Origin of the sequence: Mesorhizobium sp. B2-3-11, from assembly GCF_006442215.1 — a bacterium.
Lineage (GTDB): Bacteria > Pseudomonadota > Alphaproteobacteria > Rhizobiales > Rhizobiaceae > Mesorhizobium > Mesorhizobium salmacidum.
Map to the genome: position 1 here is coordinate 310419 of NZ_VFVS01000002.1, position 55299 is coordinate 365717.

The 55299-nt window shown below is 63.5% G+C and carries 57 protein-coding genes, 2 pseudogenes and 1 riboswitch (2 of these 60 running past the window's edge); of the genes and pseudogenes, 30 read left to right on the forward strand and 29 right to left on the reverse strand.

Going from position 1 to position 55299, the window contains the following annotated elements; genetic code table 11:
- The 3 genes from FJ960_RS04970 to FJ960_RS04980 form a co-directional block, all read right to left on the reverse strand.
- A protein-coding gene (locus tag FJ960_RS04970; protein WP_140712240.1) for a PAS domain S-box protein crosses the window boundary here: on the reverse strand, nucleotides 1–1325 show its 5' portion. Its footprint begins 655 nt before the window's first position; 1325 of the gene's 1980 nt are visible here — the first part of the coding sequence; the start codon lies at nucleotides 1323–1325; its stop codon lies off the left edge, out of view.
- A gap of 163 nt (nucleotides 1326–1488) precedes the next feature.
- A complete protein-coding gene (locus FJ960_RS04975) occupies nucleotides 1489–2127 on the reverse strand; it encodes an NrsF family protein (RefSeq protein WP_140503252.1) in 639 nt (212 codons plus the stop codon).
- A 1-nt stretch (nucleotide 2128) separates the two neighbouring features.
- On the reverse strand, nucleotides 2129–2695 hold the full coding sequence (locus FJ960_RS04980) for a sigma-70 family RNA polymerase sigma factor (RefSeq protein WP_140712242.1): 567 nt from the start codon (nucleotides 2693–2695) through the stop codon (nucleotides 2129–2131).
- 229 nt (nucleotides 2696–2924) lie between these two features.
- Between FJ960_RS04980 and FJ960_RS29395 the strand changes: the two genes are divergently transcribed.
- The 6 genes from FJ960_RS29395 (at nucleotide 2925) to FJ960_RS05005 (ending at nucleotide 9506) form a co-directional block, all read left to right on the forward strand.
- Complete coding sequence (locus FJ960_RS29395) at nucleotides 2925–3062, forward strand: hypothetical protein (RefSeq protein ID WP_181174150.1); 138 nt, start codon at nucleotides 2925–2927, stop codon at nucleotides 3060–3062.
- 72 nt (nucleotides 3063–3134) lie between these two features.
- Nucleotides 3135–4184: a hypothetical protein gene (locus FJ960_RS04985; protein WP_140503256.1), complete on the forward strand. Its 1050-nt coding sequence runs from the start codon at nucleotides 3135–3137 to the stop codon at nucleotides 4182–4184.
- A 9-nt stretch (nucleotides 4185–4193) separates the two neighbouring features.
- The gene (locus FJ960_RS04990; RefSeq protein WP_140712244.1) at nucleotides 4194–5546 is read left to right on the forward strand and encodes a hypothetical protein; all 1353 of its coding nucleotides are present in this window, start codon (nucleotides 4194–4196) and stop codon (nucleotides 5544–5546) included.
- A 121-nt stretch (nucleotides 5547–5667) separates the two neighbouring features.
- Nucleotides 5668–6675, forward strand: coding sequence for an iron ABC transporter substrate-binding protein (locus FJ960_RS04995; RefSeq protein WP_140503260.1), 1008 nt, complete (start codon nucleotides 5668–5670; stop codon nucleotides 6673–6675).
- A 171-nt stretch (nucleotides 6676–6846) separates the two neighbouring features.
- Nucleotides 6847–8427, forward strand: coding sequence for an iron ABC transporter permease (locus tag FJ960_RS05000; RefSeq protein ID WP_181174155.1), 1581 nt, complete (start codon nucleotides 6847–6849; stop codon nucleotides 8425–8427).
- Complete coding sequence (locus tag FJ960_RS05005; protein ID WP_140503263.1) at nucleotides 8424–9506, forward strand: ABC transporter ATP-binding protein; 1083 nt, start codon at nucleotides 8424–8426, stop codon at nucleotides 9504–9506. The genes FJ960_RS05000 and FJ960_RS05005 overlap by 4 nt, the downstream gene beginning before the upstream one ends.
- A gap of 36 nt (nucleotides 9507–9542) precedes the next feature.
- Here the strand turns inward: FJ960_RS05005 and FJ960_RS05010 are convergent, their stop codons facing one another.
- The 6 genes from FJ960_RS05010 to FJ960_RS05035 form a co-directional block, all read right to left on the reverse strand.
- The gene (locus FJ960_RS05010) at nucleotides 9543–10352 is read right to left on the reverse strand and encodes a phosphodiesterase (protein WP_140712248.1); all 810 of its coding nucleotides are present in this window, start codon (nucleotides 10350–10352) and stop codon (nucleotides 9543–9545) included.
- A 30-nt stretch (nucleotides 10353–10382) separates the two neighbouring features.
- Nucleotides 10383–11483 (reverse strand): sn-glycerol-3-phosphate import ATP-binding protein UgpC, encoded by a 1101-nt coding sequence (locus FJ960_RS05015; RefSeq protein ID WP_140712250.1) that lies wholly within the window; start codon nucleotides 11481–11483, stop codon nucleotides 10383–10385.
- Nucleotides 11484–11496: 13 nt separating this feature from the next.
- On the reverse strand, nucleotides 11497–12411 hold the full coding sequence (locus FJ960_RS05020; protein WP_140712252.1) for an ABC transporter permease subunit: 915 nt from the start codon (nucleotides 12409–12411) through the stop codon (nucleotides 11497–11499).
- Nucleotides 12412–12417: 6 nt separating this feature from the next.
- The gene (locus FJ960_RS05025) at nucleotides 12418–13302 is read right to left on the reverse strand and encodes an ABC transporter permease subunit (RefSeq protein ID WP_140503269.1); all 885 of its coding nucleotides are present in this window, start codon (nucleotides 13300–13302) and stop codon (nucleotides 12418–12420) included.
- Nucleotides 13303–13405: 103 nt separating this feature from the next.
- Entirely contained in the window at nucleotides 13406–14758 is a 1353-nt protein-coding gene (locus FJ960_RS05030) for an extracellular solute-binding protein (RefSeq protein ID WP_140503271.1), read from the reverse strand.
- Between the two features lie 356 nt (nucleotides 14759–15114).
- On the reverse strand, nucleotides 15115–15795 hold the full coding sequence (locus tag FJ960_RS05035) for a TlpA disulfide reductase family protein (RefSeq protein WP_140712254.1): 681 nt from the start codon (nucleotides 15793–15795) through the stop codon (nucleotides 15115–15117).
- A 37-nt stretch (nucleotides 15796–15832) separates the two neighbouring features.
- Here FJ960_RS05035 and argH point away from each other — a divergent pair, with 37 nt between their 5' ends.
- The 3 genes from argH to lysA all read left to right on the forward strand — a co-directional run bounded on the left by argH (nucleotide 15833) and on the right by lysA (nucleotide 18894).
- Nucleotides 15833–17233 carry an argininosuccinate lyase gene (gene argH / locus FJ960_RS05040; RefSeq protein ID WP_140712256.1) on the forward strand — a complete coding sequence of 467 codons (1401 nt, stop codon included), beginning with the start codon at nucleotides 15833–15835 and terminating at the stop codon, nucleotides 17231–17233.
- Nucleotides 17234–17349: 116 nt separating this feature from the next.
- Nucleotides 17350–17556, forward strand: a complete 207-nt coding sequence (locus FJ960_RS05045) for a lipoprotein (protein WP_023770782.1) — start codon at nucleotides 17350–17352, stop codon at nucleotides 17554–17556.
- A 69-nt stretch (nucleotides 17557–17625) separates the two neighbouring features.
- A complete protein-coding gene (gene lysA / locus FJ960_RS05050; protein ID WP_140712258.1) occupies nucleotides 17626–18894 on the forward strand; it encodes a diaminopimelate decarboxylase in 1269 nt (422 codons plus the stop codon).
- A 19-nt stretch (nucleotides 18895–18913) separates the two neighbouring features.
- Here the strand turns inward: lysA and FJ960_RS05055 are convergent, their stop codons facing one another.
- Nucleotides 18914–19216 (reverse strand): metalloregulator ArsR/SmtB family transcription factor, encoded by a 303-nt coding sequence (locus FJ960_RS05055; RefSeq protein ID WP_140503280.1) that lies wholly within the window; start codon nucleotides 19214–19216, stop codon nucleotides 18914–18916.
- A 50-nt stretch (nucleotides 19217–19266) separates the two neighbouring features.
- Between FJ960_RS05055 and FJ960_RS05060 the strand changes: the two genes are divergently transcribed.
- The 3 genes and pseudogenes from FJ960_RS05060 (at nucleotide 19267) to FJ960_RS05070 (ending at nucleotide 23422) form a co-directional block, all read left to right on the forward strand.
- Nucleotides 19267–20208 (forward strand): threonine/serine dehydratase, encoded by a 942-nt coding sequence (locus FJ960_RS05060; protein ID WP_140712260.1) that lies wholly within the window; start codon nucleotides 19267–19269, stop codon nucleotides 20206–20208.
- A 210-nt stretch (nucleotides 20209–20418) separates the two neighbouring features.
- Nucleotides 20419–23016, forward strand: a complete 2598-nt coding sequence (locus tag FJ960_RS05065; RefSeq protein WP_140712262.1) for a TIGR02302 family protein — start codon at nucleotides 20419–20421, stop codon at nucleotides 23014–23016.
- Between the two features lie 57 nt (nucleotides 23017–23073).
- A pseudogene (locus FJ960_RS05070) lies at nucleotides 23074–23422 on the forward strand (glyoxalase superfamily protein).
- Here the strand turns inward: FJ960_RS05070 and FJ960_RS05075 are convergent.
- Entirely contained in the window at nucleotides 23401–24282 is an 882-nt protein-coding gene (locus FJ960_RS05075; RefSeq protein ID WP_140503287.1) for a LysR substrate-binding domain-containing protein, read from the reverse strand. The pseudogene FJ960_RS05070 and the gene FJ960_RS05075 overlap by 22 nt on opposite strands.
- A gap of 222 nt (nucleotides 24283–24504) precedes the next feature.
- Between FJ960_RS05075 and FJ960_RS05080 the strand changes: the two genes are divergently transcribed.
- Nucleotides 24505–25452: a DMT family transporter gene (locus FJ960_RS05080; RefSeq protein WP_140712264.1), complete on the forward strand. Its 948-nt coding sequence runs from the start codon at nucleotides 24505–24507 to the stop codon at nucleotides 25450–25452.
- Here FJ960_RS05080 and FJ960_RS05085 read toward each other — a convergent pair whose 3' ends face one another.
- The 3 genes from FJ960_RS05085 to FJ960_RS05095 all read right to left on the reverse strand — a co-directional run bounded on the left by FJ960_RS05085 (nucleotide 25453) and on the right by FJ960_RS05095 (nucleotide 27110).
- Nucleotides 25453–25824: a response regulator gene (locus tag FJ960_RS05085; RefSeq protein WP_181174151.1), complete on the reverse strand. Its 372-nt coding sequence runs from the start codon at nucleotides 25822–25824 to the stop codon at nucleotides 25453–25455. It lies immediately after the preceding gene.
- Nucleotides 25825–25899: 75 nt separating this feature from the next.
- Nucleotides 25900–26442, reverse strand: coding sequence for a hypoxanthine phosphoribosyltransferase (hpt, locus tag FJ960_RS05090; protein WP_027143486.1), 543 nt, complete (start codon nucleotides 26440–26442; stop codon nucleotides 25900–25902).
- Nucleotides 26443–26465: 23 nt separating this feature from the next.
- Entirely contained in the window at nucleotides 26466–27110 is a 645-nt protein-coding gene (locus FJ960_RS05095) for a hypothetical protein (protein ID WP_140712268.1), read from the reverse strand.
- 188 nt (nucleotides 27111–27298) lie between these two features.
- Here FJ960_RS05095 and ftsE point away from each other — a divergent pair, with 188 nt between their 5' ends.
- The 3 genes from ftsE (at nucleotide 27299) to FJ960_RS05110 (ending at nucleotide 29772) form a co-directional block, all read left to right on the forward strand.
- Nucleotides 27299–27958 (forward strand): cell division ATP-binding protein FtsE, encoded by a 660-nt coding sequence (ftsE, locus tag FJ960_RS05100; protein WP_010911739.1) that lies wholly within the window; start codon nucleotides 27299–27301, stop codon nucleotides 27956–27958.
- Nucleotides 27951–28937, forward strand: coding sequence for an ABC transporter permease (locus FJ960_RS05105; protein WP_140712270.1), 987 nt, complete (start codon nucleotides 27951–27953; stop codon nucleotides 28935–28937). The genes ftsE and FJ960_RS05105 overlap by 8 nt, the downstream gene beginning before the upstream one ends.
- Before the next feature lie 109 nt (nucleotides 28938–29046).
- Complete coding sequence (locus FJ960_RS05110; protein WP_140712272.1) at nucleotides 29047–29772, forward strand: YdcF family protein; 726 nt, start codon at nucleotides 29047–29049, stop codon at nucleotides 29770–29772.
- A 7-nt stretch (nucleotides 29773–29779) separates the two neighbouring features.
- Here FJ960_RS05110 and FJ960_RS05115 read toward each other — a convergent pair whose 3' ends face one another.
- The 3 genes from FJ960_RS05115 to FJ960_RS05125 form a co-directional block, all read right to left on the reverse strand.
- Nucleotides 29780–30412 (reverse strand): pyridoxamine 5'-phosphate oxidase family protein, encoded by a 633-nt coding sequence (locus tag FJ960_RS05115; protein ID WP_140712274.1) that lies wholly within the window; start codon nucleotides 30410–30412, stop codon nucleotides 29780–29782.
- 25 nt (nucleotides 30413–30437) lie between these two features.
- Nucleotides 30438–30908, reverse strand: coding sequence for a DUF1348 family protein (locus tag FJ960_RS05120; RefSeq protein WP_140503302.1), 471 nt, complete (start codon nucleotides 30906–30908; stop codon nucleotides 30438–30440).
- A 62-nt stretch (nucleotides 30909–30970) separates the two neighbouring features.
- On the reverse strand, nucleotides 30971–31522 hold the full coding sequence (locus FJ960_RS05125) for a peroxidase-related enzyme (RefSeq protein ID WP_140712276.1): 552 nt from the start codon (nucleotides 31520–31522) through the stop codon (nucleotides 30971–30973).
- A gap of 101 nt (nucleotides 31523–31623) precedes the next feature.
- Between FJ960_RS05125 and FJ960_RS05130 the strand changes: the two genes are divergently transcribed.
- Both FJ960_RS05130 and FJ960_RS05135 read left to right on the forward strand, forming a co-directional pair.
- Nucleotides 31624–32529: a LysR family transcriptional regulator gene (locus tag FJ960_RS05130; protein ID WP_140712278.1), complete on the forward strand. Its 906-nt coding sequence runs from the start codon at nucleotides 31624–31626 to the stop codon at nucleotides 32527–32529.
- 77 nt (nucleotides 32530–32606) lie between these two features.
- A complete protein-coding gene (locus FJ960_RS05135; RefSeq protein WP_140503306.1) occupies nucleotides 32607–33395 on the forward strand; it encodes a 1-acyl-sn-glycerol-3-phosphate acyltransferase in 789 nt (262 codons plus the stop codon).
- An 18-nt stretch (nucleotides 33396–33413) separates the two neighbouring features.
- Here the strand turns inward: FJ960_RS05135 and FJ960_RS05140 are convergent, their stop codons facing one another.
- The 3 genes from FJ960_RS05140 to FJ960_RS05150 all read right to left on the reverse strand — a co-directional run bounded on the left by FJ960_RS05140 (nucleotide 33414) and on the right by FJ960_RS05150 (nucleotide 35724).
- Nucleotides 33414–34040, reverse strand: a complete 627-nt coding sequence (locus FJ960_RS05140) for a LysE family translocator (protein WP_140712280.1) — start codon at nucleotides 34038–34040, stop codon at nucleotides 33414–33416.
- 92 nt (nucleotides 34041–34132) lie between these two features.
- A complete protein-coding gene (locus FJ960_RS05145; protein WP_140712282.1) occupies nucleotides 34133–35080 on the reverse strand; it encodes an aldo/keto reductase in 948 nt (315 codons plus the stop codon).
- 122 nt (nucleotides 35081–35202) lie between these two features.
- Nucleotides 35203–35724 (reverse strand): gamma-glutamylcyclotransferase, encoded by a 522-nt coding sequence (locus FJ960_RS05150; protein ID WP_140712284.1) that lies wholly within the window; start codon nucleotides 35722–35724, stop codon nucleotides 35203–35205.
- Between the two features lie 153 nt (nucleotides 35725–35877).
- Between FJ960_RS05150 and FJ960_RS05155 the strand changes: the two genes are divergently transcribed.
- Complete coding sequence (locus tag FJ960_RS05155) at nucleotides 35878–36876, forward strand: DUF2125 domain-containing protein (protein WP_140712286.1); 999 nt, start codon at nucleotides 35878–35880, stop codon at nucleotides 36874–36876.
- A 7-nt stretch (nucleotides 36877–36883) separates the two neighbouring features.
- On the forward strand, nucleotides 36884–37813 hold the full coding sequence (locus FJ960_RS05160; protein WP_140712288.1) for a sugar kinase: 930 nt from the start codon (nucleotides 36884–36886) through the stop codon (nucleotides 37811–37813).
- Here FJ960_RS05160 and FJ960_RS05165 read toward each other — a convergent pair.
- Together FJ960_RS05165 and hisC are read right to left on the reverse strand one after the other, a co-directional pair.
- Complete coding sequence (locus tag FJ960_RS05165; RefSeq protein WP_181166620.1) at nucleotides 37810–38745, reverse strand: prephenate/arogenate dehydrogenase family protein; 936 nt, start codon at nucleotides 38743–38745, stop codon at nucleotides 37810–37812. The genes FJ960_RS05160 and FJ960_RS05165 overlap by 4 nt on opposite strands.
- A 5-nt stretch (nucleotides 38746–38750) precedes the next feature.
- Entirely contained in the window at nucleotides 38751–39860 is a 1110-nt protein-coding gene (hisC, locus tag FJ960_RS05170) for a histidinol-phosphate transaminase (RefSeq protein ID WP_140712290.1), read from the reverse strand.
- Nucleotides 39861–39996: 136 nt separating this feature from the next.
- Nucleotides 39997–40074: riboswitch (SAM riboswitch) on the forward strand.
- A gap of 119 nt (nucleotides 40075–40193) precedes the next feature.
- On the opposite strand from hisC, the gene FJ960_RS05175 reads away from it, so the two are divergent.
- The 5 genes from FJ960_RS05175 (at nucleotide 40194) to FJ960_RS05195 (ending at nucleotide 45218) form a co-directional block, all read left to right on the forward strand.
- On the forward strand, nucleotides 40194–41363 hold the full coding sequence (locus FJ960_RS05175) for a homoserine O-acetyltransferase (RefSeq protein ID WP_140503318.1): 1170 nt from the start codon (nucleotides 40194–40196) through the stop codon (nucleotides 41361–41363).
- 121 nt (nucleotides 41364–41484) lie between these two features.
- The gene (gene metW / locus FJ960_RS05180) at nucleotides 41485–42099 is read left to right on the forward strand and encodes a methionine biosynthesis protein MetW (RefSeq protein WP_140503320.1); all 615 of its coding nucleotides are present in this window, start codon (nucleotides 41485–41487) and stop codon (nucleotides 42097–42099) included.
- Complete coding sequence (locus FJ960_RS05185) at nucleotides 42045–42893, forward strand: Stf0 family sulfotransferase (RefSeq protein WP_140712292.1); 849 nt, start codon at nucleotides 42045–42047, stop codon at nucleotides 42891–42893. The genes metW and FJ960_RS05185 overlap by 55 nt, the downstream gene beginning before the upstream one ends.
- A gap of 78 nt (nucleotides 42894–42971) precedes the next feature.
- A complete protein-coding gene (locus FJ960_RS05190; RefSeq protein WP_246672619.1) occupies nucleotides 42972–43994 on the forward strand; it encodes a glycosyltransferase in 1023 nt (340 codons plus the stop codon).
- Between the two features lie 288 nt (nucleotides 43995–44282).
- Nucleotides 44283–45218: a glycosyltransferase family A protein gene (locus tag FJ960_RS05195; RefSeq protein WP_140503323.1), complete on the forward strand. Its 936-nt coding sequence runs from the start codon at nucleotides 44283–44285 to the stop codon at nucleotides 45216–45218.
- Nucleotides 45219–45231: 13 nt separating this feature from the next.
- Here the strand turns inward: FJ960_RS05195 and FJ960_RS05200 are convergent, their stop codons facing one another.
- From FJ960_RS05200 to FJ960_RS05210, 3 genes are all read right to left on the reverse strand, one after another.
- Nucleotides 45232–46035 carry a DUF1194 domain-containing protein gene (locus FJ960_RS05200; protein ID WP_181174152.1) on the reverse strand — a complete coding sequence of 268 codons (804 nt, stop codon included), beginning with the start codon at nucleotides 46033–46035 and terminating at the stop codon, nucleotides 45232–45234.
- Nucleotides 46036–46135: 100 nt separating this feature from the next.
- A complete protein-coding gene (locus FJ960_RS05205; protein ID WP_140712296.1) occupies nucleotides 46136–47953 on the reverse strand; it encodes an ABC transporter ATP-binding protein/permease in 1818 nt (605 codons plus the stop codon).
- A gap of 142 nt (nucleotides 47954–48095) precedes the next feature.
- Complete coding sequence (locus FJ960_RS05210) at nucleotides 48096–48884, reverse strand: methyltransferase domain-containing protein (RefSeq protein WP_140712298.1); 789 nt, start codon at nucleotides 48882–48884, stop codon at nucleotides 48096–48098.
- 198 nt (nucleotides 48885–49082) lie between these two features.
- Between FJ960_RS05210 and gloB the strand changes: the two genes are divergently transcribed.
- Both gloB and FJ960_RS05220 read left to right on the forward strand, forming a co-directional pair.
- Complete coding sequence (gene gloB / locus FJ960_RS05215; protein WP_140503329.1) at nucleotides 49083–49850, forward strand: hydroxyacylglutathione hydrolase; 768 nt, start codon at nucleotides 49083–49085, stop codon at nucleotides 49848–49850.
- A gap of 22 nt (nucleotides 49851–49872) precedes the next feature.
- Nucleotides 49873–50292: a cupin domain-containing protein gene (locus tag FJ960_RS05220; protein ID WP_140503331.1), complete on the forward strand. Its 420-nt coding sequence runs from the start codon at nucleotides 49873–49875 to the stop codon at nucleotides 50290–50292.
- Here FJ960_RS05220 and FJ960_RS05225 read toward each other — a convergent pair.
- From FJ960_RS05225 to FJ960_RS05235, 3 genes and pseudogenes are all read right to left on the reverse strand, one after another.
- Nucleotides 50289–50963, reverse strand: coding sequence for a lysoplasmalogenase family protein (locus tag FJ960_RS05225; protein WP_140712300.1), 675 nt, complete (start codon nucleotides 50961–50963; stop codon nucleotides 50289–50291). The genes FJ960_RS05220 and FJ960_RS05225 overlap by 4 nt on opposite strands.
- A gap of 173 nt (nucleotides 50964–51136) precedes the next feature.
- Nucleotides 51137–52021 (reverse strand): annotated as a pseudogene (locus FJ960_RS05230) (DMT family transporter); the annotation flags it as partial.
- A 44-nt stretch (nucleotides 52022–52065) separates the two neighbouring features.
- On the reverse strand, nucleotides 52066–52854 hold the full coding sequence (locus FJ960_RS05235; RefSeq protein WP_140503335.1) for a DUF3108 domain-containing protein: 789 nt from the start codon (nucleotides 52852–52854) through the stop codon (nucleotides 52066–52068).
- Between the two features lie 258 nt (nucleotides 52855–53112).
- Between FJ960_RS05235 and rpmB the strand changes: the two genes are divergently transcribed.
- The 3 genes from rpmB to FJ960_RS05250 all read left to right on the forward strand — a co-directional run bounded on the left by rpmB (nucleotide 53113) and on the right by FJ960_RS05250 (nucleotide 54933).
- Nucleotides 53113–53409 carry a 50S ribosomal protein L28 gene (gene rpmB / locus FJ960_RS05240; protein WP_027143515.1) on the forward strand — a complete coding sequence of 99 codons (297 nt, stop codon included), beginning with the start codon at nucleotides 53113–53115 and terminating at the stop codon, nucleotides 53407–53409.
- Nucleotides 53410–53571: 162 nt separating this feature from the next.
- Entirely contained in the window at nucleotides 53572–54255 is a 684-nt protein-coding gene (locus FJ960_RS05245; protein ID WP_140712302.1) for a queuosine precursor transporter, read from the forward strand.
- Between the two features lie 3 nt (nucleotides 54256–54258).
- Nucleotides 54259–54933, forward strand: coding sequence for a hypothetical protein (locus FJ960_RS05250; protein ID WP_140712304.1), 675 nt, complete (start codon nucleotides 54259–54261; stop codon nucleotides 54931–54933).
- A 28-nt stretch (nucleotides 54934–54961) separates the two neighbouring features.
- Here FJ960_RS05250 and FJ960_RS05255 read toward each other — a convergent pair whose 3' ends face one another.
- Nucleotides 54962–55299, reverse strand: partial view of an SRPBCC family protein gene (locus FJ960_RS05255; protein ID WP_246672621.1) — the 3' portion only. It continues 28 nt past the right edge of the window; only the last 338 of its 366 coding nucleotides appear in the window; its start codon lies beyond the right edge, outside the window; the stop codon is at nucleotides 54962–54964.

Here is a 55299-nt window from a genome sequence, read left to right on the forward strand (position 1 = left end):
GGCGACACGACCTGGCGGATGCTGCAGCGTGTGTCGTCGCGCCGGATGAGGACCGCGCGGCTGTTCTGGTCGGAGCGCGCCTCTTCGCCTGTCACGGGCCGCGTCATGCCGATCCTGTGGCCGGTCTCCTCGTCGACTGCCCAATAGACATGGCTCAGCGTCTTGCCGAGTGCCTCGTCGCCGGAAACGCCGGTCAGCTTTTCGGCCACCGGGTTCATGAAGGTGACGCGGTTCGCGGCATCGGTGCAGATGACCGCATCGCCGATCGATTGCAGCGTCACCCTCAGCCGCTCCTTCTCGTCGGCCAGCATCGCCGCCGAGACGATGAGCCGTTCTTCGGCCTGCTTGCGCCGGGTGATGTCGGTCAAGCTGCCGATCGCTCTGATCAGCTGTCCGTCCGCATCGCGCTCGATGGCCTTGCCGCGGTCGAGAATCCAAACCCAGCGGCCATCCTTGTGGCGCATCCTGAACTCGGCCTCGAAAAATTCCGTCTGGCCATCGAGATGGGCGCGATCAGCCTCCGCGACCGCGGCGCGGTCGTCGGGATGGATCATCGTCAGCCAGCGATCGGGGTCGCCGTCAAGCTCGCCATCCCCATAGCCCAGCATCTTGACCCAGGTGGGGGAATAGGTGGTGCCCCCCTTGCGCATGTCGAAATCCCAGACACCTTGACCGGCGCCGGCCAGCGCGAAATTCCAGCGCGTTTCCGCCTCCGTGATGCGCGCCTCGGCCTGCTTGCGCGCGTCGATGTCCTCGATCTGCGAAACGAGATAGAGCGGCCGGCCGCTTTTCTCGTCTCGGATGACGGAGCCGGCAAGATTGGCCCAAATGGGCGCGCCATCCTTTTTGAGGTAACGCTTCTCGAATTGGAAGGCGTTGACCGTGCCAGCTCTCATGCTTTCCATGGTTTCCCACCCGAGATGCAAATCGTCGGGATGCGTGATCTGGAAGAAGGTCAGCGCCTCGATTTCCTCTCGGCTATAGCCAAGCATGGCGGCGAAGGCTGGGTTGGTCTGGAGAATACGCCCATCGAGGCTGACGATGGCGATGCCGATGGCCGAATCTTCCATGGCTCGGCGGAACCGCTGCTCGCTCTCCGCAATCTGCCGCCGGTCATCAGAGATGCGCGTGATGAACAGATAGGCCAGGAAAAGCGCGCAGACCGTAACCGCGACCGATATTTGAAGGCAAAGTCTGAATGCTTCCGCGCCAAGGTCCAGCCTTGACGGCACAAGCGAGGCGGCCACCACGGCAAAGCCGGCCACAAGCAGCGCCAGAGCTGCATGCTTGTACTGTCCCGGCCCGATGATACTTCGCAATGTCACGATTTATGCCACCCCCGTGTGCAATCGCTTTTTCCGTTAAGACCCTCAAGGATCGGTTTTAAGGAAAGGTTGCGACCGGGGCATCGGCGACATGGGAAACCGGCAAACAATTGCCGGCATGATTAAGGACCGGTATTGACGGGGTGTGGGCGCGGGTATCCTGTTACCATCGCACGAAAAACCGCCCGCCGAGCGCGCCGAGCAAAGCGAGGGCCGCGATGGCGATCGTGTACCAGGTGGCAACGAAAAGCGGCGAATCGTCGAAGCAGTGCGCCGCATAGAAGGTCGCCGCCAGCCCGCCGGCAAGCAGCCCCGCGACGGTGCCGGCAAGCACCGGCCGGGTAGGCGCACCATAGCGCAGCATCCACAGGAAGATGGCCAGCGGGCCGATGCCGATCAGCGGGATGAAGCTCATGCAGATCATCATGTTCGATCCGATCATGCGCGTGCCCCATAGCGCCTGCGGCACCATGAAGAGTTCCAGCACCACGGCCACCGCGACCAGCAGCGGCGCGGCGATCATCGCCGCCATTGCCCGGCCTGTCGCCGCACCCGGCGTCGACAGGGCACGGATCAGGGCGAAGGCGCTGATGGCGAGCACGACGGTGAAAACAAACTTGGACAGGAAGCGGATCGTATGCGCGGCAACCATGAAGTCGGGGCGCGGCCCGATTGTCATCATGAAAACAGCGGCCGCGGCGACGACGGCCGCACCGGCCGCCAGCCACCAGGCCGAACGCAATGGCATCGCCTTGCTGCGAGCATCGGCGTCGAGCGCCTTGATGAGATCGTCGGTCTTCATGTCATTCCCGTCCGAACCGCCCCTGGCCGAATCGCCCCTGGCCGAATCGCTTGGCTATGGCGGTAAGTCCCCGGTGCAGCGACACACGCACCGCCGTCTCGCTGATGCCGAACTTCGCCGCTGTCTCACCGATGGAACGGCCCTCCACGGACACGGCCGAAACCACGGACCGCTGAGCCGGCGGCAGCCCGTCGAGCGCCCGGTTGATGTCGCGCTCGCTGACCGTCTCGGTTTCCGGCTCGGCGAAAGTCTCGGCGATGTCGTCGACGTCGATTTCGATGCGCCGCCCGCGTCGCCGGAATGCATCGATCAGCTTGAAACGGGCAATCGCATAGACCCATGGCAGCACCGGCGCGTCCTGGCGCCAGGTGTGTCGTTTGACATGAATGGCCAGTAAGGTTTCCTGCACGACATCCTCGGGATCGACCCCGCCCTGCACGATCTTGCGCCTGACAAAGCCGCGGATCAGTGCGGCAATCCGGTGGAGAAAGTCGGCATAGGCCTTTTCATCTCCCGCGATCGCGGCCCGCATCAGCCGGGAAAATTCGGCCTCGTCCTTGCCGCTCACAAGAGTTCACTCCCCGATCTTCGCGCCTCGGCACTGATTTGTTACGTGGCCGGCGAAATAATGTCCAAGCCAAACTACGGGCAAATCACGAAAGTTTGCGGGAGGGCCCCGCGAAATTCCCTGACGGTTTCCCTGGTTCCCGGCCCGTGCGTTGGGAACGGCGCGGACCAAGCCTTGATTGACGTAAGGTAAACCCTTCTGTAGCGTCAAGGATCGGAGGGAGGCCGGGATGGATTTCATTGAACGCATTTTTGGATTTTCTCCCGACAATGGCTTGGGAACTTTCGAGGGCAGCCTCGTCATTGCGGCCATAGTCTTTGTCGCTGCCATCTACTTCTACAGAAGACGGGGATCACTGAAGAAATAGCCGGGAGAACCGGCGGGGATACGTCGCCAGGAAAACACTACCGTTGCGTCCTCTCAGCGTGGGAAACACGACATGGCAGGATCTCTGGTCAACCACGTCAGAACCGCGGCACTGCTGTTGTTCGCCGCCGAATTCTGGAAGCGTCTTGCCGTCGGGCTGAAGGTGCTGTTTGCGACGATTCGCATGCTGCTGTGCCGGTTGGCCAAGCGCCAGCGGCTGCCGAGCCCTGCGCAGAACGATTGCTGTATCCAGCTGCCGCCCGACATCTACAAGCGCGCCGATCCTCTTCTCTATGCCCAGTACTATCTGATGGCGCAGGGTCTCGCGGTCACTTGGGACAATCCCGACATCGACATTTTCGACGGCGCCGCGCCAGTCACCGGTGCGCTGCAGCCCTCTCGCACCTATCGCGTTCGCGTGCGTGTCTGGAACGGATCCTATGATGCGCCGGCCGTCGGCGTCGGGGTGGCGCTGTCCTACCTGTCCTTCGGCGCACAGACCGTTTCCCGTCCGATCGCCAACGTCGCCGTCAATCTCGGGGCCAAGGGCACGATCGATTGCCCTGCCTATGCCGAATTCAGTTGGACCACGCCCGCCACCGGCGGCCATTACTGCCTGCAAGCACAGCTTTCCTGGGGCGATGACGCCAACCCCGGCAACAACCTCGGCCAGAAGAACGTCAACATTGCCGAGATGCGCTCACCGGCAAAGTTCTCCTTCAGCGTCCGCAACGAGGCCTCGGTCGTCCGGCGTTTCCAGATCGAGGCGGACTGCTACGGCCTGCCGAAGCTGCAACCATGTACCCCGCCACGCGGCCAAGGTCGAGACGAACGCACGGACACCCCGCAGCCGAGGCTCGCGGAGAGCAAGGCGCGCTGGGCCAAGGCGCTGGAGGAACAGGCCTATGGCCGGTTTCCCGTTCCCGATGACTGGTCGGTCAGGATCGTTCCAAGAACGCTTTCACTGCAGCCGCGCCAGATAACCGAGATCACCGTCGAGATCGAACCGAGGGACGCCGCCTTCCGTGGCTCAAAGGCCTTCAACGTCCATGTCTTCACGATCGGCGAAAGCGGATCACGCACCTTGACCGGCGGCGTGACGCTCATCGCCACGAAAGGCTGAGGCGCTCCGATGGCCTACAAGCACTATACGAGCTGCTTTCTCTATCCGGCCGGTGGCAAGCCCTACAATGAGGCCGACCGGCTGGCTTTCCTCGCCGGCCAGGCGCTGCAGATCATCGTCATCACCGGGCTGGCGGCCGCCTTCGGCTTGCTGCTGGGGCCGGTCGGCGCAGCACTTGCCGCGGCAATCGCGTTTCTGGCGTCCGCCACCGCGACGATCGACAAGGCCGCCGGGGAATGGCTCAACCATCGCCTGGTCTGTCTCGACAAGGACAATCCGAAATGCGCCGTCGGCATCGTCTCCTACAATCCGTTCCGCAGCGATCTCGGCGCCTTCGACAACGACCAGTATTTCGACGTCATACTGATGCCGCATCCGACGACTGAAATTCTCAACGCCGAAACCAATGAGGCGGCTTTGGCCGCCGCTAATCGCTACAGTGGCGACGGCACCGTCGTCGCGGAATTCGCCGCCAACATGACGGCCCATCCGACGAACGACATTCTCAATGACGGCTTTCAGGGTCATGAACTGCTGTTGCCGCGCGATGACCTGAAGGCGGATCTGGGCTACGCACCCGCCGACGATCATGCCCGCTGGGCCCTGCACTGCGAGGCCGAGGGTGACTTCTGGATCAAGATGCGCCAGTGGGCGCCGGCCATCGTCATCCTGCTGACGGCGGCTCTGGTCGTCACGGCGGCCGCGGCGGCCGCCGGTGCCAGTGTTGGGGCGGCTGTCGGCTGCGCCATAGGGTCGTTCTTCCTGGGTGCGCTGGGCTGCGCCATCGGCTCGTTCCTGGGAGGATTGCTCGGAGCGGCCATTGGCGGCGCCATCGGCGGAGCGGCGTCCTACTTCGGCGGGGTCAAGCCGGTCCTGCAGGGACTGTTCAACTGGAATCCCGGCAATGTCGAGGACGCCAATGTCGGCGACAAGGCGCTCGGCCCCATCAGGATGGGCGATTATGTCGCCGTCCTCGGCGAACATGTCTATGACGGCTATCACAAGGGCTGGCATGAGTTTCATCCGCTGATGGCGGTGGTCAAATTCGATGCGGCGGCCGGTGTCGACGCAAGACACTATCTTCAGTGGAATCCGGATTTTCCCGACACGGGCACGGTCCCGCCCAAACCGCCAGGCGAGGCCATCGACCTCACCGCGCAGGATATGCGTGACGGGCTTGGCAGCGCCGCGTTCAGGACACGCTGCGAGAATCTGCGCAGAACGTGGTGCGCCATGCTGAACGAAGCGTTCGATCCGGAGACCAAACGAACACAGCAGGGCCTGGACCAGCGCTGGACCATTCATCCGATGGTCGATGGTTGCATTCCGCAGGAGCAGCCACCAGCACCGCATGTCGGATGATGCCATCAGCGTCCGATACGCGAAACCGTGATGGCGCCGATTGCCTTTTAATCTTGACTAACCCATTCATGAATTGATACTCGGACGCACCCGCAGTGCGGGCAACCCCGAGGAGTACCTTATGAAATCCCCCCTTCTTGCCCTGGCCAGCGTAGCGGCGCTTGCAATCAGCCTGGCCGCCGGTCCGGCGACGGCCGAAGATGCCGGCATCATCGTCTATAACGCCCAGCATGAAAGCCTGGCCAAGGATTGGGCCGAAGGGTTCACCAAGGAAACCGGCATCAAGGTTACCTTGCGCAATGGCGGCGACAGCGACTTCTCCAACCAGATCGTCGCCGAAGGCGCCTCCTCGCCCGCCGACGTGTTTCTGACGGAAAATTCGCCGGCCATGGTGCTGGTCGAGAATGCCGGCCTGTTCGCGCCGGTCGACGCCGACACGCTCGCACAGGTCCCGCAGGACTATCAGGCCGCCAGCGGCAAATGGGTGGGCGTGGCCGCGCGCAGCACCGTCTTTGCCTACAATACGACCAAGCTCAAGGCCGACCAGTTGCCCAAGTCGATGCTCGACCTCGCCGACCCGAGTTGGAAGGGCCGCTGGGCGGCCTCGCCTTCTGGCGCCGATTTCCAGGCTATTGTCAGCGCATTACTGCAGCTCAAGGGCGAGGCCGCCACGGCCGATTGGCTGAAGGCGATGAAGGCGAACTTCACCGCCTACAAGGGTAACAGCACGGTGATGAAGGCGGTCAATGCCGGCGAGATCGAAGGCGGCGTGATCTACCACTATTACTATTTCGGCGATCAGGCCAAGACCGGCGAAAACTCCAAGAACGTCGCGCTGCACTATTTCAAGAACCAGGATCCGGGCGCTTTCGTATCGGTCTCCGGCGGCGGCGTGCTAGCCTCGAGCAAGCACCCCAAGGAAGCTCAGGCCTTCCTGAAATGGGTGACCGGCAAGGGTGGCCAGGACGTGCTGAAGAACGGAACCTCCTTCGAATACGCGGTCGGCAAGGGTGCGCAGTCCAATCCGAAGCTGGTGCCACTGGTCGACCTGCAGGCGCCGAAGGTCGACGCCGCGACGCTGAACTCCAAGAAGGTCACCGACCTGATGACCGCAGCCGGCTTGCTTTAGTCGTCGTTCTTCCTAATAAGGACGTCAAACCGTGCTCCTGCGGGAATTCACCTTCCGCGGGAGCGTTTTGTTCCGAGATGCATTCGTCCATGACGACACGCTTCGTTCCTGACCGCGACCGTGGTCCCCTGATTGCCGCCGCCGCGCCGCGATGGCATGGCGCCTGAGCTGATGCAGCCCGCGGTCGATCTCGCGCGCCCTGGCCTGCCGCCGAAGATGCGCCGAAGAACGCAGCGGCGTGTGGCGCCCTGGCTTGTCATCGCCGCCATATCAGTCTCCCTGCTGGCATTGGTGCCGCTTGCCTTCATCATATGGATCGCGGTGCAGACCGGTTGGGAAACTGTCGCGGCATTGGTCTTCCGGCCACGTGTCGGCGAACTGCTGGTCAACACCGGCCTGCTGGTGCTGCTGGCCGTACCGATCGCCATCACATTGTCGGTGACGCTGGCCTGGCTGACCGAACGCAGCGACCTGCCTGGTGCCCGGCTCTGGTCCTGGCTCTGCGTGGCGCCGCTCGCCATCCCCGCTTTCGTACACTCCTATGCCTGGATCACCATCGTGCCGGGGCTGCACGGCCTCTGGGCTGGCGTGCTGGTATCCGTCATCGCCTATTTTCCTTTCCTCTATCTGCCGGTGTCGGCGGCGCTGCGCCGCCTCGATCCTGCCCTGGAGGATGCCGCGGCGGCACTTGGTCTCGGACCCTGGCGTGCGTTCTGGCGTGTCGTGTTGCCGCAGCTCAGGCTCGCCATCTGCGGCGGCTCGCTGCTGGTCGGCCTGCATCTGCTGGCCGAATATGGCCTCTACGTCTTCATCCGCTTCGACACCTTCACCACCGCGATCGTCGACCAGTTCCAGTCGACCTTCAACGGTCCGGCCGCCAACATGCTGGCCGGCGTGCTGGTGACCTGCTGCTTCGTGCTGCTCGGCCTCGAAGTGCTGGTGCGCGGCGAGGAGCGTTATGCCCGTGTCGGCTCAGGTGCCGCGCGATATCAGCAGCGGATGAGCCTCGGTCGCGCCACCCTGCCCAGCTTGCTGCTGCTCGTCGTCACCACCCTGCTGGCGCTTGGCGTGCCGTTCATCACCATCGGCCGCTGGCTCATCGCCGGCGGCGCCGATGTCTGGCGTCTCGATGAGATTGGCCTGGCACTGGGCCAGACACTGTTCCTATCGCTCGCCGGCGCGTTGCTTGCCACTGTCGCTGCCATGCCGATGGCCTGGATCTCGATCCGCGCGCCCGGTCCGTTGCAGCGCCTGCTGGAGGGATGCAATTACATTGTCGGCTCGCTGCCGGGTGTCGTCATTGCGCTGGCGCTGGTCACCATCACCGTGCGCATCGCCCTGCCGCTGTACCAGACCCTGTTCACCATCCTGCTCGCCTACTCACTGATGTTCCTGCCGCGTGCCCTGGTCAGCCTGCGCGCGTCGATCGCCCAGGCCCCGGTCGAACTCGAGCGCGCCGCCTCCAGCCTCGGCCGGCGGCCGCTCAACGCGCTGTGGTCGACGACAATCCGCCTGTCGGCGCCGGGTGCCGCGGCCGGCATGGCGCTGGTGGCGCTCGGCATCATGAACGAATTGACCGCGACGCAGATGCTGGCGCCGAACGGCACCCGCACGCTGGCCATGGCGTTCTGGTCCTATAGCGGCGAGATCGACTACGCCTCGGCGGCCCCTTACGCCTTCATCATGGTGGCGATGTCGCTGCCCCTGACTTGGCTGCTCTATGTCCAGTCGAAGCGGATGGCCGGACGATGAGCTTTCTCGAACTCGGCAATCTGCACAAGCGTTACGGCCCGGTCGCGGCACTTGCCGGCGTCGACCTGAACGTAGCCAGCGGCAGTCGCACCGCGATCGTAGGACCTTCCGGCTGCGGCAAGACAACCTTGCTGCGGCTGATCGCCGGTTTCGAGGCGCCCGATCAAGGCCGCATCGTGCTCGACGGGCAGGTGCTGGCCAATGGCGGCGCCGCCGTTCCGGCGCATCGCCGCGGCATTGGCCTGGTGGCGCAGGACGGCGCCCTGTTCCCGCATCTGACCATCTCGGACAATATCGGCTTCGGCATGGCACGGGACGACGACAAGCGCGCCGAGCGCATCATCGAACTTGCCTATATCGTTGGACTGGACAAGGCGATCCTCAAACGCCGTCCGCACGAGCTCTCCGGTGGCCAGCAGCAACGTGTGGCGCTAGCCCGCGCCATGGCGATGAAGCCGCGGCTGATGCTGCTCGACGAGCCGTTCTCGGCCCTCGACACCGGCCTGCGCGCCTCGATGCGCAAGGCGGTGGCCGAGCTTCTGGAAGGGGCCGGCATCACCACCATATTGGTGACGCACGACCAGGCCGAGGCGCTGTCCTTCGCCAGCCAGGTGGCGGTCATGCGCGACGGGAAATTTTCCCAGGTCGGCACGCCGCGCGAGCTTTATCTCAAGCCGAAGGACAGGATGATCGCCGAGTTCCTCGGCGATGCCATCATCCTGCCCGCGAGCATTTCGGGCGGCTTCGCCAGTTCGCCGCTGGGCCGCATCGCGGTCGACACGCCGGACAGCCGCGATGTCGCCCGCATCATGTTGCGGCCGGAGCAGATTGGGCTCAAACGCACCTCGCGCGAGGGCATGTCGGGCACACCAGACATGCCCTTCGGCGAGGTGACGGAATCGGAATTCGCCGGCTCGACATGCACGATCGCGGTGCGGCTCCTGAACAATTCCGATCCGCCGGACGCCGCCGCGATCGGCGGCACGCCGCTGATCCTGCGCAAATCCGGCATGGACGCGCCGGCGGTCGGCGAGATCGTGCGGCTGACCGTATCGGGCAAGGCGCACGTCTTCGCTTGAGGCCTTAAGGCGCTGAACCCACGCGAAGTGGCCGGTTCACGCCGTGACGCGTTCGCCGGTTTCCGCTGAATAGATCGGCCATTGCTCGAGAAAATCGCAACCGTGCACCACCACGCACTCGTTGGCGCTGTCGATGAGGATGACGGCGTAGGACGGCGGCGCCTGTTCGACGACCTCGCTCGATCGGTCGAGGGCAAGCTCGAACCGCGCATGCAGGCCGCGCTGCGCCGAGAACGGAATGCCGGCGACGGTTCCCGCGATGTCGCGGTGAACGTGGCCGAAGAAAATATGGCGAACGTTGCCATGATCCCGCAGCAGGCCGAGCAACCGCTCGGGCCGTTCGAGCGCCAGCGGATCGAGCTGCGGCAGGCCGAGCGCGACCGGCGGATGATGCAGGAAAACGTAGGCGGGCCTGCCGCCTGATTGTTCGAGCCGGGCTTCGAGCCAGGCAAGCCGGCTGTCGCACAGTTCGCCCTCGATGCGTCCTTCCGCCAGGCAGTCGAGAAACAACAGCACTTCGTCGCCGGTATCATGGACCGACTGCACGAAGCCGTTTTTGTCGACCGGAACTTCGGGAAACGCAGCGATGAGATTGGCCCGCCGGTCATGGTTGCCCGGCAGCAGCCTGAAGGGCATCGATAGCGCGCTCAGGGCAACGCGCAGATCGGCATAGCTCTGCGGCGCACCGGTCTCCGTCAGGTCGCCGGTGAAGACGCAAAGTGCTGCGTCGGCGTGATGCGCATTGATATGCGCGATGCACTGATCGAGCCGCTGATGCAGGTCCGCCCCATAGCGGCGCTCACCTCGCCGGCCGAGATGCACATCGGTGACCTGGATGATTTTCATGTGCGCCTCTTTGGCCGCGCGTTTCGGAAATCAAAGCGCCGGTTCGGGCACGGAAGCCTTGAAGACATCGAGACGGGTGCCTGTCTCCGACGAGAAGAAGTGCATGTCGTCCGGCGAGATCTTCAGGCCGACGGTGCTGCCGGGCTCGGGGTGAACGGCCTCCGGGGTCATCACCGAGAACGGTGCGCCGTCGAGGTCGACATAGATCACCCGCCCCGCGCCCAGTTCCTCGACCAGGTCGACAGTGGCATCGAGCGCGCCGGCCGTGCCTGGTGCCACCAGCCGGACCGCTTCCGGCCGGATGCCCATCGCCACTTTCGTGCCGACCGGCAGGCCGGCGCGAGCCATCGCCAATCGCCGGCTGCCGCCGAGCAGCGACAATCCGTCGAGTTCGGCGGTGCCTTCGAGGATGTTCATGGCCGGCGCGCCGACGAAGGTGGCGACGAAGCGGCTGGCCGGGCGGGTGTAGATTTCACCTGGCGTGCCGACCTGTTCGACGCGGCCGCCATTCATCACCACCAGCCGGTCGGCCAGCGTCATCGCCTCGACCTGATCGTGGGTGACGAAGACGGAGGTGGCATTCAGCCGGCGATGCAGCTTGCGGATCTCCGAGCGCATCTGGACGCGCAGCTTGGCGTCAAGATTGGACAGCGGCTCGTCGAACAGGAAGACTTTCGGCTCGCGGATCATGGCGCGGCCCATGGCGACGCGCTGCCTCTGGCCACCCGAAAGCGCCATCGGCTTGCGATCGAGCAGCTGCTCGAGCTCCAGCGTGCGCGCAACCGCCTGGATGCGCTGGTTGCGCTCGGCCGAGGGAACACCGGCGACCTTGAGCGAATAGCCGATGTTCTGGGCCACGCTCATATGTGGATAGAGCGCGTAGTTCTGGAACACCATGGCGCAGCCGCGTTCACGCGGCTCGAGCTTGTTGACCACCATGCCGTCGATGGCGATCGTACCGTCGGAAATCTCTTCCAGCCCGGCGATCATCCTAAGCAGCGTGGACTTGCCGCAGCCGGACGGCCCGAGAATGACGACGAATTCGCCAGAGGCGAAGTCGAGATCGACGCCATGCACGACCTGCGTCTTGGCATAGTTCTTCTTGACGCCGCGTATTGCGATGGAGGCCATTTTTGTCTCCTTGTTACTTCTCGGTGGCGATCAGGCCGCGCACGAACCAGCGTTGCATGAGCACCACGACGATCAGCGGCGGCAGCATGACGATAAGCGTTCCGGCCATGGCGATGTTCCATTCCGGAATGCCGCCGACATTGGGGATGAGCTGCTTGAGCTCGGTGACCGCCGTCGCGTGCGACTGGTCGGTGGTGATGAGCAGCGGCCATAGATACTGGTTCCAGGCCCACAGGAACATGATGGTGCCGAGTGCCGCCATGTTGTTGCGCGACAAGGGCAGCAGGATATCGATGAAGAACCGCAGCGCGCCGGCACCGTCCATACGCGCCGCCTCGGTCAGCTCGTCCGGCACGGTCAGGAAGAACTGCCGGTAGAGGAAGGTGCCGGTGGCGGTGGCGATCAACGGCAGGATCAGTCCGGTATAGGAATTGAGCAGCCCTAGGCTGAGCGAAACCTGCACACCCGAGACCTTCTCGATCAGCCAGCTCAGCCCGGTGATGTCGAGGATGGTCTGGTAGGGCGACAGCACATTGGCGACGACCGCGTAGGTCGGCACGATGCGCACTTCCAGCGGCAGCATCAGCGTGACGAAGATCAGCCAGAAGATGAAGGTGCGGCCGGGATAGCGGAAATAGACGATCGAGAAGGCGGTCAGCGCCGAGATGATCACTTTGCCGGCCGCGACGCCGGCAGCCATGATGAAACTGTTGAGCAGCTTGGGGCCAAGGTCGGCCGTCGTCCAGGCCATCTTGATGTTTGTCCAAAAGTCGCTTCCCGGCAGCAGCGACATCGGCACGTCGTTGACATCCCTAAGATTATGCGACGCGGCCACGGCCACAACCACGAACGGCGCGATGCAAAGTACAAAGCCGACAAACAGGATCAGATGCGTGAAGAAGTTGAGGAACGGAGTGCGCTCGACCATTCAGTCTCACCTGTAGTGCACGCGCCGCTCGATGAAGCGGAACTGGAAAATGGTCAGCACCACGATGAGCAGCATCAAAATGATGCTCTGCGCGGCGGCGCCCGAATAGTCGAGGCCTTTGAAGCCATCGGAATAGATCTTGTAGACCATCAGATTGGTGGCGTTCGCCGGGCCGCCCGACGTCATGATGTCGACGATGCCGAACGAATCCTGGAAGCTCTCCGTGATGTTGATGACCAGCAGGAAGAAGATTGTCGGCGTGATCAGCGGGAACTGTATGTCCCAGAAACGCCTCATGACGCCGGAGCCGTCCATCGCGGCGGCTTCGATGAGGGAGCGCGGGATAGCCTGGAACGCGGCAAGGAAGAAGATGAAGTTGTAGCCGACATATTTCCACGAGAAGGCGATGATGATCGAGGCCATAGCATCAGCGCCGTCGAGCCCGGGATCCCAGAAGCCGGGCCAGACTTGGTTGACCACTGCCATGAAGCCGGCTTCCGGCGCCAGGATGAAACGGAACGCCATCGCCAGAGCCGGTGCGGCGATACCGTAAGGCCAGATCAGCACCACGCGATAGAGACGCGAGCCGGCAAGCTGGCGGTCGGTGAGCGCGGCGAGCACAAGCGCGACGAACATTGCAAGTCCGGTGCTGATGCCGGCAAAGACAAGGCTGGCGGTGATCGAGTTCCAGTAATCGGCGTTGGCCAGGATCGAGCGGAAATTGTCGAGCCCGACCCAGATGTTGCCGCCGCCCCAGGGCTGCTGCAGCGTCAGCGACCAGTATACGGCCTGGCCGGCAGGCCAGTAGAAGAACGTGAAGATCAGGAGGAGCTGCGGCACCGCGAAAAGGATGCCGATTGTCCAACTGCTGAAGGTAACGCGTTTTTCCATCGGTCCGCCGTGGCCGCGGAACGGCCAGCCCAAAGCAAGATAAGATTATATACGAAACGGCCGCCCGTCGAATCTCGGCGGGCGGCCTCGGCAATCTTCGAAATCAGGGCAGGGTCTTGCCCGGATAGGTCTGCTGGAAGCGGTCGAGGATGGCGTCGCCATTCTTGACCAGCGTGTCGAGGCCCTGCTGCACGCTGACCTTATTGGCGAAGATCGCCTGCATCTGCGCGCCGAACTCGGCACGGATCTGGGTGAAGTTGCCCAGGCGTATACCACGGGTGATTTCGGTCGGCTCCGACGCGGTCAGGCTGGCGATGGCGACTTCACGGCCCTTGTAGGGCGCCTTGTCGTAGAAGCCGGTGGACTTCATGTAGTCGAAGCCCGACTTGGTCACTGGGATGTAGCCGGTGTTGGTCGACCAGAACAAAGCGGTCTTGGGGTCGTGGATGAAGTTAAGGAACGCGGCCGCGCCCTTGTACTCAGCGTCCGACTTGCCGGAGAGCACCCACAGCGAAGCGCCGCCGACCAGCGAATTCTTGCGCTCGGTACCGGCATAGGCCGGCAGTTCGGCGACATCCCACTTCATGCCTTCCTTCTGCGTCTTGCCGACCGTGCCGTGATCGCCGACCGAGGTCATGATCACCTGGCAGGTGCCTGAGGCGAAGGCCTGGACCATATCCTGGCCGAGATCCTTGGACTTGATCTTGATCAGGCCGGCGTCATACCACTTCTTGAGATCGGTGACGTACTGAACGAACTTTGTCTTGTTGACTTCCAGACGCGCGTCGAGACCGTCATAGCCGTTGTTCTTGGTGGCGATCGGCTGGTTGTGGATGGCCGAGAACTGCTCCATCAGCTGCCAGCTTTCATTGGCCGAGATGTTGATCGCCATCGGGCATTCATAGCCGGCGTCCTTCATCGCCTGCAGGTCGGCGCCGACGTCTTCCCAGGTCTTGGGCGCCTCGGTCTTGCCGATCTTGGCGAAGGCGTCCTTGTTCCAGTACATCAGCGCGGTCGAGGAATTGAACGGGAAGGACAGCATCTCGCCCTTCGAGGTCGCGTAGTAGCGGGCGATGCCTGGGAAATAGTCGGCGTAGTCGATCTTGTAGCCGTTTTCTTCCATCAGCTTGTCGGCGGGCTTGTAGGCGCCCGACAGCATCATCGTGGCGGTGCCGACGTCGTAGACCTGCACGACGGCGGGCTGTTTGCCGGCGCGGAAGGCGGCGATGGTGTTCTGCAGCGTGGCGTCGTAATTGCCCTGGCTGGTGCAGACGACTTCATAATCCTTCTGCGAGGCGTTGAAGTTCTTGCACAGCGTGTCGACGACGCGGGCGAGGTCGCCCGACAGGCCGAACCAGAAGTCGAATTTTACCGGCTCCGCAAAGGCAGGAACCGCCAGCGCGGTGCTGAGCGCGCCTGCGGCAAGGGCAGCGAGGCCCCGCTTGATGATCGTCATGGTTTCTTCCCTCTTGAATGACTGTTGACAAGGGTCTTGCGCAAGTCCTTGCCCGCTCTCTTAGAGAAGGTATGTGACAGTTCTGTTGTGGCCTTACGGGCCTGTGGGCAGCTAGTCTTTCCTCCCCCTCGGCGGTGGCGCCGGCATGAAAACGCATACCGGCGCCTTAGGTAGCTAGGGCGGCTCTCGAGAACGTAAAGGTCGTCATGATTATCCGGCTAAAGGGATGATGAAATGCGGGTGGAGCAGCTGACGAGACCTGACCGCCTGTCACGGCAAGCGCATTGCGATGCGCACCGACCGCCAGGATGTCAGGCTCATATTGCTCAAGCCGAGCGTTCACTCGGCCTGATTGCTCACGACCCGAGCGCCGTCTCGACCAACCGCTTGGCGTCGGGCCCCGACCATTCGGCCGGACCGTTCATATGGGCGATCAGGCAGCCTTCGCCATCGATCAGCATAGTGACGGGCAAGCCGAGCGCCAGACCGCGCGCCTTGAGGTCGTTGAACAGCGTCATCGTCGAATCCCGGTAGTAGCCGAGCGTGTGCACACCGGTATCGGCGAGAAACTTCTTCGGCTTCACATCGTCGCCGGCATCGACGTTGACGGCGACGACCTGAAAGGCGTCGCTGCCTTTCTCCTTTTGCAGCGCGTCGAGCGCCGGCATTTCGGCACGGCATGGCGCGCACCATGTGGCCCACAGGTTGAGCAGCACCGTCTTGCCGGCATGGTCGGCGATCGTCATCGGCTTGCCGTCCGGGCCGTTGAAGGCGAGGCTCCTCATCGACTGCGGCGGATCGGCCGGCAAAAGTGCCGCGACCTCGCCGGTGGCCGCGGCCGCGATCTTCTTGGCGCGGTCGCTCTTGGCGGCGCAGGCGACGTCGTCCTTGCTGTCGCCCGCCGCCATTTGGGGCGCGGCGTTGTTGCCAGACCGGCTCTCGCTGACATATACCGCGACCGCGCCGGCCAGCGCTCCCGCCACCAGGGCGGCGAGGATCAGGCGCGGGGCCGGGAAAAATCTGTTTCCGTCTGCCATTTTCTCAAAACTGCTCCGAAGCACGGGTTTTATAGCCATGAGCGACAAAAAGACCAGCAACCAGATGTGGGGCGGACGATTTGCCTCGGGTCCGGCCGCGATCATGGAAGCGATCAACGCGTCGATCTCGTTCGACCGCAAACTCTATGCGCAGGACATAAGAGGCTCGATCGCCCATAGCGAGATGCTGGCGCAAACGGGCATTATTTCGGCGGCCGATCAAGAAAAAATCGCTCACGGACTGAACACGATCCTGAAAGAGATCGAAGCCGGCAGCTTTGAGTTTTCGACGCGGCTGGAAGACATCCACATGAACGTCGAGGCCCGCCTCGCCGACCTTATCGGGTCGGCGGCCGGCCGGCTGCACACTGCCCGCTCGCGCAACGACCAGGTGGCTGTCGATCTGCGGCTCTGGGTCAAGGACGAATGCTTTCGTGTCGCCGAGGCGTTGAGAGGCTTGATCATGGCCCTCCTGGCGCGAGCCGAGGAACATGCGGCGACCGTCATGCCGGGCTTCACCCATATGCAGGCCGCGCAGCCGGTAACCTTCGGCCATCACTGCATGGCCTATGTCGAGATGTTCGCGCGCGACCTGTCGCGCGTTCGCGACGCCATCGAACGCATGGACGAGAGCCCGCTCGGTGCCGCGGCCCTTGCCGGCACCAGCTTCCCGATCGACCGCCATCAGACCGCCAGGGCGCTCGGTTTCCGCGAGCCGATGCGCAATTCGCTGGACAGCGTCTCCGACCGCGATTTCGCGCTGGAGTTCCTGGCCATGGCCGCGATCTGCGCCACGCACCTGTCGCGGCTCGCGGAGGAGATCATCATCTGGTCGACGCCGCAATTCGGCTTCATCAGGCTGTCGGACAGCTTTTCCACCGGCTCCTCGATCATGCCGCAGAAAAAGAACCCCGACGCCGCCGAACTCGTGCGCGGCAAGACCGGCCGCGTCAACGGCCATCTGGTCGGCCTGCTGACGGTGATGAAGGGCATGCCTTTGACCTATGGCAAGGACATGCAGGAAGATAAGGAATCGGTGTTCGATGCCGCCGAGACGCTCGACCTGATGCTCGCCGCGATGACCGGCATGGTCTCGGACATGACGGTCAATGCCGCCGCGATGAAGAAGGCTGCCGGCTCCGGTTACGCCACCGCCACCGACCTCGCCGACTGGCTGGTGCGCAGTTTGGGCTTGCCGTTCCGCGAGGCGCATCATGTCACCGGCCGCGCGGTGGCGCTGGCCGAAGACAAAAAGGTTAGCCTGGAGAAGCTTTCGCTGGAGGATCTGCAATCGATCAACCCAGGCATCACGGCGGACATATTCTCGGTGCTGGCGGTGCAGAACTCGGTCAAAAGCCGCACCAGCTTCGGCGGCACCGCGCCATCGGAAGTGCGGAAGCAGATACGCGCCTGGAAAAAGCGCATCGCCAAGGCGTGATGCCGGATATTGCGACCAGCAATATCCCAATATTGCGATGAGCAATATCCGGGGTGCAATGCGCTGAGAACTCGGCTAAAAGCGGCGGCTGGCAAACGTTTCGGACGGATGGATCGATGACCGGAAGCAGGATTTTGGTAACGCTGACGCTGCTTGCGGCGCTTGCCTTCGTGACCGCCTGCGGCCGCAAGGCCGGTCTCGACACGCCCTACGAGGCGGCCGTCCAGGCACGCAAGGATGCCGAGAAGGCCCACCAGCCCGTGCCGCCGGAACCGGAAAAACCGGTCGTGGACAAGAAGTTCATCCTCGACCCGCTGATCTAGCTCCGATGAAGGCGGGATTGGTCTTTCCAAACCCGATCGCATCGTGCCTCAACTTCCGGAACCACTCTCGTGAACCATTTCGACTACCGCGACGGCGTGCTGCATGCCGAGGACGTGGCAATCCCTGATATCGCCGCGCAGGTCGGCACGCCGTTCTACTGCTATTCGACGGCGACCTTGAGCAGGCACTACCGTGTCTTCGTCAAGGCCTTTGCCGGGCTCGACACGCTGGTCTGCTACGCCATGAAGGCCAATTCCAACCAGGCGGTGCTGCGGACCCTGGCCAAGCTCGGCGCCGGCGCCGACGTGGTCTCGGAAGGCGAATTGCGCCGGGCACTGGCGGCCGGCGTCCCGCCCAGCAAAATCCTGTTCTCCGGTGTCGGCAAGACGGCGCGTGAAATGGACTTTGCGCTCGAAGCCGGCATTCTCTGCTTCAACGTCGAATCCGAGCCGGAACTCGAACTCCTGTCGGCCCGCGCCTCGGCTCTCGGCAAGATGGCGCCGGTCTCGCTGCGCATCAATCCCGATGTCGACGCCAGGACCCACAAGAAGATCTCAACCGGCAAGGCCGAGAACAAGTTCGGCATTCCGTGGCAGCGGGCGCGCCAGGTCTACGCCCGCGCGGCAACGCTTCCCGGCATCAAGATCACCGGCATCGATACCCATATCGGCAGCCAGATCACAGAACTGCAGCCTTTCGACGACGCCTTCGCCCTGCTGGTCGACCTGGTCGGCGCGCTGCGAGGCGACGGCCACGCCATCGAGCATATCGACCTCGGCGGCGGCCTCGGGATTCCCTACCGCGTCGACAACAACCCGCCCCCCTTGCCCGACGCCTATGCCCAGATCGTCCGCAAGCATGTCACCAAGTTGGGTCTGAAGGTGATGTTCGAGCCAGGCCGATTGATCGTCGGCAATGCCGGCATCCTGGTCTCGGAAGTGATTTTCGTGAAGGAAGGCGACGCCAAGAACTTCCTCGTCGTCGACGCCGCCATGAACGACCTGATCCGGCCGACGCTCTACGACGCCTTCCACGAGATCAAGCCGGTCGTGCAGCCGCCCGCCGACACGCCGCGCATGACGGTCGACGTGGTCGGCCAGGTCTGCGAGACCGGTGACTATCTCGGGCTCGATCGCGACCTGCCCCGGCTGAAGGCGGGCGATCTGGTCGCCGTTTCCACCGCCGGCGCCTATGGCGCGGTCCAGGCCGGCACCTACAACACCCGCCTGCTGGTGCCGGAGGTGCTGGTCGACGGCGACCGTTTCCACGTCGTGCGTCCGCGACTGACCTATGAGGAGCTGATCGGGCTGGATTCGGTGCCAGACTGGCTTGCATAAAAGCCGCCTGGCCGCGACGCTATAGCCGGTTCTGGATGAGCGCCCTTGCGTTGGCGATCCTGTCCTCGTCGCGGCGGTAGAAGGTCCATTGTTTGATGCGCTTGGTTCTGAGCAGGCCGGCCTGGGTAAGCACACGCATATGCTCGGAAAGCGTTGCCTGCGTGATGCCGAGCTTCTCGGCAATCAGCAGCGCGCAGACGCCGTCCTCGACCAGATCGCCATCCGCCTGTGCCCGGAAATGCGCACGCGGATCCTTGAGCCAGTCGAGAATCTGCAGCCTGCGTCCGTTGGCGATCGCCTTGAAGACATCAACCTCTTGCATTTAGGCATTTTGCCAAGTTACTAATTATTGTCAATCCCGAGGAGATCTTGATGTCGCAGGACAACACCATCACACGCGAACGCATCGCCGCGATGGAACCGCGCATCCGCCCCTATATCAGGCACACGCCGGTGCTGCGCGTCGACATGGCCGACTTCGACCGGCCGCCATTGGCGGTCGACCTCAAGCTCGAATGCCTGCAGCATTCCGGCTCGTTCAAGGCGCGCGGCGCCTTCACCAACCTTTTGGAGCGGCCGGTTCCCGAGGCCGGCGTCGTCGCCGCATCGGGCGGCAATCATGGCGCCGCTGTCGCCTACGCCGCCATGCGGCTTGGCCACAAGGCGACCATCTTCGTTCCCGAAGTGAGCCCGCAGGCCAAGCTCGACCGCATTCGCGGCTATGGCGCCGACCTCGTCGTCGGCGGCGCCCGTTATGCCGAGGCGCTGGCCGCCAGCGAACGTTTCGCCGAGGAAACCGGCGCCCTGCAGATCCATGCCTTCAACCAGGAAGAAACGCTGATCGGCCAGGGCACTCTCGGGATCGAGATCGAAAACGATCTGGCTGAGATCGACACGCTGCTGGTCGCCGTCGGCGGTGGCGGCCTGATCGGCGGTGTCGCCGCCTGGTACGCCGGCCGCATCCGCATCGTCGCCGTCGAGCCCGAGGGCGCGCCGACGCTTCATCGCGCCTTCGAGGCCGGCCATCCGGTCGACGCGCCGGCCGAAGGCATCGCCGCCGATTCGCTGGCGCCGAAGCGCGTCGGCGAAATGATGTTCCCGATCGCCGAAGCCTTCGTCGAACGCTCCATCCTGGTCAGCGACGACGACATCATCGCCGCCCAGAAGGCGCTCTGGAACAGCGTGCGCATCATCTCGGAACCAGGTGGTGCGGCCGCCTTCGCCGCGATCCTGTCCGGCCGCTACGCGCCGGCGCCGGGCGAACGGATCGCCGTGCTGGTCTGTGGCGCCAACGCGAACCCCGCCAATTTCTGATTGCAACCATTTCGGCAGGCTTCACGTTTTCTCAAACTGCCTCGCCTTTGCCGTGTTTGCTGGTATTCTTCGAGTCGTGAGGCTGGGCTATCCCGCCCCGCCTCGCTGCATGATCCCCGAGAGTGGGTCCGGTTTTCGGAACAGATCATGCTCAAAGAGATAGAGCCCCATTCCGGTCCTTTCAGGCGGAACAGGCTCTGGGAAGGGCCGATGACGCAACGACCCATCTTCAGCAACGATCGCGGCCTGGCCGGACGCCTTGCCTTGAGCCGGATGGCGACGCGCGTCGCGATGACCGTCGAGCGCGGCTGGCCGCTGCTGCTCCCGCTCATTGTTGTTGCCAGCCTGTTCCTCAATGTCTCCTGGTTCGGTATTTTCCCCCGGCTGCCGGATGCGGCACGCATCGGCCTTATCGCCGTTTTCGGCCTGGCGGGGCTGGCTGCGCTCTATCCGCTGCGCTTTTTCCGCATGCCTGGTGCTGCCGAGGTCGATCGTCGCATCGAGGCCGCCAACAGATTGCTGCACAGCCCGGTACAGGTGCAGAGCGACCGGCCCAGCGGCCAGGAAAGCAGTTTCTCGCAGGCTCTCTGGCGCGAGCACCAGAAGCGCATGGCGGGAAAGCTCGACAGTCTCGGCGCCGACCTGCCGCGCACGCGCGTGCCGGAGCGCGACCCCTGGGGACTTCGCGCCGTGGCGGCGCTCCTGCTGGTCACCGCCTTCGCCTTCTCTTTCGGGCCGACCGGCGGCAGGATAGCAGACGGTTTCAGCGCACACGGCACACTCGACACCGTGCCGCCGCGCATCGACGCCTGGGTGACGCCGCCGGCCTATACCGGCAAGCCGCCGATCTTCTTGACCGCTGATGCCAACCAGGCGACGCCGACCTTCACCATTCCGGAAGGCAGCGATGTCTCGCTGCGTGTGACCGGTGGATCGGGCGAGGAAACGCTTGCCTATGCCGACAAGGATGGCAACGCGCGCGCTATCGACCCGCAAGCCGTCGCCAAGCCGGCGGCAAGCCCGGCGGTGCCAGCCCCCGCCTCATCCTCGACGATACGCCAGTTCATCGGCAAGCTGACTGGCGACGGCACGCTGACGCTGAAGTCGGGCGACGACCAGCTTGCCCGCTGGGCCTTTGCCGTGCTGCCGGACAAGCCGCCGCAGATCCGCTTCGTCGGCGAGCCCAAGCGCGCCGCCAACGGCGCCTTCGAGCTCAACTACCAGATCGACGACGACTACGGCGCCGCCACCGCCAAGGCGGTGTTCGCGCTGGCCGATCCGCAGGCGCCAGATGCGCATCCGCTCTATGGTCCGCCTGACATGCCGCTGACGCTGCCGCGCCGCGGCGGCAAGGCGAATGCCGCCCGCACCACGAAGGATCTGACCGAGCATGTCTGGGCCGGCGGCAGCATCAAGCTGACGCTGGTCGCCACCGACGATGCCGGACACACCGCGTCCAGCGAAACCAAGACGCTGGTGATGCCCGAGCGGCCGTTCGCCAACCCGCTGGCGCGCGCCGTGATCGAACAGCGCCGCCTGCTCGCACTCGACGCCAATGCCAAGCCGCACGTGCTCGACCTGATGGACGCCATCACGCTGCGGCCCGAAGACACGTTCGACAACATGTCCCACTACCTCGCCATCATGAGCGCGATGAGCCGGCTGAAACTGGCCGGCAACGACGATCAGCTGCGCAGCGAGGTCGCTTATCTCTGGGAGATCGCGCTCGGCATCGAGGAGGGCAACCTCTCGGCCGCCGAAAAGCGGCTGCGCCAAGCGCAGCAGGCGCTGCAGGACGCCATCAAGAACGGCGCCAGCGACGCCGAGATCGAGAAGGCGATGAAGGAACTACGCGAGGCTATGAACCAGTTCCTGCAGGAATTCGCCGAACGCGCCAAGCAGAACCCGAACGCGCCGCAAATGCAGCAGAACGGCCAGGAACTGCGCCAGAGCGATATCGACCGTATGATGGACCAGATCGAGAACCTGGCCAAGTCGGGCGATCGCGACAAGGCGCAGCAATTGCTGTCGCAGCTGCAGGACATGATGAACAACCTCCAGGCCGGCCGCCAGCAGCAAGGCGGTGAGCAGGACAGCCAGATGCGCCAGCAGATGGACAAGCTCGGCGAGATCCTGCGGCGCCAGCAGGAGATGATGAACGACACGTTCCGCATGGACCAGATGCAGCGCGGCGAGCGCCAGCGTGGCGAGAACCGCGACGAGCAGCTTGGCCAGGGCGGTGGCGAGGACCAGGACAAGCCAGGCGTTGGGCAGGACCGCGATCCGCTTGCCAGGCCGAAGCCGATGACGCCGCAGGAATTCGCCGATGCGCTGAAGCAGTTGCAGGAAGGCCAAGGCCAGCTGAAGAGCGATCTCGAGCAGCTGAAGAAGGCCCTCGAAGGCATGGGCATGGAGCCCAATGAAGGATTTGGCGAGGCCGGCAAGTCCATGGGCAGCGCCGAGCAGGCGCTTGGCGAGGGCCAGGGCGACGAAGCGGTCGGCCACCAGGGCCGGGCACTCGAGGCGCTGCGCAAGGGCGCCAAGGACATGATGAAGCAGATGCAGGCCATGCAGGGCGACCAGGGCGGCAGCCAGCAAGGCGGTCGTCAGCAGGACGCCGACCGCGACCCGCTCGGCCGGCCGCGCGCCAGCCAGGGTCCTGATTTCGGCGATTCGGTGAAAGTGCCCGACGAGATCGACGTGCAGCGCGCCCGCCAGATCCTGGAAGCGATCCGCAAGCGGCTCGGCAACGCGCTCAGCCCGGACATCGAGCGCAGCTATCTGGAACGGCTGCTGGAGCTGAAATAGGGAATTACTGTCCGACCTCCACCCCACCCGAAAGCCCTATCGAATGGCTGCAACACCATGCCAAAACTCGGTGCGACTACCCCCATCCTGCGCATCTTCGACATCGCCAAGGCGCATGAATTCTATCTCGGCTTTCTCGGTTTCGAAGTGCAGTTCGAACACCGCTTCGACGACAACGCGCCGCTCTACACAGGCGTTTCCCGCGACGGCTGCATCTTGCATCTGAGCGAACATCATGGCGACGGCGCGCCGGGCTCTCACATCCGGATCGAGACGGCGGACATCGCGGGCTGCACCATGAGTTGCCAAGCCGGGGCTGGAGCAGACGCCTTGGAAGACGAAGGAGATCACGGCCGCCGACCCGTTCGGCAACCGCCTGACCTTCTATGAGGATGTGAGAGACTGACCTTGCCCGTTGGAGAACGCCTCGCGGATAGCCTCTTGCATGCCGTCGATCGCCTCGCCGGAGGCATTCGGGTTGCGGTGCATCACCACATTCGAGGAATCGATATCGCCAAAGCCGTCCGCGGATGTCAGTTCGCGACAGCCGGCCGGAATGTTGCTGCGTGAGATCGGCGCAATCGCCAGCCCCGAGGTGACGGCGAGCTTGAGGCCGCCGGTGGTGTCGCTGGTATAGGCGACACGATAGGCAAGACCGCGCTGCTCAAGTGATTTGACGGCAAAATCCTTGCACCAGCCGGCCCGGTTGTAGAGCGCGATCGGCACCGGCCGTTCCTCGTGCATGTAATGCAGGGCCGATGTCACCCACACCGTCGGATCGTGCATCAGCACCTCGCCGCCTGACGGGTCCTGCCATTCGAACACCACGCAGAGATCGAGTTCGCCGGCGGCGAGCGCTGCCATCTGGGCGCCTGAATGCGCATAGCGCACGGTGACCTCGACCTGTGTGTGGCGTTTCGAAAAAGCGCCGAGCGCGCGCGACAGGATGGCGTGGCCATATTCCTCCGGAATACCGATGCGCACCGGCCCGCCCAGCGGCGCCGCCGCCATTGACGCCGCCGTCTCGTCGAGTAGCGCGACGATGCGGCGGGCATTGACGATAAGTTCGCCGCCACGCCGCGTCAGCGCGACGCCACGTGAACCGCGCTCGAACAGGCTGTCGCCGACCAGCTCTTCGAGCTTCTTCATCTGCATCGATACGGCCGACTGCGTGCGGCCGGCCTGCTCGGCGGCCCTCGTGAAATTGCCGGCCTCGGCGATGGCGACAAAGGTGCGCAGGAGATCGCTGTCGAGGGTTGGCCGCATCGCATCCGTCATAAGAAAAGTTGATTGCTGGTATCATTCCAATTCGTTTGCAACATGTCAAACACCGGGCGATAGTCGCCTCACCCATTGGATATGCGGCCGCGAAATCGGCAGCGGACCAATCAAAGAGTCCTCACTCGTGCCCGCTGCCCGAAAACGGTGGCGGGTTCTTTTTGATCTGGAGAGGGTCGCCGGATCGGATGCGCGGGAGCCTGAACGCGGATGCAGAATAGGATGGTGCGCGGCATCCTGAGCCTGTGCCTGGGCGTGCTGGTCTTCTCGCTGCAGGACCCGCTCGTCAAAGCCGTGTCGAGCGGCTACCCGGTGAGCGAGGTGATGGCGATCCGCTCGATCATCGCCCTGCCGATCCTGATCCTTCTCGTCCATGCCGATGTCGGGCTCCGTGCTATCCTGTCGCGGCGCTTCGGCATGCTGACCATGCGCGCCTTCATCCAGTTCACGTCCTACACCGTCTATTACCTGGCCATCGCCGCCCTACCGCTGGCCGACGCCGTGGCGCTCTATTTCATGGCGCCGCTCTGCATCATGGCGATGGCCGGCCCCTATCTTGGCGAGCGCGTTTCCTGGCAGACGCTGGCAACCGTGCTGATCGGCATGCTTGGCGTCCTGGTGATGCTGCGCCCCGGCGCCGGACTGTTCGACTGGGCGGCCTTGCTGTCGCTGGGCTCGGCCGTGCTCTACGGATTTTCGCAATTGATGGCCCGCAAGATCGGCGACACCGAATCCTCCACCGTGATGGCCTTCTACCAGAACGGCGCCTATCTGACCGGCGCGGCCGTGGTCGCCGGCACGTTCCACCTCGCCGGCATAAACCACGCCGTCCACCCGAGCCTCGAATTCCTGGTGCGGCCGTGGATCTGGCCGACACTGCCGGATTTCCTCAAGATGGCGGCGTGCGGTTTCGTCGCCTCGGCCGGCATGATCCTGCTCTCGCAGGGGTACCGGCTGGCGCCGGCCAACCGCGTCGCCACTTTCGAATATACCGGCATCCTGTGGTCGCCGCTGTGGGGTTTCCTGTTCTTCGCCGAGGTACCACGCTCGACGACCATGATCGGCGCGGCGCTCATCATCGGCGCCGGCCTGCTGGCGCTCAACACCGACCGGCGGACCAGCCCAGCGCCGGCGCTTGTCGCCAGGGATCCGGCCTGATCAGGCGAAGCAGATCAGCGCCCGTTCGACACGCGAACGGATCTCGGCCAGCGTGAAGGGCTTTTGCACGACATCGAGGATAATGCCGTTCAATTCCTCGGCGCGCTCGCGCTGGTCGGCATAGCCGGTCATCAGCATGATCTTCATCGCCGGGAAAAGCGCTGCGGCCGCAACCGCCATCTCGATGCCATCCATCTCCGGCATACGGATGTCGGAGACGACGAGATCATAACCGCCATGCGCGGCCTTGATCAACGCCAGACCTTGCGCGCCGTCGGCGGCGATATCGATTGCATGGCCGGCGCGTTCGAGCGCGCGGGCTGCGAGGGTGCGGACGGACTCATCGTCCTCGACGATCAGAAGCTTTGCCATGGCCGGCATATTTGCCGGGCAAAAGTTGACTTTTCCTGAAAGCGGAACCGGTCTGCAAGTCTTTTTGGAAGCCGCTCAAACGTCGCCCTTGACGACGCCTACGAACGGCAGTTCGCGGAAAGCATGCGAGACATCCATGCCGTAGCCGACGACGAAATAATCGGGGCAATCGAAGCCGACATAGTCGGCATTGAGCGCGGTCTGGCGGCGCATGCGCTTGTCGAGCAGCACGGCGATGGAACAGCTCTTCGCGCCACGCGACAGCATCAGGTCGCGGGTGAAGCTCAGCGTCTTGCCCGATTCCAGAATGTCGTCGATCAACAGCACGTCGCGGCCGGCAACCTCGTTGTCGATGTCGCGCAGCACCCTCACCTCGCCGCTGGTGGTGCCGGCGCCATAGCTGGAGATGAAGATAAACTCGACTTCCGGCGACAGGCCGACATCGTGCATGGCCCGGATCAGGTCGGCGGCGAAGATGAACGAGCCCTTCAGCACCGAAATCACCAGCAGATCGTGATAGTCGTGCCCGGCGATCTCCTTGGCGAGTTCGAGATTGCGCCGCGCGATCGCCGATGCCGAAAACAGGACTTCGATGTCCTTGCCGCGTACGATGGGCATAGATGGTCTTCCCCGGTGATCGCCTACTCGGCGAAAGTAACCAAAACGGTTCTTACGCCGTTCTTAGGCACGTCGAGCCGGCTGGCAAAGCCGAATCTTTCGCCGGATGCCAGCAAGCGGCCGGATGTCCCCAACGTATAGCGGGTTGTGCGCCCGTCTTTGCCCGTCACCCGGATCTCGAGCGGCGGCAGGGTCGCGGGGCCCGTCCCGTCGTTCGCGGCCTCCCCATCGACGAACAGCACCGGGTTCGTGCCGGAGGCGTCGACACGTGACGAGACGCCTGAAATGGTCAGCGCCGACGCTTGCGCGCCGGCGAGGAACGGCGCCTGGCGCACCAGCGCATGGCCGCCGGACACCCAGAAGGCGGCAAGAGCAGCACCGACGCCGGCGATCCAGAAGATCGGCCCTCCACGTGATGCCGGCGGCCGTTTCGCTGGCGCTTCCGGCTTGCGCAGCATGTCCATGCCCTCGATGGGCGGGGGGACGATCGCACGCGGCGGTGGTGAATCGCTTTCCACCGCAGGAGCAAGGCGCGGCATCACTTCATAGTCGGCATCGATGATATCGGCCGCCGGACCGCGCACGATCCGGTCCGCCACGGCAATTGCCGGTGGATCGGTCATGATTTCGCCGGAAACCGGGCGCGCGGTTCGCTGGTCAGCCATCATGGCCCAGTATTGCACCTGTTCGCTTTTCGTTTCTTTTGCGTAAACACAAATGGTTAACGCTTCCCCACCGGAGCTGTCGTGACAAGCCGAAACAACCCAGGAATTAACCGCCGGTTAACCATGCCGGCCGATGGTCTTTTCGCAGAACAGGCCGGCTCGCCGCCGGCAGGAATTTCAGGTCGCCGAAATTGATTCGCTTCGAAAATGTCGGCCTCCGCTATGGCATGGGTCCGGAAATCCTCCGCGACATCTCCCTGCACATACCGGAGCGCTCCTTCCAGTTCCTGAGCGGGCCTTCGGGTGCCGGCAAGACGACGTTGCTGCGCCTTTTGTTCATGTCGCTGAAGCCGACACGTGGACTGATCACGATCTTCGGCAAGGACCGCTCGCGCATCTCACGCACCGAACTGCCGCACCTGCGGCGGCGCATCGGCGTGGTGTTCCAGGATTTTCGCCTGCTCGACCACATGACCACCTATGAGAATGTTGCTTTGCCATTGCGCGTGCGCGGGCGCGAGGAAGCGAGCTACCGCACCGATGTCACCGAACTGTTGAAATGGGTCGGGCTCGGCGAACGCATGCATGTGCTGCCGCCGGTTCTGTCAGGCGGCGAGAAGCAGCGCGCCGCGATCGCGCGCGCCCTGATCGAGCAGCCGGAGATCTTGCTGGCCGACGAGCCGACCGGCAATGTCGATCCGCCGCTGGCGCGGCGGCTGCTGCGGCTGTTCATCGAACTCAATCGCCTCGGCACCGCCGTGGTGATCGCGACCCACGATCTTGGCCTTATGGAACAGGTCGACGCGCGCCGCATGATCCTGGCCGGCGGAAGGCTTGATATCTATGACTGAGCTATCGGCTGACCATTTCGAGGAGCAGGATGCCGAGGCGGTCGAGGCAAGACCGCGCGCCCAGCGCAAGATGGCGCCGATCGTGCCCGCGCAGAACATTGCCGGCCGCGCCCTGGTGCTGGTCATCGCTATCATGACCTTCCTGTCCTGCCTGACCTTCGGCGCGGTGACGCTGGTGCGCGACACGGCCTCGGTTTGGGAAAACCAGATCTCGCGCGAGGCGACCATCCAGATCAAGCCGGCCGACGGCCTCGACATGGAGGCAGCGCTTAGCCAGGCCTCACAGATCGCCGGCGAATTCCCCGGCGTGAAATCGACCCGGATCATCGACCGCGAAGCGACCGCCAGGCTCTTGGAGCCCTGGCTGGGATCGGGCCTCAACATCGACGAACTGCCGGTGCCGCGGCTGATCATCGTCACCATCGACGAGAACAGTCCGCCGGACTTCGCCGCCATGCGCGCCGCGATCACGCCGAAGCTGCCGAGTGCATCGCTTGACGACCACCGCACCTGGGTCGACCGGCTGGTGGCCATGGCCCGCACCACGGTGACCATCGGCGTCGCTGTTCTGGCCCTGATGCTGTCGGCAACGGTGCTGACCGTGGTGTTCGCGACCCGTGGCGCCATGGACGGCAACGGCCACATCATCGAGGTGCTGCATTTCGTCGGCGCCGAAGCGCGCTTCATCGCGCGCGAATTCCGCCGGCATTTTCTGGTCACCGGCATGAAGGGCGCGGCCGCCGGCGGAGCCGCGGCGGTGCTCGTCTTCATCGCGTTTTCCTGGTGGTCGTCGCGCAATATGGCAACGCCGCAGGCCGATCAGGCGACCGCTTTGTTCGGCAACTTCGCCATCGGCTCCGCGGGTTACCTAGGTGTCGTCCTGATGGTGCTGGTGATTGGCGCGCTGACGGCGGCAACTTCGCACGCCACCGTCGTCGCCTATCTCAGCGACATCGACGTTCGCCAACCCGACGCATGAAAGGAATTCGTCTTGGCGTGGATGGAAAGACCGCGATCACGGATGGAGAATTCGCGTAACGCAAAGTGTGTCTTTTACCTATCAAAGGCCGCATTTCGGGATTAACCATATGGCTATGGACGTGCGGGACTCGACCGGGACGGCTGGACAGTTGCCAGTGGTGGTTGCCTGTTGGCACGGCCATCGCAGGATTAGCCATTTAAGGACCGCCCTGCGTCTTTCCGCTGTCTCCCTATTTGTGCTCGCAACAGTGTTCGCTGGCGGCTTCGGCTGGTTTGCCAGCAAGGTCAGCCATTTGACCACGCCCGCCAACCCGGCCAAAGCCGACGCCATCATTGTGCTGACCGGCGGCCAGTCGCGCCTCGACGCGGCGATGGAGTTGCTGGCTTCCGGCAAAGGGGAGCGGCTTTTGATCAGCGGCGTGCATCCCTCCGCCAGCCGTCGCCAACTCCAGGCGGCGACCGGCGGCGACAAGAAGCTGTTTTCCTGCTGCGTCGACATCGACCGCGCCGCGCTCGACACGATCGGCAATGCCGAGGAAAGCGCCAAATGGGTGGAAAACCACGCCTATGGCACGGTGATCCTGGTCACCAACAATTATCACATGCCGCGCAGCCTGCTGGAGATGGGCCGGCTGCTGCATGGCGCCAAGCTCGAACCCTACCCTGTGGTCAATTCCAACCTCGATAATGGCAATTGGCTGACCAAGCCGCGGGCGGTGCGCGTGCTGTTCACCGAATACACCAAATACCTACTGGCGCTGGCTCGCGGCATTATCCCGGTGAAGCCGACGCCCGACGGCATCGCGCTGGCCGAGACCGCCGCCGGCGGCTAAGCCCGTGTCATTGCTTGGCGGCAGCCCCTGAAACGCCCTTGAGGCGCGCGATCTCCTGCTCAAGGTCCTGGATGCGCCGGTCGCGCTCGCCAAGCGCCGCCGCCACATCAGCCGCCTCGAAGCGCTGCGGTATATGTTGCGGGCAATTGGCATCCCACGCCGAGACGGTGAACAGGATGACCTGGTCGGGACGCGCCTTGTAGTCCGGCGGCATCAGCCGCGCCGTCAACCCGGCGTCGTTTTCGACAACGCGTGCCGTGCCCCAGATCTTGATGCGCTGGCGCATCATGTAATCGATCAGGAACAGGAAGGCCCTCGGATTGTCGGCCAGATTGCCCTGCGTGATGAACTGCTTATTGCCGGAAAAATCCGCGAAGCCGATCGTCTTCTCGTCGAGCACCTTGAGAAATCCGGCAGGGCCGCCGCGGTGCTGGATGTAGGGCTGACCGTCGCCATTGGCCGTCGACAGGAAGACGCTGGTCTGCATTTCGATGAAGGCGGCGAGGTCCGGTGTGATCGCCGACTGCCAGCCGCCGCGCTCCTCGACGCGGGCGTAGGACTGACGCGAGCCCTTACGCGCCTGGATCGCCTTGACCGTCGGCGTGAAGGCGACATCGCTCGTAAAAGCGTGTGCGTTCATCGAAACCTCCTTGCATGAAACGTTTCTAAAGGCCGAGCTCCGACAACGTCGGATGGTCGTCCGGCCGCCGGCCGAGAGGCCAGCGATATTTGCGCTCGGCCTCGGCGATCGGCAGGTCGTTGATGCTGGCGATGCGCAGCCGCATCAGCCCGTGCTCGTCGAATTCCCAGTTCTCATTGCCGTAGCTGCGGAACCATGAGCCGCTGTCGTCGTGCCATTCATAGGCGAAGCGCACGGCGATGCGGTTGCTGTGGAAGGCCCAGACCTCCTTGATCAGCCGGTAGTCGAGTTCGCGTACCCATTTGCGCGTCAGGAACGCCTGGATCGCATCGCGGCCTTGTAGGAACTCGGCCCGGTTGCGCCAACGGCTGTCCGCCGTATAGGCGAGCGCCACCCGCGCAGGATCGCGCGAGTTCCAGGCATCCTCGGCCATGCGCGCTTTCTGTGCTGACGTCTCGGCGGTGAAGGGCGGAAGCGGCGGGCGGCTCTCAGACATAGGATTTCCTCTGCGGCATGACGGGTTGGGGCCGGCGGGCACCGTTCGCCCCTTTTCCGGATTCAGGCAGCATCGCGGGCGGAAACAACCGGAAAATCGATCTCCGTCTGGGCAACCTCGTTGATATAGTTGGTCCAGACGTTCAGGGCGACATGCTGGACGCTCTCGATGATCTCCCCGTCGTCATAGCCCGCGAGCCTGACAGCAGCGAGATCCTCCTGGCCGACATCCCCGCGGCTTTGCGCTACTCTGGCGGCAAAACGCACCGCCGCGGCTGCCTTGGGATCCGTGGAGCAGCCATGGCGGTTGGCGATCATCTCGGCGGCGTCGAGCCTTGCGAGTGTCTTGCCGAGATAGGTGTGGGCGGACAGACAGTAGTTGCAGCCATTGATCTCGGCGATCGCCAGTGCGATGCGCTCGCGCGTCTGCGCCGGCAGCCGGCCCTTGGCCAAGGCTCCCATCATGCCGAGATAGCTTTCCAGCGCGGCCGGACTGTTGGCGACCATCCGAAACAGGTTCGGGACGACACCAAGCTGTTTTTCCACAGCCTGCAGCATGGGCAGCGCGGCGGCGGGAGCGTTTGCGATGGACGAAGGCTTGGCAATGCGGGGCATGGAGATTGCCTTGTTGAGGTACCCCGCCTATATGCAGCCTTCCATCTTGCGGATGTAGATGCCATATTTGCAATCAACCCTTCCATTTTCTGGAAGAAATGATGGATCGTCTCGAAGCCATGTCCCTTTTTGTCGCGGCAGCGGAAGGCGGCAGCCTTTCCGCCGCCGCTCGCAGTTCGGACGTTCCGCTGGCAACGGTCAGCCGCAAGGTCTCCGATCTGGAGCGCCTCCTGAAGACACGCCTGTTGAACCGCTCGACGCGGCGGCTGACACTGACCGATGCGGGCCATGCCTATCTCGCTGCCTGCCGCCGCATTCTCGACGAGGTCGGAGACGCCGAACGCACCGCCGGCGGCGAATACAGCGCCCCGACAGGGGAACTGATCATCACCGCGCCGATCGTCTTCGGCCGCCTTCACGTGTTGCCGGTTGTCACCGAGTTCCTCGCCGCCTATCCGCTGGTGGATATCCGCCTCACGCTCGGCGACAGGATAAGCCAGTTGGCCGAAGACCATATCGACCTCGCCGTCCGCATCGGCAGGCTGCCGGATTCGCGGATGGTCGCCATCAGGGTCGGCTTGATCGGTCATGTTGTCTGCGCAAGCCCGGCCTATCTGGCCGGACACGGCATTCCTGGGACGCCGGGAGAGCTCGATACGCACAGCTGCATCACCTTCGAGGGCCTTGGCTCGCTTGCCACCTGGACCTTCACCGTGGACAAGGCTGATTTTGTCGTACCGGTCCGCTCAAGGCTTCGGGTCAACACCGCTGAGGCGGCGACCGATGCGGCGATCGCCGGGGTCGGGTTGACCCGGGTGCTTTCCTACCAGATCGTCGCCGCCGTACGATCAGGAACACTGCGCCCCGTGCTCAGGGATTTCGAACCCGAGCCTTGGCCGGTAAACCTGGTGCATGCGGGCCAGGGTCGGCTGCCGGTAAAATTGCGCGCCTTCCTCGACTTCGCCGCCCCACGCCTGAGGGAACGGCTGGCGCAGGCGACCTGGTAGCACGGGCAGTATCGCACCGTTTCCTTTTTCCCCGCGCTTGGTGTAACCAACGCACACTTCCTCACCGGACCTCCCCCATGCTTTATGTCAGATCGCTGGCGTTCAATTTCGTCTTCTACGTCAATCTGATCGTTCAGATGATCCTCTGGACCCCGTACTATTTCCTGTCGCCCCGCCACCGCGCCTGGTTCGTGCCGAAATTCTGGTCGCGCACCTCGATGTGGCTCTATGACAAGATCGCCGGAACGACAAACGACATCACCGGGCAGGAAAACCTGCCCGAGGGCTCCTTCATCCTGGCGCCCAAGCACCAATCGTTCTGGGACGCTATCGCCTTCTTTCCTTACCTCCAGGACCCGCTTTACATCCTGAAGCGCGAGCTGACCTGGATCCCGTTCTTCGGCTGGTATATCTTGAAGATGCGCATGATCCCGGTTGATCGCGGCAGCCGCTCCAAGGCGCTGAAGGCCGTGGTCGCAGCGACCAAGGAAGAGATGGCGCGCAACCCGCGCCAGTTGATCATCTATCCCGAGGGCACGCGCCGGGCGCCGGGCGACGAGCCGGCCTACAAATACGGCATCGTTGAAATCTACACCCAGCTGGGCGTTCCGGTGGTGCCGGTCGCCCATGTCGCCGGCCTCTATTGGCCGCGCCGCAAGTTCCTGCGCTATCCCGGGACCGTCAAGGCGCGCTTCCTGCCGCCCATACCGCCTGGTCTGGGCAAGGATGAGTTCATGGCGCGGCTGATCGGCGAGACCGAGGCTGCCTGTGACCAGCTTCTCGTCGAGGCATCGCGCGCCCCCAATCCGCCGGCCCTGCCGCCAACGGCGGTGAAGCGGCTTCGGGAGCTGGGCACGAAGGCCTGAAGGCTCTCCGGCCAGGCGTCAACCGTGCACCGCCAGCGCCGTGGTCAGCAGCAGCGTCGCGGCAAAAGCCAGATTGATGATCCGCGAGGCGACAGGCCGGCGCAGGAAGCGCGAGAACGCCGCACCGGCAAGAAGCCACACGGCGTGGATGACAACGATCATCACCGCGAGAACAGTCAGTTTCGTCCACAGCCGGAGCTCGGCATCGCCCGCGCTCGACGAAGCACCCGCGAACACGGCGGCGATCGCCACATACGCTTTCGGGTTGGCCACCGCGAGGAGAAAACCGGCCAGCCATGTCGGGCGCGACGCGTCGGCGGCGCGTACAGCCAATGGCGGGGCGGTGGCGATCTTGAAGGCGAGATAGAGGATGTAGGCCGCGGACGCGCCAACCAGCAACGGCGCGAGCTTCGGCATCGGCCCAAGCACTGCCATGACACTGGTCGCCACGACCAGCAGCACGGCGATCGTGCCCAGGACGATGCCGCCGGTGTAGCGCAGCGAATCGCGCAGGCCGAAGGCGGCGCCAACGGCGGTGACGCTTATCGTCGCCGGCCCCGGGCTACCCATGACCACGGTGGCGGCCAGCAACAGCGCAAGCAATTGGCGCCAAAGCTCCGGCTGCGAAACAAGCGATCCGGCCATCTGATCCTCCGCCCTGCACCCCGTGCGAAGGACGGTATGGCAAGGCATGAGGATCGTCTTGGACGTTTGTGCGCCCCGCGCTGCCGGCCGCCTCAGGCGCTGGCTTTGTCGAGTTCGGCCATGTCGTCCGCGCTCAATTTCAACGACACCGCCTTGATCAGGCTGTCCATCTGGCTCGGCTTGGTGGCGCTGGCGATCGGCGCGGTGACGCCTGGCCGCGCGATGGCCCAGGCAAGCGCCACTTCCGCCTGCTTGGCCGAATGCCTGGCGGATACGGCGTCGAGCGCCGCCAGAATGCGCATGCCGCGTGGATTCAGATAGCTGCCGACATCCTCCCCGCGCTCGCTCTGGCCGAGATCGGTTTCCGTGCGGTACTTGCCGCTGAGAAAACCCTTGGCCAGACTGAAATAGGTGATGACGCCGATATCCTCGGCCACGCAGAGGTCGCGTAGCGGGCCATCGAAGGAGGAGCGGTCGTAGAGATTGTATTCCGGCTGCAGCACCTCATAGCGTGGCAAGCCGCGCAGGCTTGCGACGTCAAGTGCCGCGCGCAACTGACCGGCATCGAGGTTAGAACAGCCGGCATAGCGGATCTTGCCCTTGGCGAGCAGTCTCTCATAGGCGCCGAGGGTTTCCTCATAGGGCGTGGTCGGATCCGGCCAGTGCGATAGATAAAGGTCGATGAATTCTGTCCGCAGCCGCTTCAGCGATGCGTCGACGGCCTTTTCGATATAGGCGGCCGACAGGTCCTTGTGGCCCTGCCCCATGTCCGAGCCGACCTTGGTGACCACCACGACCTTGTCGCGATTGCCACGATCCTTCATCCATTTGCCGATGATGGTTTCCGATTCGCCGCCCTTGTTGCCGGGAACCCAACGCGAATACGCGTCGGCCGTATCGATGGCATTGAGGCCCGCGCCGATGAAGCGGTCGAGCAGGTCGAAGGAGGTTTTCTCGTCAGCGGTCCAGCCGAAGACATTGCCGCCCAGAACCAGCGGCGCGATGGAAAGGTCGGTGCGACCGAGACGGCGTTTCTGCAAGACGGATCTCCGTGATGATTGGGACCGGGCGATGCCGCCCGCTGGCTGGGTTCGGAGCCTAACCTAGGTCCTGCCGCATCGAGGTCAAAGGCCTGGCCGCCTTTTTCCGCAGAGCCAGCGCTTCACGAAGTCGCTATCCGGCGCGCCACATCCTCCAGCCAGTGGTCGCGGATATCGAGCGCTTCTAGATGCTTCAGCGTGCTCAGCACATAATCCTCATTGTTGCCGGATCGGCCGACTGCGCCGCGCACCAGGGCCGCCGCATCCGCCGCATCCAGCGCCCCGGCATATTGCTCATGCCTGCGGTCGACGATGTAGGCCACGGCTTCAACCGCGGCGCCGCCGTCGAGGCGCACCTTGAGCGTGCGTTCGAGATAGACGCTTGTGACGAGCTCGCGCTCGCGTAGATACGCAATGACCTCGTCGCGCAATTCGCCAGGCACGCGGAAAGCACGGCCGACGCAGGAACCACCATGGTCGAGGCCAAGCACCAGTCCGGGCCGCTGACGCGTGCCGCGGTGCACGAAGGAATAGACGCAGAGCGAGCGGCGATAGCCATGCAGGTGGGCGCGTCGTGTCTCGACATGCGCGAAACCCGGCCGCCAGATCAGCGAACCGTAGCCGAACACCCAAAAATCGCCCATATCAACGCGCCTGATTGCAAAAAGAATGGCAACACCGCACCGGAAACCGGTGTTTTTTCCGCCCGTGTCCGTCTACCTATTCGTCTCTGTTCCCTGGTGTTGTCGGAATCGGGAATCCGTCCACACCATCCATGCGTTAACGAGAGCCAAAGCATGACGTCAAGTGACGAACGCCAACCGCGTAGCCGTCGCCGCCTGTGGTGGCTTGCCGCGTTCATCCTGGTGCTGTTCGCCATTTACAGCGCCGGCTGGTTCTATATGGCCGACAGGGTGAGGTCCGAGGCCGACAAGGCTGTTGCCACGCTCAACAAAAGCGGCATCCAGGCCGGCTGCGCCAATCTCCAGGTCGGTGGCTATCCCCTGAGCTTTGCCGTCTCTTGCGACAACCTCGCTTACGAGGACGATGCCAAGAACATCGCCGCCTCGGCCGGTAGTTTCAATGCCACCGCCCAGATCGTCCAACCCTTGTCGCCGGTTGCCAGTCTGCGCGGTCCGCTCCGGACCTCCGTCCCGGGCATGATGCCGCTCTGGATCGACTGGGACAATCTGCAGGCCAAAGTCAAACTGTGGTACCCGCTGCCGCGGCGTATATCGCTGCAGGCCGAGGGCCTGTCGGGCCAAACCGACCCGGCGGACGACACAGATCCGGTCGAACTATTCAGTGCCGGCAAGGCATCAGGCCAGTTGCAGCCGAATGGCGGGAATCTCGACTATGTCGGCAGCTTTGGCGATCTTGAGATCGATCCCGACGCGATCGGCGGGCGCGTGCTGCCGGCGCTCGATGCCAGCGGCGACGTGACACTGAAGAACGGCGTCGCGGTGATCGGCACGCAGGTGAAAAGCCTGCGCGGCCAGAGCATCGAAATCCGCACCCTCGATCTGTCGTCGGGAACGGCGCGTGTCACCGTTTCCGGGCCGCTTTCGGTCGATGCCGAGGGCCTGGTCGACGCCGATCTGATGATCAGGATCAAGGATCCCAAGGCCGTGGCATCCATTCTTGCCGGGGCTATACCCGAGCAGAAGAATGCGATCGAGCAGGGTTTTGGCGCCCTGGCGCTGCTTGGTAGCGAACCGTCGATGCCGCTGAAAGTGGTCAAGGGCAAGGCGTCGCTCGGCTTCATCCCGCTGGGCAAGATCAAGCCGGTGCAATAGTCCCGCCATGGCAAGACCCGTGAAGCTCCTGAGTGTCGGGGCGCTGACGCTGGATACGATCCTGCGTGTCGATGCATTGCCCCATCATCAGGGAAAGTTCATCGCCTCCGACGGCATCCAGATCGCCTCGGGCATGGCCACGAGCGCGGCCTGCGCCGCGCATCGTCTCGGCGCTGAGGTATCGCTATGGGCGAGCGCCGGCGACGATCCGGTCGGCGATCAGCTGATTGCGGGAATAGAGGCCGAGGGCGTTGATTGCAGCCATGTGCGCCGCGTCAGTGGTGCGCGCTCGGCGCTGGCCTCGATCCTGGTCGATGCGCATGGCGAGCGGATCATCGTGCCTTTCTACGACATACGCGCTCAGGCTGATCCCGACGCCTTGCCGTTCACCGACGTCACGGCATTCGATGCCGTTCTGGCCGACGTGCGCTGGCCGGGTGCCGCTGCCCTGGCCCTGAAGGCGGCGCGCGCCGCTGGCCGGCCGGCAATCCTCGATGCCGATACCGCGCCGCTTGCGGTGCTGGAACAATTATTGCCGCTGGCCTCGCACATCGTCGCCTCCGAACCGGCAGTCCGCATCATATGTGGCCACGCGCTGGATCTGGAGACCGCCTGCACCGACCTTGCCTCCCGCACCGATGCCTTCGTCGCGGTCACCGGCGGTGCGGCGGGAACCTGGTGGCTTGATCGAAGCGCTGGATCAGCCCGCCATGTCGAGGCACCGAGGATCCAGGCGGTCGACACGCTGGCCGCCGGCGATGTCTTTCATGGCGCCTTTGCCGTCGGACTGGCGGAAGCCATGCCGGTCGAACAGGCCTTGCGTCTCGCAAGCGCGGCCGCCGCGCTCAAATGTCTGCGCTTCGGCGGCAGGCTGGGCGCGCCGGATCGGGCGGAGACGCTCGCCATGATGGAAGCGACCTGGCCTGAAACAGCTTAGCTCTTTGCCGGGTGCTCGACCGCCTGGCGGCCGAAATCGGGCGCGTCGATATCCTGGCCGGCTTCGATGATCGAGCGGCGCACGGCGCGGGTACGGGTGAACAAGTCGAACAGCTTGTCGCCGTCCCCCCAGCGGATCGCGCGCTGCAGGAAGGCCAAATCCTCAGAGAACCGCGCCAGCATTTCCAGGATGGCATCCTTGTTGTGCAGGCACACGTCCCGCCACATGGTCGGATCGGAGGCGGCCAGACGCGTGAAATCGCGAAAACCGGAGGCGGAATATTTGATCACTTCCGTCTTGGTCACCGATTCCAGATCGTCGGCGGTGCCGACGATGTTGTAGGCGATGATGTGCGGCAGATGCGAGACGATGGCCAGCGTCATGTCGTGATGCTGCGGGTCCATCGTGTCGATGTTGGCGCCGCAGCGGCGCCAGAATTCCGAGAGCCTTTCCAACGCTTCCGGATCGGTGCCCGGTACCGGCGTGAAGATGCACCAGCGATTGTCGAACAGGTCGGCGAACCCGGCATCCGGGCCGGATTTTTCGGTGCCCGCTAGCGGGTGGCCGGGAATGAAATGGACGCCATCAGGCACATGCGGTTGCATCTGCGCGATGACCGACGCCTTGGTCGAGCCGACATCGGTGAGGACCGCCCCCTTTTTCAGCGCCGGCGCGATTTCCTGCGCCACCGCGCCGGACGAACCGACCGGCACCGAGACGATGATCAGATCGGCATCGTGGACCGCTTCCCTGGCAGCCGTGGTGTAGGAATCGCCGAGGCCCAGTTCTTCGGCTCGCTTGAGCGTTGCCGCGCTGCGGGTCGAGATGGCGACTTGGCGAGCCAAACCCTCGCGGCGAATGACGCGGGCGAGCGACGAACCGATCAGGCCAATGCCGACCAGTGCGATTTTTTCAAACATCGGAGATGCCATGGTTTCTAGCTTTTCAGGAATGTCGTGAGCGCGGCGACAACGCCGCGATTGGCCTCTTCAGTGCCGACCGTCATGCGCAGTGCGTTGGGAAAGCCGTAGCCTGAAACGCGCCGCAATATATAGCCGCGCGCGCTCAGATACTCATCAGCAGCCGCCGCCGAATGCTTCTGGTCGTCGGGAAAATGAATGAGCAGGAAATTGCCGACGCTCGGCGTCACCCGCAGTCCGAGCCCGGTCATCTCTTCGCTCAGCCAGGCGAGCCAGGTCTCGTTATGCGCCACGCTGCGCTCGACATGGGCGCGGTCGCGGATCGCGGCGATGCCGGCTTCGATCGCCGTCGCATTGACGTTGAAGGGCCCGCGCACGCGGTTGATGGCGTCGACAATGTGCATTGGACCATACATCCAGCCGATGCGCGCGCCGCCGAGGCCGATCTTGGAGAAGGTGCGCGTCATCACCACGTTCTCAGCGCTGCCGACAAGTTCTATGCCGGCTTCATAGTCGTTGCGGCGGACATATTCGGCATAGGCCGCGTCGAGCACCAGAAGCACGTTTTTCGGCAGTCCGGCATGCAGCCGGCGCACCTCCTGGAACGGCACGTAGGTGCCGGTCGGGTTGTTGGGATTGGCGAGAAACACGATTTTCGTGCGCGGTGTGACAGCCGCCAGCATCCCATCGATGTCGGCGCGCTCGTCGGTCTCCTTGACCACCACCGGGGTGGCGCCCGCCGACTGGATATAGATCTTGTAGACCATGAAGGCGTGTTCGGTGAACATGGCTTCGTCGCCGGGCGCGAGATAGGTCTGCGCCAGCAGGCCGAGGATCTCGTCGGAACCATTCGAGCAGATGATGTTCTGCGCGTTGAGGCCATGCACCTCGGCGATCGCCTCGCGCAACCGCCTGGCGGTGCCATCGGGATAGATGTCGAGTTTGCCGGCGACCTCACGCGCGGCCTCGATCGCCTTCGGCGAGGGCCCAAGCGGATTCTCGTTCGACGACAGCTTGTAGACCTTGGCGACACCGGCCGGCGCCGTGCTCTTGCCGGGCACGTAGGCGTCTATGTCCATGATGCCCGCGCGCGGGGTCGGACGTGCCTGATCAGATGTCTGGTTCATTTTTGCAAAATCCGTCGAAAACGCCTCCATCCGGAAGCCGCTGCGGAAATACAAGCCATGGCAGGCAATGTCGAGGGGCGGCAGTGGTGCCGGCCGCCGGCATTGACGGCGAGGCGGGCGGGTTCTAGAAGGACAGGGACAGTTCCGTGGTGATTTGGCCGGTCGGCTTGCAGCCACGTTAAACAATTCGCTAAAGGGCCGTTTGCGTGACGTAACCGGCTTTGCGAAGGCAATGCCGGTTTTTTATTGTCCGCGACCGGCCGGACGAACGCATCCGCGGCGCGGAGATCGGCAGCGATTTCCGCAAAAGCACGGTGCAGCAAGAGAGACGTGATGGCTGTTCTGCGTGCAGGAAAGACCAACAACGAGGCCGACCAACCGTCGAGCCCGGTGTTGCGTTTCGGGCCCGACAAGCCGCTCAAGCTCGACGCCGGCACGCTGCTGTCGCCATTCCAGATCGCCTACCAGACCTATGGCACGCTGAACGACGCCCGTTCCAATGCCATCCTCGTCTGCCATGCGCTGACCGGCGACCAGCATGTCGCCAGCACCAATCCGGTGACCGGCAAGCCAGGCTGGTGGGAAGTGCTGATAGGCCCCGGCAAGATCATCGACACCAGCCGCTTCTTCGTCATCTGCTCCAACGTCATCGGCGGCTGTCTTGGTTCCACCGGGCCGGCCTCGACCAACCCCGCCACGGGAAAGCCATATGGGCTCGACCTTCCGGTCATCACCATCCGTGACATGGTGCGTGCGCAGCAGATGCTGGTCGACCATTTCGGCATCGAGAAGCTGTTCTGCGTGCTGGGCGGTTCGATGGGCGGCATGCAGGTGCTGCAATGGGCGTCGAGCTATCCCGAACGGGTTTTTTCGGCACTGCCGATCGCCACCGGCGCGCGCCATTCGTCACAGAACATCGCTTTCCACGAGGTCGGGCGGCAGGCCGTGATGGCCGATCCGGACTGGCATGGAGGCAAATATTTCGAGCACGGCAAGCGCCCGGAAAAGGGGCTGGCGGTGGCGCGCATGGCCGCCCACATAACCTATCTGTCGGAAGCCGCCCTGCACCGCAAATTCGGCCGTAACCTGCAGGACCGCGAAGCGCTGACCTTCGGCTTCGATGCCGATTTCCAGATCGAGAGCTACCTGCGCCACCAGGGCATGACCTTCGTCGACCGTTTCGACGCCAACTCCTACCTCTACATGACACGGTCGATGGATTATTTCGACCTCGCCGCCGACCATGGCGGCCGGCTGGCGGACGCCTTTGCCGGCACCAAAACCCGCTTCTGCCTGGTGTCCTTCACGTCGGATTGGCTGTTTCCGACCGAAGAGAGCCGCTCCATCGTTCATGCACTCAACGCCGCCGGCGCCTCGGTATCCTTCGTCGAGATCGAGACCGATCGCGGCCACGACGCCTTCCTGCTCGACGAACCGGAACTGTTTGCCGCCATCAACGGCTTCATCGGCTCGGCCGCGCGCGCCAGGGGGCTCGGCGCATGACCCCGAAGAGTTGCAGACTTTTCGGATCAAGGTCATGCGCCAAACAGAAAGGTGAAGCCATGACCCCGAAGAGTTGCGGACTTTCCGGACCATGGTCGCGCGCCGCTCAGGAGGCGAAACCATGAGCGTCAACGGCAGCCAGCGTGTCGACCTCGAGGTCGTCGCCAACCTCATCCCGCCGCAATCGCGCGTGCTCGACGTCGGCTCCGGCGATGGCTCGCTGCTCGAATTGCTGCAGGAAAGCAAGCAGGTCGACGGCCGCGGGCTCGAGTTGTCGCAGCGCGGCGTCAACGAATGCGTGGCGCGCGGCCTCTCGGTCATCCAGGGCGATGCTGACAAGGATCTCGAATTCTATCCCGACAAGGGTTTTGACTTCGTCGTCCTGTCGCAGACCCTGCAGGCCACCCGCAATCCAAAACTGGTGCTCGACGAACTGCTCAGGATCGGCAATCGAGCGATCGTCTCCTTCCCCAATTTCGGCCATTGGCGGGTGCGCCTGTCGCTGTTCGTCAAGGGCCGAATGCCGGTGACCAAGGATCTGCCCTATTCCTGGTACGACACGCCCAACATCCACTTCTGCACCATCCGCGACTTCGTCAATCTGTGCGAAGAGCTTGGTGCGACGGTGGAAAAGGCGACCGCGCTCGACGCAAACGGCCAGAAGATCGGCCTGTCGATGCCATGGTGGTTCTGGAATTTCTTTGGCCAACAGGCTGTGTTCCTGCTGAAGCGGTAGTGGTTGCCATGCATCTCTTTCGCAGACGGCCTCTTCCGGTTGAAATACCACCTGACATCCTGTCTGGCATAAAAGCTGGAATTCTGGTCTGCACGTCACCGCGCAGCGGCAGCAACCATCTCGCTGGATTGATGGCAGCCGCCGGGCTTGGCAACCCTTTGGAGTGGTTCGGCGGCCGCCGTCTTCTTGAATTGCCGAACTATCCTCGCGATCCCCGCGCTCAAGTCTTGCGGGCATTGAGGGATGGGCGATCCTCTTCCGGAATTTACGCAGTCAAACTGTTTGCCAGCCAATTTTCCCAAGTGGCTAGAACCATCGACCTGCCAGCCACCCTCCCAGAATTGCGCTATGTCCGTTTGACGCGCCGCGATCTCCTTGGCCAGGCAATCTCCTGGGCGCGCGCCCGTCAGACCGGCCGATTCCGTTCTACCGAGACCGCCAACAATGCGCCACGTTACGACGGCGCGGCGATAGCACAGTCGCTTGATAAACTTGTGCTGGAAAATCTGGTTTGGGACCTCTGGTTTGCAAAAAACGGGGTGCCTTTCCTGTCGTTGACATATGAGGATCTTTTGCAGGACCCGCAGACCAGTCTTAAGAAAATCGCTGGTCTCGTTGACGCCAAGCTTGCCCGTGACGTCGGATTTGGCTTTGCGTCCGGCCTCGCAATTCAACGAGACACCGTCAATGTAGAATGGCGGCAGCGTTTCTTGGCGCAATATTCAGACACTTCAAGATTCCCGGTTGACCGCACTCGCGGTTCCCTTTGGTCCCGATTTGGTGGCGGTGGCTGATCGTCAGTATTGTTGGGAAACACCCCCGCGTGATCTTGAAAGGGTTGCCTTTAGGCCGACTTGCAGGGACTATCGCCAGTGCGACGCAGCGATATGGTCCATGCGGAAATGGTTGAACCACACCCAACATATTCCCTCGTGGTGGAGATGGAGAACGCCAAGTCCATCGATTGGGACGAAGTCGGCATTGGCCTGAAGGCCTTGGCACGTGAAATCACCACGGTTCCTTCAGCCGACTTGCACAGACCTAAGGTTGTTATCTCTCACGGCGGCACGGACGCCGACGCTGGATCGCTTCGTATCGACGTCAGGGCGGTAGCGCCACAGCTGGAACAAGTTGCCGATCTGATCTTTACCGCTTTTCCCGGGGGCCGATACTACGATCTAAAAAACAACGGCATATTGGCAACGGACGGGGATATCATCATTTTCACCGATTCCGATGTAGTGGCCGAACCAGGCTGGCTATCAGGTTTGCTTGAGCCCTTTAACGATCCAGAAGTCATGTGTGTGAATGGATATACTTATCTTTCATACGATGATTTCTTTTCGAGGACGTTTGCACTGATCTGGTTTTTCCCAATGGCTCACGGGGACAAGCGGTTTGCCTCGAAACGAGCGATGAACGCCAACAATGTAGGGTTTCGGCGCGACTGGATCGTCGATCATCCTTTTCCAAGACACAATGGCTTCAAGGTCTCGTGCACATTGCTGATGCGCGAACTGCAACGCGAAGGCCGCACAATTCGTAATGTCAACGCACGCGTCTACCATTACTCACCGCGGGGCTGGCGATTTTTTTTCTGGCGCGCCCTGGTCACGGGCAGAGACGCCGACCGAAAGTTCGTGGAGCTCAAATCGCCTGGCCGCACGCAACGGGTCGTCAAGTCCTTCAGCCGTTGGTTCACCATGTCATGGCGCACCACAAGACGGATTATCGGCCATGCAGGGGGCACCGGGATGCCGCTTTGGCAGATTCCGTTTTCCCTTCTTGTCGGCCTTGCATTCTACAGTTTGGCGTTTTGGGGCCAGTTCAGTCTCGCTACAGGCCTGGTCAGCGACGACATCGAGATCGTGCCCGACTATGTCGGGCACAGCTAGAAGATTTTAGCGGTGGATTCGATCGCCCTTGCGAAAGTTGATCGTCAACGCCACTTCGCAAGCCTCGAAGGCAGAGATGGTGTTGCAGTTAAAGCTTCAGGAGCCGGAATTCATCACGCCTTGTCGGTCGAACGACAGCAGAATAGGATGACATAACAGGTTGTTCTTTGTAGCGTCGCGCCGAATCCGATGAGGGCCATCCAGGGGAAGTCCGATCCGTTCAACCATCCTGAAGATCAAAGGACCTGGCGCGAAGTGTGTTTTTGCGCTCAAGACGGCTGACGCGATATGACCGGGAAGACGGAGCAGGCGCCCCTCATCACGGTCATCACACCGACCCACAACCGGCGCGAAACGGTGCTCCGCGCCGTCGAAAGCGTGCTTTCCCAGAGCATGCCGCGGTTCGAGCATATCGTCGTCGACGATGGCTCGACCGACGGAACCGAGGCGGCGCTCGCCCGCGTCAGCGATCCGCGGCTGATCTATGTCGGCGCGAAATGGCGCGGCGCCAACGCCGCCAGGAACGCCGGCATCGAACGTGCGCGGACCCCCGTGGTGACATTTCTCGATTCCGACGACGTCTACCTGCCGCACCGGCTTGAGCGCACGCTGGCCCGGTTCGATGACGATCCGTCGCTCGAAGTATTGCTGAGCTCATACGTCTCGCTGAAGAGCGGCCGCGCCACCAACTGCATCAATCCCGAGGCATTCGTGAGTTCCATGGTACTGGAGCGCACGCTTGTGGCGCAGACGATCTTCATCGCCGGCTCAGCGATATCGGCCCGCCGCGAGGCCCTGCTGGCGGTTGGCGGCTATGACAGCGACATCACCCGGATGCAGGACCGGGAGTTGCTGCTGCGCCTCGCGCAGCGGTTCGGCGCGCAATTGTCGGGAGATATCGACTGGACGAAATACAATTCGGAGAATTCGATTTCGGGCCGCAGGACGGGCTATGTCGAAGCCTATGCCAATCTGATGGGCAAGCACCCGCATATCGCCCGCTCCTACCCGCACATTCCGCCCTACATGATCTCACGGCAGATCATCGCCGATATTCTCAGGGGCCGGATACCGGAAGCGTTCGAGGGCTATATGGCCAATCGGTCGTCGAAGGCGCTTGGCTACTCCTTGCCGGAACTGGTCAACGGTTATGTCCAGGGCCGGCGCTGGCGCCGCGATCTCTTCAACACGTTCCGCAACGAGTTTGGCGCCCGGCCTGCCTGACCCACGGCCAGGCCTATCGGTCCAGTTCCGGGAAATAGGGATCCGACAGGAACCGCCTGTCCCGTTCCCCCAGAAGGCAGTCGATCGGGGCGTCCATCTCGACAGGCGTGATTTTGGGCTTGTCCTGAATGCCGCTGACTTCCAGAATCAGCTTGCGCCGGATCGCCGTCGAGAATTCGGCGGCCGCATAGATCGGCAGCACGAAGGAACCAGGTCCGCCGGTCACGCACTGCGCATAATACTGATCGAGATGGCTGAAGGTCGGCGATGGCTTGATCAGGATCGGTAGGCCGTTGACGACTATGCCCTTGGCAATGGCCGCATCACGCGTCACGGTGACCGGCGGCCCGATATTGTTGGGGCCGTCGCCAGATATGTCGATGACGCTGCGTTCGCCCGCGAAATTGGTGCCGTCGAAAAGCTCGGTGCCGAAAGCAAGCGCGCTTGAAATCGAGGTGCCGCGGAAACTCCGGAAGGGGCGGGCCGCAAGCTTGTCGGCAAAGCTGTTGGCGCTCTCGGCGCCGTCGATGATCTGCCAGCCGATGACCGCGTCGTCGCGTACCGTGCCGGCCCACTCGAAATAGGCGAGCGCAATGCGGCCCGTATGGCCGGAACGGACCGCCTCGATGAAATCGGCATGCCGCAGCGCCTCGACGTAGCCGGCGCGTTGAAGGGCGAACTCGGTCTCGTCCATCGACAGGGAGATATCGACCGCCAGCACCAGTTCGACGTCGACGGTCAGCGTATCCGGCGCCGAAGGAACCGGAGCGGCCTCGGCGCAAGCCAGGCAGGCAAGCAGGCTCATCGTATCAAGCATGGCCAGCACAAGCGATGTTTCGATCGCAACATCGCTCGCGATCACGGCGAAATAAAGCTTGTGGCAGGCGCGCGCCCGGCCGGTCCGAATGCCGGCTGTTCTATGCCTTGCGCCGTACGGCGACTGGCGGCGGTTCCATCGCACCTGCCCGGACGGGGGCGGGTTTCAGGGCGGGCGCGCCGGTATCCTTCACGATCGTCAGGGACCGCGGGAAGAACTGATTGTTGTGCAGGCCGCGTCCGATATTGATGATCGCGGCGTCCTTCAGATGCTTATCCAGCAGCGACAGCACGCGCCTTAGCGACGGGCCGTCGAATGCATCCATCGCTTCATCGATAACCACCCATTTCGGCTTCCGCAAGGCGAGCCTGGCGAAGGCGAGCGATCGCTGTTCGTCATCGCCCAACTCCCGCTCCCAGCGGGCCGACCGGTCGAGCGAGGATGACAGCCGCCCGAGGCCGACTTCGCCAAGCACCGCCGAGATCTCTGCATCGCTTGCAGGAGCAACACCATAGGGATGGTCAAGAACCTCGCGCAGCGTGCCAGCCGGGAAATACGGGACACGAGGCACGAAGATGGGGGCTTCTCCCGCCGGCATGCCGATCTTTCCGCTCCCCCACGGCCACAGGCCGGCAATGGCGCGGAAGAACAGCGTCTTGCCGGCGCCGGGCTCGCCGGTGATCATCACACGCTCGCCGGCATGGATTTCGACATGCTGGTCGGAGAGCTTCGTACAGCCCTCCGGCGAGGCCACCTGGAGTTTCTCCAACGTCAGGCTGCCATTGGCGTTCTGATCGAAGGAGATACGCTTCTCCTTGTCGTGCAGCACATCGGTTTCATCGAGCGCGATGCGGAAGTCGGCGACACGCATCAGCGTGGCACGCCAGTCGGCGATACTGCCGATGTTGTTGATGAACCAGCGCAACGACGAATGCACCTGGTTGAAGGCGCCGACCGCCATCATCAGGCCGCCAAAGCTGATATCGCCCGAGAAATAGACCGGCGAGGCGACCAGGATCGGCGCCACGACGGTGATCCAGCCATAGGTGTCGGTTACCCAGGACAGGTTGATCTGGGCGGTGTAGATGCGGCGCATGGCACCCAGCACCGTGCCGAGGTCGAGTTCGAGCCGTCTCTTGGCATCATTCTCGCCACGGTACAGCGCGATGGCATCGACATTCTCGTTGACGCGCACCATCGAGGAGCGCAGCTCCGCTTCGCGCGTGTAGCGGTCGCTGTTGAGGCGGATGAGCGGCCGCCCGACCAGCCAACTCAGCCAGGAGGCGGTGCCGGCATAGAGGAACGCCGCCCAGACCATGTAGCCCGGTATCGCCAGCGACCAGCCGCCAATGTGGAACACGAAACCCGAAGACAGCTCCCACAACACGCCGACGAAAGACACCAGCAGGATGAAGGACTGCAGCAGGCCGACACCAAGATCGGTCGACAGGTCCGACAGATGCGCGGCATCCTGCTGCATGCGCTGATCGGGATTGACGCCGATGGCGCCGGCATTGGCCAGCCGGAAAGCACGCGCCGGCCGCATCCACTGGTCGATCAAATCCAGCGTCAGCGCCTCGCGCAACTTCAGCCGGATCATCTGGTTGAGCCAGGTCTGGCCGATGTTGAGCACCAGCAGCCCACTAGCGATCATGGCAAAGACGAGAAGCTGATGCAGGAAGGCGGCCATGTCGCGGCGCGCGAGCGCGTCGTAAAAGGGTTGGTTCCAGCGATTGAGCAGAACCTGGCCAATCGACGTCGCGACGATGACGGCCATGATGCCGGCCGACGTCCACAGCAACCATTTGCGAACCGGCGATTCTATCAGCGCCCGCTTGATCGCCGCCACCTGATCGCGCAGGCTGCTGACCACGGCGACCGGCTGAATGGTGGCCTGATTGTCCAGTTGATCAGCCATAGCCAAAGTCCTTGCGTTAAGTAGCGAAGCTGAAACCGGATGAGATGAAGAGCGCCGACGGCGGCAGCCCCTCAACCACTTTGCGAGCCCAGCACGACAGATAGGTCGGAAAGATGCCGCGCGATGCAAGTTTCCATCGCGATCACGACGGTGTCGCTTGCCGAGCCGACGATGCCGTACCGCTACCCTCGGCCCTCCGGCCGAGCCGTGTCGCGCCATGTGGCGACAGCACCGGCACGAAGACGCGACGAGACGCGCGCTGGGCCACCGGCACGCCTTGATAAAGTCGCTTCTGCGCTTCCACGACAATGACGCCGGAGAAGATCGGCCACAGCCGCCGGCCGGCGCGCTCCAGCACATTGTGGAAGCGCATCATGAAGCGCCGTCGCGATGGCGGGAAAAACAGCGCATCGGACCAGGCGGCGGGCGTGAAATTCGCCTCGCGCAGCAGCTCGGTGAGCTGCCCGCGTGAGAAAGGCCGCCCGTTGCCGAACGGCGTATGTTCGAAGCGTGCCCAAACGCCGCGCCGGTTGGGCACGACGATGACGACGCGCCCCGCCGGCGACAGCACCCGCCAGATCTCGTTCAGCGTCTCGCGCGGGTTCTCGACATGTTCGAGCGAATGGACGAGCAGCATGCGGTCGATGCAGGAATCGACCAGCGGCAGCTCCTCGTCGAAGACCAGTGCCGTTGCCGTCGGCCCCGTCGCCGGCCAAACCACGGCGCCCTGGGTCGCCGGCATGAAGGCGAAGACCCGCTCGGCGTCGGAGCCGAAGCGCTCCAGCCAGGGCAAGGTATAGCCGAGACCGACCAGCCGCTCATTGGGCACCGCGGCCCATATCGACGATAGCGCCATGGTGATCGAACGCTCGGCGAACCGGCCGAGCGTTGTCGAATAGAAGGAGCGAAGGTCGACGATGTCGGAATGCATGTCAGGGATGTAGCCGTGATGTCGGGCGGATTCAACAAAAGGTCCACAGCGGGCGGCACGGCGGATGTCAATTTGACATTCCAGGATGTCATCCCGGACGTCATTCGCTTTGACATCCCGGATGTCATTCGCTTTGACATCCGGGATGACATTCACGCGGCGGCACCCTATGTCTGCAGCGGTAAATGGAGAGATGCGATGCCGGTCGAAATCGAACAGTTCATGTGCCGCACCGACAATTTCGGTGTGCTGGTGCATGATCCCGAAAGCGGACAGACCGCAATCGTCGACGCGCCCGAGGAGGCGCCGATCCTCGCCGCGATCAAGCGCACCGGCTGGACGCCGACGATGATCCTGACCACGCATCACCATGTCGACCATGTCGAGGCCAATCTGGCGCTCAAGGAGCGCTTCAAGCTGCGCATTGTCGGCCCGGAGGCGGAAAAGGCCAAGATTCCCGGCATCGACGAAACCGTCGAAGAAGGCTCCATCCTTCATCTCGGCGATGAGCGCATCGAGGTGATCGCCACGCCCGGACATACCGCCGGCCATGTCTCCTACCATCTGCCGGCATCGAAAGTGGCGTTCACCGCAGATACGCTGTTCGCGCTGGGTTGCGGCCGGCTGTTCGAATGCAAGCCGCCGGTGATGTACGAATCGCTGAAGAAGCTCGCGGCCCTTCCGGCCGAGACGACAGTCTATTGCGGCCACGAATATACGCTCGCCAATGCCCGTTTCGCGCTGAGCGTCGACCCCACCAATTCGGCATTGAAGGAGCGTGCCGCGCGGATCGAGGCGCTGCGGGTCGACAACAAGCCGACGCTGCCGACGACGATCGGCGAGGAACTGTCGACCAACCCCTTCCTGCGCTGGCACGATCCGGCAATCCGCAAGCATCTGGGCATGGAGAAGGCTGGAGATGCCGAGGTCTTCGCCGAGATCCGCAAGCGCAAGGACAATTTCTGAGCGCCGTGTTGGCTTTCTGCCGATGACCAGTTCCGCGGAAATCATAGCAACGCTCGCACTGAAGCCGCATCCGGAAGGAGGCTGGTACGCGGAAACTTTTCGTGACGAAGCCGGCGGCGTGCGGGGTCATTCGACCGCCATCTATTTCCTGCTGGAACGGCACCAGCTTTCGGCCTGGCATCGGGTCAGGGACGCCGCCGAGGTCTGGCATTTTTATGCCGGTGCCCCGCTGGCGCTGTCGATGTGGGAAGAAGGCGGCGCCATTATCGAGCAGGTTCTCGGCATCGACCTCGCGGCGGGCGAACGGCCGCAAATCGTCGTGCCGGCAGGCTGGTGGCAATCCGCGCGCAGCCTGGGCGAGTGGACGCTGGTCGGCTGCACCGTCGCGCCGGGTTTCGATTTCGCCGCCTTCGAACTCGCCGAGCCGGGCTGGCAGCCCTAACCCAGCAGGAAACCCAGGGTAATCGCGAACTGGGCGGCGTAGTACAGCACCCAGACGGCGAGGCGCATCAAGGCACGCTGCGGTGATATGGCGGCGACCAGGAATTTCTCCGTGGCGAGCAGCCCGTCCGATGCCATGAACAGCACCGCGCCGCCGATCACCCAGCTACTGTTTGTCGTCAGCGCCGACATGCCCATGGCCAGGATCGCAAGGATATAGGCCGCGATCGGACTACGCAGGCCGGGACCGACACGGCGCCAGAGCGCCGCCAGCATGACAATCGCGAACATCGCCATGGCCAGTGCAATCGCGCCCAGCCAGGATTCGGCGGCAAGCAACTCCAATCCGCCACCGCTACGCAGGAACAGCGCGGCATAGATGATATCGGCGACGAGAAAGCTCGCCAGCCCGCCGAGAAATGCCTTTTCCCCGTCGCGCGACAGGAAGGCGTCACCAACCGCGCTCAGCGCAAGGGCGGCGACCAGCAGCAGCGGGCCGCCCTGGATTGCGGCGAGTACGGCGAGCATGGCCACGGCGAGCGTCTTTGCCGCCGAGCGGGCCAGCGTCGGCCGCATGCCAAGCGTGAAGGCATAGATCACCGCCGCCACCAGCGAAAAGATCAGCGTTGCATTGGCATTGGCGTCAATGCCGCCGGCAAACGGCATCGTCATGCCCTGGCTCCGCCTTCGGATGCCCTGGCTCCGCCTTCGGATGCCCTGGCTCCGCCTTCGGATGCCCTGGCTCCGCCTTCGGATGCCCCGGCTTCGCTTTCGGATGCCTTGGCTCCGCCTTCGGATGCCCCGGCTTCGCTTTCGGATGCCCTGGCTCCGCTTTCGGATGCCTTGGCTCCGCTCCCGGTCGCCGCTGGCTTGCGCAAGAAGAGCGACTTTGCCGCCAGCGCCGCGCCGCCCGTGATGAGCACGCAGGCGGCCAGAATGCGCAACGAAGGCTCGGCGGCACCGGCCGCGATCAGCACCAGCGTCGACAAAAGCGGTGCCGCGTAGCTTGCGGCACCCAGCACCTGGATGTTGCCGCGCTTGACGCCGATGTCCCAGGCATAGAAGGCAGCGCCCACCGGCATCAGGCCGAGCCCGAGCACGGCCAACCACTGGCCGGCGCCGTCAGGCAGCACTGTTTCCTCGAGCGCCAGGTGGCAGGCGAGCGACAGCACGGCGGTTGCCGCGCAGAACCAGGTGACGATGCTGGTCGGCACCGACGGGAAACGTCGCGACAGCAGTGAATAGGACGACCATAGCAGGGCGCAGACGGCGGCCATGGTATAGCCGAAGGCATAGCGCGCGTCGAAGGCCAAGCTGCCGCCCTTGGTGACGATCAGCACCGTGCCGGCAAGGCCGAGCAGCGCGCCGACGACATGATTCCAAGCCAGTTTTTCGTCCGGCATCAGCGCCGAGCCCAGCACGATCAGCAGTGGCCAGAGATAAGCAATCAGGCTCGCCTCCACCGCCGGCGCGTTGCGCAGTGCGGTAAAATAGAAGAAGTGGTAACCGAACAGGCCAGCAATACCGACCACCCAAACCTGGGGAGGGATTTTCTGGCTCCTATCTGTGGCCGGCATGAACAGTCGCGCGACAAACCCTACGCCTGTGCCGATCGAGAAAGTGATGGCCGACAACAGGAATGGCGGCACCTTGCCGGACGCATCCGTCAGCAACGCCAGCAATGCCCACATGGCGACCGCCGAAAAGCCGATCAGTGTTGCGCGCGCCATTTTGTCTCCAGCGGCGCGCCCCATCCTGTCCCCGGTGGCGTGCCTTATTGTACTGCTTCGAACCGCCTGGCGCTGATGGTCAAGGTACCGATCTGCGTTCCGACCGTGGCGTGGATCGGCGCATATACGCCGGTTTGGCCAAGCGGTGCAAACGTCACCATCATGCGACTTTTGTTCTTGAGGTAGTTGAGCGCCTTGCGGCCCTTGCGATAGCCCGCCACCGGCTCGAAACCCATCTGGCAGGTAACGGTGTCGCCCTTGTAGCCCGGCACGGAGATCGTTCCTTTCGAGGCGTAGGTCAGTGTCAGGTCCGCGCGCATCTCGCCATCATAGAACTTGACCTTGCGGCCGCAGACCTGGTCCAGGCTGTCGGCATGGATGACGGTGGCGGCCATCGGATCGAGCACCGATGCCAGGTCGCCGGCGCCGATCGGCACCCAGGCCTCGGGGTCGCGCTTGCCGGGGGCGGGGATGACCTGCGTCGAGGTCACGTTACCGTTGGTAAAGCGAATGTCGATCGAGGATGCCTTCTTGCCGGAAGTGTAGTCGGCACGGAATGCCTCCGGCACCATCTTCTGCCCGGAGATCGTACCCTTGGACGAGATCGTGCCCCGCGTGTCGTCGAACAGCTTGGCGAGACCCGCCGCGGAGACACTGCCTTCGATCGCGTAGGCGCCATTCTCATAGTGGCTGGAGAAAGTCGACCTCGCGATCGAGAGACCCAGAAACGACACCGTGTACTCGCCCTTGAACGACTGCGGCGAGGCAGCGGACGCGGCGGACGGCAAGGCGACGGCAAGCGCGGCAACAAGCGCGTGAGACGAACGAGGCATGGCGGGATCGGATCCTTGATTTTCGGCCGGAGGCGGGCGACTCCGGTCTGGCATGTCCCTGTGAGACCGCTTATAGGGTGAAATCCGGCCTTAATATGAAATGCCGGGCGCTTCCGTGGGGAAGCCGGAGCTTGACGCCCCGGTGAAATGCAACTAAGGAACGCCAACTTTTCCATAAGGCCGCCTGACCAGAACCGCGCGCCGCCCGGCGTGGGCACAAAAGTTTGGCAGGCCACGAGAGAACTGAAGGTTAGAACCATGTCCCGCACCTGCGAACTCACTGCCAAGGCAGTCCAGACCGGCAACAATGTGAGCCACGCGAACAACAAGACCAAGCGTCGTTTCCTGCCGAACCTCGTCAATGTGACGCTGATTTCGGAAGCGCTGAACCAGAATGTGCGCCTGCGCATTTCTGCCAACGCGCTGCGTTCGGTCGAACATCGCGGCGGCCTCGATGCCTTCCTGGCCAAGGCCGACGTCAAGGAGCTGTCGCAGCGCGCGCGTCTCTTGAAGAAGCAGATCGCCAAGAAAACCGCCGAACAGGCTGCCGCTTAATTCGTCTCTCAGGCGGGGGAAAACCGCCCTGGCCAACCTCTTGTTGGCCACTGAGCATCGGATAGATCCGCAAGGTTCGACAACCCGATGCTCGACTACGAAGCGAGCGTGATCCGGTTTTCGGCAAAACGCTCCGCTGGTTCCATTACCCAGGATAAAAAAATGTCTTCCTTTTCGCGATACCTGCCCTTTGTGGCCGCCATGGCGCTTGTCGTCGTGGCTTCGAACATCCTCGTCCAGTTCCCCATGCGGGGCCAGATCGGCGGCCTGTCGCTCGCCGACGTTTTGACCTGGGGCGCCTTCACCTATCCCTTTTCCTTCCTGGTCACCGACCTTGCCAACCGCCGCTACGGACCTGCCGTGGCGCGCCGGATCGTCTTTGTCGGCTTCATGACGGCGGTGGTGTGCTCGATCCTCGTCCCGCCCTTCCTGTTCCGTCATGGCCTGATCGAGTTCGAGACATCAGCCGACCGGCTGGTGCGCATCGCGGCCGCTTCGGGCGCTGCCTTCCTGACCGCGCAGTTGCTCGATGTCACCGTGTTCAACCGGCTGCGTCGGCAGAGCTGGTGGCGGGCACCGATCATCGGCACGCTGGCCGGATCGGTGTTCGACACCGTCGTGTTCTTCGGTGTGGCTTTTTCGGCCGCCTTTGCCTTTGTCGGTCCAAGCGATAGTTTCGCGCTCGAAAGCGCCCCATTGATGGGCGTGTTTCATGTCGATGCCATGCGCTGGGTGTCCTGGGCGCTCGGCGACCTCAGCGTGAAGCTGATCATCGCCGTCGTGGCACTGATTCCCTACCGGCTGCTCGCCGCCCGCTGGAGCCAGCCGGCCATTGCCGCGGCCTAAGCGGTGATTCCCTGGATCCAGCTGGACTCCGCGAAAACGCCCGACGGCCAGCAGGAATTGCGGCTGAAACGGCGCGGTTCCGAATTCTCGATCATGCTCGGCACCAACGAGCTGATGAACAGCCGGCTGAACGGCTCCGAGGAAGCGCTGGCGAAACTGTCCTGCCAAAGGATTGCGGGCCATCGGCAGCCGAAGATCCTGATCGGCGGGCTTGGCATGGGTTTTACGCTGCGCGCTGCTCTCGCCGAACTGGGCGACAATGTCGAGATCGTTGTCGCGGAACTGGTGCCGGCCGTCGTCGCCTGGGCGCGCGGCCCAATGGCCGAGATTTTCGCCGGTTCGCTCGATGATTCCCGCGTCACCATCCGCGAAACCGATGTCGGCCAGTTGATACGGTCCGGGGCCGGAGCCTGGGACGCCATCCTGCTCGACGTCGACAATGGCCCCGAGGGCATCGTCCACAAAAGCAATGACGCCCTCTACAGCGTGGCTGGCCTCTCCGCCGCGCGTACCGCCCTCAAGCCGGGCGGCGTGCTGGCGGTGTGGTCGCAGGGACCTGATGCCGGCTTCACGCGGCGGCTGAAACAGACAGCTTTCGCTGTCGAGGAAGTCAACACGCGCGCCAACGGCAAGCGCGGCGCGCGTCATGTCATCTGGATAGCCACCAAAGCCTCATGATCTTGACCAAGATCGTCGGCAGCCGGGGCTAGTTTGACCGCTGAAGTTCGGCGGCAAGGGCCTCCAGCAGCCCGCGAGTCCCCTCCTCCCGTCCCTTGGCGGAATCGATGCCGTCGAAGAAAGCGCCCTGCTCGGTGTAGGTCAGCCTTGTGCCATCGCCTGAAGGCGTCAGCTCCACGGTGGTCAGCGATGCCGACATGGGCTGCGGCCCGACCGCCATCCTGTAGGAAAACACGATGCGCCGGTCGGCGACGATGTCCTGGAATTGCGCGTCGAGCCTGATCTCCGGGCCGCCGCCATAGCTGAAGCGAGACACCTCGCCGCCGCCGACGCGAAAGTCGAAGCTGAACTCGGCAACGGCAAAAC

Coding starts and splice junctions, on each gene's coding strand:
- FJ960_RS05155 (WP_140712286.1), top strand. CDS start 35,878: ATGACGTCAAGTGACGAACGCCAACCGCGTAGCCGTCGCCGCCTGTGG.
- FJ960_RS05130 (WP_140712278.1), top strand. CDS start 31,624: ATGGATCGTCTCGAAGCCATGTCCCTTTTTGTCGCGGCAGCGGAAGGC.
- FJ960_RS05140 (WP_140712280.1), bottom strand. CDS start 34,040: ATGGCCGGATCGCTTGTTTCGCAGCCGGAGCTTTGGCGCCAATTGCTT.
- FJ960_RS05030 (WP_140503271.1), bottom strand. CDS start 14,758: ATGACGATCATCAAGCGGGGCCTCGCTGCCCTTGCCGCAGGCGCGCTC.
- argH (WP_140712256.1), top strand. CDS start 15,833: ATGAGCGACAAAAAGACCAGCAACCAGATGTGGGGCGGACGATTTGCC.
- FJ960_RS05185 (WP_140712292.1), top strand. CDS start 42,045: ATGGTGGTTCTGGAATTTCTTTGGCCAACAGGCTGTGTTCCTGCTGAA.
- FJ960_RS04985 (WP_140503256.1), top strand. CDS start 3,135: ATGGCAGGATCTCTGGTCAACCACGTCAGAACCGCGGCACTGCTGTTG.
- FJ960_RS05020 (WP_140712252.1), bottom strand. CDS start 12,411: ATGGTCGAGCGCACTCCGTTCCTCAACTTCTTCACGCATCTGATCCTG.
- FJ960_RS05025 (WP_140503269.1), bottom strand. CDS start 13,302: ATGGAAAAACGCGTTACCTTCAGCAGTTGGACAATCGGCATCCTTTTC.
- FJ960_RS05110 (WP_140712272.1), top strand. CDS start 29,047: ATGGCTATGGACGTGCGGGACTCGACCGGGACGGCTGGACAGTTGCCA.
- FJ960_RS05045 (WP_023770782.1), top strand. CDS start 17,350: ATGACCGGAAGCAGGATTTTGGTAACGCTGACGCTGCTTGCGGCGCTT.
- FJ960_RS05095 (WP_140712268.1), bottom strand. CDS start 27,110: ATGATGGCTGACCAGCGAACCGCGCGCCCGGTTTCCGGCGAAATCATG.
- FJ960_RS04975 (WP_140503252.1), bottom strand. CDS start 2,127: ATGAAGACCGACGATCTCATCAAGGCGCTCGACGCCGATGCTCGCAGC.
- FJ960_RS05235 (WP_140503335.1), bottom strand. CDS start 52,854: ATGCCTCGTTCGTCTCACGCGCTTGTTGCCGCGCTTGCCGTCGCCTTG.
- FJ960_RS05000 (WP_181174155.1), top strand. CDS start 6,847: ATGCAGCCCGCGGTCGATCTCGCGCGCCCTGGCCTGCCGCCGAAGATG.
- rpmB (WP_027143515.1), top strand. CDS start 53,113: ATGTCCCGCACCTGCGAACTCACTGCCAAGGCAGTCCAGACCGGCAAC.
- FJ960_RS05005 (WP_140503263.1), top strand. CDS start 8,424: ATGAGCTTTCTCGAACTCGGCAATCTGCACAAGCGTTACGGCCCGGTC.
- FJ960_RS05195 (WP_140503323.1), top strand. CDS start 44,283: ATGACCGGGAAGACGGAGCAGGCGCCCCTCATCACGGTCATCACACCG.
- FJ960_RS05135 (WP_140503306.1), top strand. CDS start 32,607: ATGCTTTATGTCAGATCGCTGGCGTTCAATTTCGTCTTCTACGTCAAT.
- hisC (WP_140712290.1), bottom strand. CDS start 39,860: ATGAACCAGACATCTGATCAGGCACGTCCGACCCCGCGCGCGGGCATC.
- FJ960_RS05200 (WP_181174152.1), bottom strand. CDS start 46,035: ATGCTTGATACGATGAGCCTGCTTGCCTGCCTGGCTTGCGCCGAGGCC.
- FJ960_RS05120 (WP_140503302.1), bottom strand. CDS start 30,908: ATGTCTGAGAGCCGCCCGCCGCTTCCGCCCTTCACCGCCGAGACGTCA.
- gloB (WP_140503329.1), top strand. CDS start 49,083: ATGCCGGTCGAAATCGAACAGTTCATGTGCCGCACCGACAATTTCGGT.
- FJ960_RS05085 (WP_181174151.1), bottom strand. CDS start 25,824: ATGGCAAAGCTTCTGATCGTCGAGGACGATGAGTCCGTCCGCACCCTC.
- FJ960_RS05065 (WP_140712262.1), top strand. CDS start 20,419: ATGACGCAACGACCCATCTTCAGCAACGATCGCGGCCTGGCCGGACGC.
- FJ960_RS05175 (WP_140503318.1), top strand. CDS start 40,194: ATGGCTGTTCTGCGTGCAGGAAAGACCAACAACGAGGCCGACCAACCG.
- FJ960_RS05105 (WP_140712270.1), top strand. CDS start 27,951: ATGACTGAGCTATCGGCTGACCATTTCGAGGAGCAGGATGCCGAGGCG.
- FJ960_RS05165 (WP_181166620.1), bottom strand. CDS start 38,745: ATGGCATCTCCGATGTTTGAAAAAATCGCACTGGTCGGCATTGGCCTG.
- FJ960_RS05150 (WP_140712284.1), bottom strand. CDS start 35,724: ATGGGCGATTTTTGGGTGTTCGGCTACGGTTCGCTGATCTGGCGGCCG.
- FJ960_RS05060 (WP_140712260.1), top strand. CDS start 19,267: ATGTCGCAGGACAACACCATCACACGCGAACGCATCGCCGCGATGGAA.
- FJ960_RS05245 (WP_140712302.1), top strand. CDS start 53,572: ATGTCTTCCTTTTCGCGATACCTGCCCTTTGTGGCCGCCATGGCGCTT.
- FJ960_RS05055 (WP_140503280.1), bottom strand. CDS start 19,216: ATGCAAGAGGTTGATGTCTTCAAGGCGATCGCCAACGGACGCAGGCTG.
- FJ960_RS05210 (WP_140712298.1), bottom strand. CDS start 48,884: ATGCATTCCGACATCGTCGACCTTCGCTCCTTCTATTCGACAACGCTC.
- hpt (WP_027143486.1), bottom strand. CDS start 26,442: ATGCCCATCGTACGCGGCAAGGACATCGAAGTCCTGTTTTCGGCATCG.
- metW (WP_140503320.1), top strand. CDS start 41,485: ATGAGCGTCAACGGCAGCCAGCGTGTCGACCTCGAGGTCGTCGCCAAC.
- FJ960_RS05225 (WP_140712300.1), bottom strand. CDS start 50,963: ATGACGATGCCGTTTGCCGGCGGCATTGACGCCAATGCCAATGCAACG.
- FJ960_RS05075 (WP_140503287.1), bottom strand. CDS start 24,282: ATGCGGCCAACCCTCGACAGCGATCTCCTGCGCACCTTTGTCGCCATC.
- FJ960_RS04995 (WP_140503260.1), top strand. CDS start 5,668: ATGAAATCCCCCCTTCTTGCCCTGGCCAGCGTAGCGGCGCTTGCAATC.
- FJ960_RS05015 (WP_140712250.1), bottom strand. CDS start 11,483: ATGGCCTCCATCGCAATACGCGGCGTCAAGAAGAACTATGCCAAGACG.
- FJ960_RS05205 (WP_140712296.1), bottom strand. CDS start 47,953: ATGGCTGATCAACTGGACAATCAGGCCACCATTCAGCCGGTCGCCGTG.
- FJ960_RS29395 (WP_181174150.1), top strand. CDS start 2,925: ATGGATTTCATTGAACGCATTTTTGGATTTTCTCCCGACAATGGCTTG.
- FJ960_RS05220 (WP_140503331.1), top strand. CDS start 49,873: ATGACCAGTTCCGCGGAAATCATAGCAACGCTCGCACTGAAGCCGCAT.
- FJ960_RS05010 (WP_140712248.1), bottom strand. CDS start 10,352: ATGAAAATCATCCAGGTCACCGATGTGCATCTCGGCCGGCGAGGTGAG.
- FJ960_RS05115 (WP_140712274.1), bottom strand. CDS start 30,412: ATGAACGCACACGCTTTTACGAGCGATGTCGCCTTCACGCCGACGGTC.
- FJ960_RS05035 (WP_140712254.1), bottom strand. CDS start 15,795: ATGGCAGACGGAAACAGATTTTTCCCGGCCCCGCGCCTGATCCTCGCC.
- FJ960_RS04990 (WP_140712244.1), top strand. CDS start 4,194: ATGGCCTACAAGCACTATACGAGCTGCTTTCTCTATCCGGCCGGTGGC.
- FJ960_RS05125 (WP_140712276.1), bottom strand. CDS start 31,522: ATGCCCCGCATTGCCAAGCCTTCGTCCATCGCAAACGCTCCCGCCGCC.
- FJ960_RS05160 (WP_140712288.1), top strand. CDS start 36,884: ATGGCAAGACCCGTGAAGCTCCTGAGTGTCGGGGCGCTGACGCTGGAT.
- FJ960_RS05080 (WP_140712264.1), top strand. CDS start 24,505: ATGCAGAATAGGATGGTGCGCGGCATCCTGAGCCTGTGCCTGGGCGTG.